The sequence below is a fragment of the Nocardioides halotolerans DSM 19273 genome (genome assembly GCF_000422805.1).
GTDB classification, from domain to species: domain Bacteria; phylum Actinomycetota; class Actinomycetes; order Propionibacteriales; family Nocardioidaceae; genus Nocardioides; species Nocardioides halotolerans.
The window spans coordinates 145,805-203,195 of the sequence record NZ_KE383927.1 but is presented as its reverse complement, the minus strand read 5'-3'; the positions used below and the strand labels follow the sequence as shown (position 1 = coordinate 203,195).

Genomic DNA, 57,391 nt, shown 5'->3' with positions numbered 1-57,391 from the left:
CACCGCCACCAGATCAGCACCGCGAAGGCGCCGAAGAACCACCACTCGACCGCGTAGAGGAGGTTGCGCACGGCGGTGAACCGGCCGGCGTCCGGCAGCTGCTCGAGGTCGGCGGCGGGCAGCCCGCCGACCCCCTCCTGCGCGACGGCGTACGCCGAGTAGAGGTCCTCGTCGACCCGCTGGGCGAGGTCGGCCACCCGCAGCTGCGGGAGCACGTCGTCGCCCGGGTCGTCGTCGACCGCGCCGGTGCCCTCCGTCGGCTGGAGCCAGCCGACCAGCTCGGCGTCACCCGCGGGCGGCGCGGGCGCGTCGCCGGTCGAGGCGACCCAGCCCAGCACGACGGGCAGGGCCGGCTCGCCGGCGCCGCCGACGGCGAGGGGCGTCACCATCCAGTAGCCGTCGCGGCCGTCGTGCTCGCGCCCGCTGACGAAGATCGTCCCGGCGGGCACCCACGCGCCCTCGAGCGTGACCGGCTGGCCGACCGAACGACCGGGGAACGGGTCGTCGGGACCCATCACGCTGCCGAGCGACACGGGCTCCGCCCGGGTCAGGTCGCGTGCCTCGTCGGCCCGGCGCGCCTGCCACGCGTCGAGCTGCCAGAGCCCGAGCAGCCCGGCCGCGAGCACCAGGACCAGCGCGAGCAGGTGTCCCGGCCAGAGGCGCGGGGCGAGGGCGGCGGGCACGGGTCAAGCATGCCCGCCGCCTCCATCGCTCGCGTCAGCGGCGACCCGGCACGGCCGAGCGCCCGATGACGGCCGCCCGCTTGTGCGGGTGGCGCTTCTTCATCTTGAACTTCTTGCTCTTGGCGCTGGCCGGGCCGGTGCCGACGCTGTTCGTCGCCGTCACCGTGCACGTGTACTTCTTGCCCGGGGTCAGCCCCTTGACCGTGATCGGGCTGGCCGGCCCGGTCTTGGACTTGGTCTTCGCGCCCTTCTTGCCCTTGCAGGTCACCGTGTACGACGTGACCGGGCTGCCGCCGTCGGAGGCCAGCGTGAAGCTGACCTTCGCCTTCTTCGCGGACGTCGCCTTGGCCGAGGTGATCTCCGGGGCCCCGGGTGCGGTCGCCACCGGCGGCAACGGCAGGGTCACCTGGTTGCCGAAGGCGCTGAAGGCACTGGTCGCGGCCGCGTTGGTCACCGAGACGCGGCAGTGGTAGGTCTTGCCGCTCGTCAGCCCGCTCACCGTGACCGGGCTGGCCGGCCCGGTGTTGGTGCCGCTCGCACCGCCGTCGGTGCTCACGCACTCCACCGTGGCGCTGCTGATCTCCGCGCCCGGGTTCGTCGTGAACGCCACCGTCGCCGCGCCCACGGAGGCAGTCGTCGACGTGACCGTCGGCGTCGCGGGCGGGAGGCAGGAGGCCGGCATGGCGAAGGACTGCGTGCCGTCGGTGATGCTGCCGGACGAACCCTGCGAGGCACCGGCGCCGAGCCCGCGCTTGGCGAACGCGGTCCAGAGCAGGCACTTGTTGGCGCCGCCGGTGTCCGCCAGGTCGGCAGCGATGATGGCGTCTCGCGCGGTGACGAAACCGGGGCTGCACGGCTGGAGCTTCAGGCCGTCGGTCACCAGCCGGAGCGAGAGGAGGTTGCCGGCCGTCATCGGTCCCGCGTCGAGGTTGGCGTCGAAACCGTACTCGTCGATGAGGGCGTAGGTGACCTCCCACAGCATCTCGGCCCAGACCTCACCGACACCGTGCTCGTTGGTCTTGGTCTTGATCGAGTCGTAGGTCTGGGGGTTGATCGCCAGGCTCGTGCTGTAGGGCTTGCTGCGGATGCCGCCGCCCGTGGTCGCCTGGCCGAGCACGTAGGTGCCGATGCCGCGGCCACCGGCCGGCTCGGTGCCGTTGGGCATGTTGAGCATGTAGGAGTAGTAGTCGCTCCAGCCCTCGCCGGCCTGCTCGTTGTTCTGCAGGCAGCTCGCGGTCGCCGGACCGCCCGTGAGCCGGTTGGAGATGCCGTGGGCGTACTCGTGGGCGATGACGCCGTTGTCGAGGTCGCCGTCGCGACCGGGGACGGTCGTGTTCCACAGGTACATCTGCATCCGCGGCTTCTGGCCGTCCGGCCCGGTGCCGAACCGGGCGTTGTTCATGTCGCCGCCGTCCTGCGCCTCGGCGTTGACGGCGTCCGAGCCGAGACCACCGTGACCGTAGTTGTTGGCCTGGAAGTTGCCGGCCGCCTCGGTGAACCCGAAGCGGTGCATGATGTCGTGGATCCGGTTGTTGGTGAAGTAGAGGTTCGAGACCGCCGCCGGCTTGTACGTCGCCGGCGCCTGGGTCAGGTCGAGCGGGAAGTCGAAGGCCAGCCCCGCGCCGCCGTCGGGCTGGCTGCCCGGGTCCGGAAGGTTGTTGGCGTCGGTGTCGGTGTAGGCGTTGACGTTGTTGCCGGTGGTGAGCGTCGACTCGGCGCCGGCGACGCCGTTGGTGTCGTTCCAGCCGAACGGCGACGCGCTGGTCGCCGGGTTGCTGACCAGCGTGCGGGTGTTGAGGGGCGTCGCGAACGACGGCGCCTCGACCGGCATCGGGAAGACGCGGTGGGTGTCCTGGGCCACCCAGTCGGCGCGCCCGAGCTCGGCACCGGTGATCGCGTCCATCCGGATCTGCCACCAGTGCTTGCCGTCGAGCTGGTCGATCACCAACTCCCACGCGAGCCGGAGGTCGCCGCCGGCGGTCCGCTCGTAGACCAGGCGCGCGGGGATGGCCTCGTTGGAGATGCCTCCGTCGCCGAGGTCGCGCGCGTGGTCGGGGCCGCTCGCCGCGTCGTTGCTGCGGAAGGACGCCGTCGGCTGGAGGTGCAGGGCAGCGGCCGCGCGGCGGGCGGCCTCGACGTCGGTGATCTTCGGGGCGGTCGCGTTGACGCGCTGAGCCGCCCTCTTGACGCCGTCCGCGGCGACGCGGACGACGGAGCCGTCGGCGGCGACGGCGACGTTGATGATCGCGTTGAAGACGTCGCGGGAGTCGACCTGCTGCTGGAAGTAGACGTTCGTCAGACCGTTGTGCTTCGTGGGCACCACCGAGGACACCGCCAGGTCCGCGACGTCACGGCCCGCGAGCCCGGCGTCGGCGGCGTGCGACGCGAGGTGGGCGCGGGCCACCTGCACCGCCGCGCTGCCGAGCGGGGCGTGCGGAGCCGTGGCGGGCGCGGAGGCCGCCGCGGAGGCCGCGGCGGCCGGTGGGGACGCGTGCGTCGGAGCGTCGAGCGCCAGCGAGCTCGCCGCGAGGGCGAGCACGGCGACAGCGGACCAGGGAGCGAGTCTTCTCATGGGAAACGCCGTTCGGGTCGGTGAGGGCGGGCGCGGACACACCCAGCCGCGGACACCTTCCTACCCGCGTGCGCGCCCGGGCAAGGGGGACGCGCGTACCAATCGCCTTGTCTTGACATCTCCACTGGTCTTACCACTTGACCTCTGACCAATTGCCGGGCACGGTGGGGGCTATGCCCCTGCAACCTGTGACGCGGCGTTCGGTCCCCGACGAGGTCTTCGACCAGGTCCTCGGAGAGGTGGTCGACGGTCAGCTCGGCGCCGGAGAGGCCCTCCCGAGCGAGCGGCGGCTGGCCGAGGTGCTGGGAGTGTCCCGGCCAGCGGTCCGTGAGGCCCTGCAGCGCATGGCCGCCACCCGCCTCGTCGAGGTGCGCCACGGCGGCGCGACGACGGTGCGCGACTTCAAGCGCTCCGCCGGCCTCGACCTGCTCCCCCGCCTGCTGGTGCGGCGCGGCAAGCTCGACGCCTCCGTCGCCCGCAGCGTGCTCGAGGCGCGTCTCGCGATCGGGCCCGCGGTCGCGGCGCTCGCCGCCGCCCGGGGCGGGCCGGCCCTGGCGGCCGCCCTGACCGAGACGCTCGACCGGCTGGCCGGCACCGACGACGACGTCGAGCGGCAGGTGCACGCGCTGGAGTTCTGGGACCGCGTCGTCGACGCGGCCGACTCCCTGGTGTTCCGGCTCATGTTCAACAGCCTGCGCGCCGCCTACGAGCCGGCGCTGGTGGCGCTAGCCCCGCTGATGGCCGAGGAGGTCGGCCAGGTGGACGCCTACCGCGTCCTCACCGCAGCGCTCGGCGCCGGCGACCCCGAGACCGCGCGGGCCGCGGCCGACCGGGTGCTCCGTCCGGCGACCGAGAGCCTCTTGGGCGCGCTCGCCGCGCTCGCCGCCGTACCGTCCACGCACCCGGAGGAGCGCCCATGACCAAGCCGAGCCCCGAGATCGAGGCGCTGGCCGCCCAGCGGCTCGCGGCCGATGAGGAGCGGCTTGGCAGGTTCGTGGGCCAGGGCCAGGCCCGCCGGCGGCAGTCGCTGTCGCTGCGCGAGGCGGGCGCCGAGTTCTGGAAGCACCCGAGCCCGTGGATGATCGCGACGTTCGTCGTCGGCTCGGTCGTCGGCCGCGTGGTCGTGGGCTGCGGCTCCTGGTGGGAGCTGGTCGTCCCGGCGGCGCTCGTCGCGCTGTTCCCGCTCATCGAGTGGTGCGTGCACGTCGCGATCCTGCACTGGCGCCCGCGCACCGTCGGCCCGGTCACGATCGACTCGCTGCTCGCCCGCGACCACCGCGCCCACCACGCCGACCCGCGCGACCTGCCGCTCGTGTTCATCCCGTGGCGGGCGCTGGCCTGGCTGCTGCCGGCGTACGTCGTGATCGCCTGGCTCGCCATGCCGACCACCGCGTCCGCGCTCACGCTGCTGGTGTCGGTCTACGCGATCATGTTCGGCTACGAGTGGACCCACTACCTCGTGCACAGCGACCACCGGCCGAGGTCGCGCTGGTACCGCTCGGTGTGGCGCAACCACCGGCTGCACCACTACAAGAACGAGCACTACTGGTTCACCGTGACCAGCGCGGGCACCGCCGACCGGCTCTTCGGCACCTACCCCGCCGACCCGTCGACGGTGCCGACCTCGCCGACCGTGAAGAAGCTGCACGACCTGGAGCAGTCGCGGGCCTGACTCGTCAGGGGCACGCCGCGAACGGCAGCGCCCCCTCGAGCGCGAGCCGGGCCGCGGCCGCCGGGTCGGTCATGACGTAGCCGATCCGCCCGGTCAGCGGGTCCGCGGCGCCACCGTCGAACGCCGCGTCGAAGGCCGCGTCCTCCTCGCCCAGCCGCATGCGGGCGAACAGGTCCTGCCGGTCGGCACCGAGCCGGGCCGTGACCAGGCTGCCCTCGAACTGGACGGAGTACGCCGTCAGCTCGTCGACGTCGGCGCCGTCGGCGGGCACGCAGTCGCGCGAGACGTAGGTGGCGTTGGCCTGCAGGCCGACCAGGTCCCACGTCGCCGCGTCAGCGGCCCAGCTGTGGTCGGGATCGGCCGCCGTGCCGCTGCTGACCAGGTGATCTCCGGCGTTGACCTCGCCGCCACTGATCGGAGTCGCCGGGTCCTGCGCCCCCGCCCGGACCCTCGCCATGTCGACGCCGTCGCTGAGCCGCAGCACCCACCCCGCCTCCTGACCCTGCGCGTCGAAGAAGTGCGCCTCCCACACGACGTCGAGCTCGGTGAAGCCGTACTCCCGCAGCAACCGCTGGTCGGACGGCCGCAGCATCCCGGTGGTCAGCAGCGGGCGCTCCGCCTCCGCCCGATGCCAGAACGCCGCCACCTCCCCCGGCGCCGACGCGCCGGTCAGGCTGTCCACGCCGAGCTCCTTGCGGACCTGGCCGAAGTCGGTGACCGTCAGCGTCCGGGCGTCCTCGGGCACCAGCGCGAGCACCGCCGCCGCCGGCTCTATCGAGGCGTCGTACGTCGGGGCGACGCTCGGCGTCGGCTCTGCCAGCGGTCGCGCCACCGGCTCGTCGTCCGAGCACCCGCTGACCAGCAACACGGCGGCGACCAGCGCCACCGAGACCCCGTGCCTCACGAGGCACCATTCTCCGCGGCCCTCGCGCCCGGCGTGGGAGAACCCCGATGTTGGTGGAGCCTAGGGGACTCGAACCCCTCACCCCCTGCTTGCAAAGCCCAGGATGGACAGAGCCGCTACCAATTGCGCCAAGGCCACAGCGCTGAACGAAGGGGTGGAGCCTAGGGGACTCGAACCCCTAACCCCCTGCTTGCAAAGCAGGTGCGCTACCAATTGCGCCAAGGCCCCCGTGGTGATGGTCGGACGCGGAGAGCGTCAGCTCCGCTTGACCGCGTCGGTCGCCTCGGCCCAGAGGGCCTGCTCGGCCTTGCCCTCGTCGATCTTCTTCTTGGCGTAGACCGCGCCGGCGGCTGCGAGGGCGAGCAGGAGGAGCTTCTTCACGGCGCCGACAGTAGCAAGGGGAGTGCCTGCGAGCAGAACCGTCGGGAGCCGTCCCAGCTGGCGCACCGTGGGTCATTGAGTCCGGCTCGCACGATGCGTCTGGTGCCAGGTGCGCCGACCCGGCGTTGGCCACACGCGACAGCACCCGCTCGCAAGCGCTGTGCGCTTACTCGCGGGTGCATGTCGCGTGTGGGCCTAGGAGGACTTGAACCTCCGACCTCTTCCTTATCAGGGAAGCGCTCTAACCGTCTGAGCTATAGGCCCGGGTGGGCGTCGGCGCGCGGCCGACGGACCGAGGAGTGACCTTACCGGAGCGGGCTGCGACCGATGAAATCGGTTCAGTGGTCCTCGGCGAGCGTGACCTCTATGCCGCCGAGCAGCGAGGCGGACATGTTGTAGAGGAACGCGCCGAGGGTGCAGATCGCGGTCACCAGCACCACGTCGACGGCGGCGACGATCATCGTGAAGCCGACGACCCGGCGGGTGCCGAGGTAGTCCTCGATGTCGAACGTCGAGGCCTCCTGGCCGCCCACGACGTCCTGGACGGTCTGGTTGATCGACGACCACACGTCGGCGGCGCTGAGCACCGACCAGACCATCAGCACCGAGACGACGATGACGATGCCGAGGGCGATCGAGAGCAGGAACGACGTCTTCATCACCGACCACGGGTCGATGCGGGTCAGGCGCAGGCGCGCGCGGCGGCCGGGCTTGGGTGCCGCGGCGACCTTCTCGGCGCGCTTCTCCTCGCGGCTCTGCTTCGGCGGCCTGGGCTCCTTGGCCGGCTTGGCCTTCTCGACCGGCTTGGCCGCCGGCAGCGGCGCGACGACCGGAGGCGGAGCGGCCGCCGGACGGGCGGTCTCGGTCGTGCGGGCCACCGGGGTGGCCTGGGTCGCCGGGCTCGGCTGGGCCACGGGCGCGGGCGTCGCCGGTGGCGCCGAGGCGGCGGGCGCCGCCTTGGCAGGTGCGGGGCGCACCGGGCGCTGGGTGGTCTGCGAGGCCTGGGCGGGCGGCGTGCCCTGCCCGGCACGGCTGGCCTGCGCGGGAGGCGGCGAGGCCGGCTTCGGCTTGGCCGGCGCCTTCGCGGCCTTCTTGGCGGTGCCGCGCGCGGGGCGCGCGGCCGGCGGCTTGGGCGGGGGCGTCGCGGACCGCTCGCCGGTGTCGGCCGGCATCGGGGGCAGCACCCGCCCGTTGCCGTTGGACCCGCCGGTGCCCTGGGCGCGCGAGGTGCCGTTGGGAGCAGGCGCCGAGCGCTTCGGGGGCAGGGGCAACGCCACCGTGTCTTCGCGACCGGTGTCGCTCGGGCGATCAGCCATGCTGACTGTCACTCCCCCTGCACTCGACTGGGCACTGCGGCGGACTTGCGGCGGGCTCTCGGCTGGGCTCTGCTTTGACCGCCCGGCCGTCACTCGGACGCGTCGTCACCGTCGATTGTTGCATCCGCCTCGGCATTCTCCGATTCACTGACCGGCTCGACCGCCTCGTCGGCGCCGTCGCGAGCGGGCTCGCCCGCCTCGGAGTCGGCGCCGCTCACGCCCTCCGCCTCGAGCTCCTCCTCGACCTTCGCCTCCACGGAGCGAGCCACGACCGCCACGGCGTCGCCCTCCTTGGGCGTCACGAACTTCACGCCCATGGTCGCGCGCCCCGTGGGCCGGAAGTTGTCGTCGACGCGGCTGCGGACGACCTGGCCGTTCTGGGTGATCGAGAGGACCTCGTCACCCTCGACCACGATGAAGGCGCCGACCAGCCCGCCGCGGTCCTCGTTGGCGAGCGACATCGCCTTGATGCCGAGGCCGCCGCGCGACTGCGAGCGGTACTCAGAGATGCGGGTGCGCTTGGCGAACCCGCCGTCGGTGATCGTGAAGACGTACTGGACCTCGACGTCCTCGGCGTCCGACTCCTCCTCGGCCGCGGCCGAGGCGCGGATCACCGACATCGACAGCAGCGAGTCGCCGTCGCGGAACTTCATGCCGGACACACCGGACGTCGCCCGGCCCATCGGCCGCAGCTGCGTGTCGTCGGCGCGGAACCGGATCGCCTGCCCCTTGCGCGAGACCAGCAGGATGTCGTCGTCGGCATTGACCAGCTCGGCGCCGATCAGCTCGTCGTCGTCCTCGCGGAAGTTGATCGCGATCACGCCGGCCTGGCGCGGGCTGTTGTAGTCGCCGAGACGGGTCTTCTTCACCAGGCCGTTGCGGGTGGCGAGCACGAGGTAGGGAGCCTGCTCGTAGTCGCGGATCGCCAGCACCTGGGCGATGTTCTCGTCGGGCTGGAACGACAGCAGGCCCGCGACGTGGCCGCCCTTCGCGTCACGCTGTGCCTCGGGCAGGTTGTAGGCCTTGGTGCGGTAGACGCGGCCGGCTGTGGTGAAGAACAGCAGCCAGTGGTGGTTGGACGTCGCGATGAAGTGCTCGACGACGTCGTCGCCGCGCAGCGTCGCGCCACGCACGCCCTTCCCGCCGCGCCGCTGGGTGCGGTACTGGTCGGCGCGGGTCCGCTTGGCGTAGCCGCCGCGGGTGATCGACACGACGAGGTCCTCGTCGGGGATCAGGTCCTCCATCGAGAGGTCGCCGTCGGCGGCGATGATCTGGGTACGCCGCTCGTCGCCGTACTTGTCGACGATCTCGTCGAGCTCCTCCATCACGATCGCGCGCTGGCGCGTCACGTTGGCGAGGATGTCCTCGAGGTCGGCGATCGTGATCTCGATGGCGGCGAGGTCGTCGATGATCCGCTGACGCTGCAGGGCGGCCAGCCGGCGTAGCTGCATGTCGAGGATCGCGGTGGCCTGCTCCTCGTCGATCTCGAGCAGCTCCGTCAGCCCCTCGCGCGCCTCCTCGACGTCGGGGGACCGGCGGATCAGCGCGATGACCTCGTCGAGCATGTCGAGCGCCTTGACCAGGCCGCGCAGGATGTGGGCGCGCTTCTCTGCCTCGCGGAGGCGGTACTCGGTGCGGCGCCTGATCACCTCGACCTGGTGGTCGACCCAGCTGCTGATGAACTGGTCGATGGTCAGCGTGCGGGGCACGCCGTCGACGAGCGCGAGCATGTTGGCCGAGAAGTTGGTCTGCAGCTCGGTGTGCTTGAGCAGGTTGTTGAGCACCACCCGCGCCACGGCGTCGCGCTTGAGCACCACGACGAGTCGCTGGCCGGTGCGGTCGGAGGTGTCGTCGCGCACGTCGGCGATGCCCGGCACCTTGCCGCTGTCGGCGAGGTCGGCGATCTTCACCGCGAGGTTGTCGGGGTTGACCATGTAGGGGAGCTCGGTGATCACCAGGCAGGTGCGGCCCTTGGCGTCCTCGTCGACCTCGATGACCGCGCGCTGGGTGATCGAGCCGCGACCGGTGCGGTAGGTCTGCTCGATGCCCTGGGTGCCGACGATCAGCGCGGCGTTGGGGAAGTCGGGGCCCTTGATCCGCTCGATCAGGGCGTCCTGGAGCTCCTCGCGGCTGGCATCCGGGTGCTCGAGGCACCACTTCGCGCCCTCGGCGACCTCGCGCAGGTTGTGCGGGGGGATGCTGGTCGCCATGCCGACCGCGATGCCGGCCGAGCCGTTGACGAGCAGGTTGGGGATGCGGGCCGGCAGCACGACCGGCTCCTGGGAGCGGCCGTCGTAGTTGGGCTGGAAGTCGACGGTCTCCTCGTCGATCCCGCGCACCATCTCCATCGCCAGCGGCGCCATCCGGCACTCGGTGTAGCGCATCGCCGCCGCGGAGTCGTTGCCCGGCGAGCCGAAGTTGCCCTGCCCGTGGATCATCGGGTTGCGCATCACCCACGGCTGCGCGAGCCGGACCAGGGTGTCGTAGATCGCGGTGTCGCCGTGGGGGTGGTACTGACCCATCACGTCGCCGACCACGCGGCTGCACTTGGAGAAGCCTCGGTCGGGCCGGTAGCCGCCGTCGTACATCGCGTAGAGGACGCGCCGGTGCACCGGCTTGAGCCCGTCGCGCACGTCGGGGAGCGCCCGGCCCACAATGACGGCCATCGCGTAGTCGATGTAGGCGCGCTCCATCGACGTGCGCAGCTCGACGTCCTCGATGCGGCCGCCGCCGGGCGGCTGGGTGGGGGTCTCGGTCACGGGTAGTCCTGCCTTCGATACGGGTCTCTAAGGGTCTATAGCGGGTGCGTTAGACACCTAGATATCGAGGAATCGCACGTCCTTGGCGTTGCGCTGGATGAACGAACGACGCAGCTCGACGTCCTCGCCCATCAACGTCGAGAACGTCTCGTCGGCCAGCGCGGCGTTCTCCAGCGTCACCTTGAGCAACAGCCGCTGGTCGGGGTCCATCGTGGTCTCCCACAGCTCCTTGGCGTTCATCTCGCCCAGGCCCTTGTAGCGCTGGACGGGGTTCTCCTTGGGGAGCTTCTTGCCCTCCTCCTGGCCGGCCCGGAGCATCGCGTCCCGCTCGGCGTCGGAGTAGACGAACTCGTGCTCGTGCGGCTTGTTCCAGCGCAGGCGGTAGAGCGGCGGCTGGGCCATGAAGACCTTGCCGGAGTCGATGAGCTGCGGCATGAACCGGAACAGCAGCGTCAGCAGCAGCGTGTTGATGTGGTGGCCGTCGACGTCGGCGTCGGCCATCAGCACGATCTTGTGGTAGCGCAGCTTGTCGATGTCGAACTCGTCGTGGATGCCGGTGCCGAGCGCGGAGATGATCGCCTGCACCTCGGTGTTGGCGAGCACGCGGTCGATGCGGGCCTTCTCGACGTTGAGGATCTTGCCGCGGATCGGGAGGATCGCCTGGATGCGCGGGTCGCGGCCCTGACGGGCGGAGCCGCCGGCCGAGTCGCCCTCGACGATGAAGACCTCGCACTCGGTCGGGTCGGTCGACTGGCAGTCGGACAGCTTGCCGGGCAGGCCCCCGCCGCCGAGCAGGCCCTTGCGCGAGCGGGCCAGGTCGCGCGCCTTGCGGGCGGCGAGCCGCGCCTGCTGGGCGGCCTGGCTCTTGCGGATGATGTCCTTGCCCTCGGCGGGGTTCTGCTCGAACCATGCGCCGAGCTGGTCGTTGACCAGGCGCTGCACGAACCCCTTGGCCTCGGTGTTGCCGAGCTTGGTCTTGGTCTGGCCCTCGAACTGGGGGTTCTCGAGCTTGATCGAGATGATCGCGGTGAGGCCCTCGCGGATGTCGTCGCCGGAGACGCGGTCCTCGGGCTTCTTCATCAGGCCCCAGTCCTCGCCCCACTTGTTGACCAGCGAGGTGAGCGCGGCACGGAAGCCCTCCTCGTGGGTGCCGCCCTCGTGGGTGTTGATGGTGTTGGCGAACGTGTGCACCGACTCCGCGAACGTGGTGTTCCACTGCATCGCGACCTCGAGGCTCATCGGGTTGTCGCCGTCAGCAGGGGTCTCGGCCTCGAAGGCGATGATCGAGGGGTTCGCGGGCTGCTTGCTGCGGTTGAGGTGCTCGACGTAGTCGACGAGCCCGCGGTCGTACTTGAAGACCTGCTCGCTGCCACCGCCCTCGGCGCGGTGCATCGCGTCGGGGTGCGCCGCGTCGATCTCGTTGGCGACCGTGTCGTCCTGGACGGCGTCGGCGATCGCGCCGGCGTCGGCGCGCTCGTCACGAACGACGATCTCGAGCCCCTTGTTGAGGAAGGCGTACTCGCGGAAGCGCGTCGTGATGGTCTCGAGGGAGTAGGTCGTCGTCTCGAAGATGTCGGGGGAGGCCCAGTACTGGACCGTGGTGCCGGTGCTCTCGTCGTCGGCCAGGTCGCGCACCTTCGCCAGCGGAGCGTCCGGCTCACCGAGACGGAAGGTCTGCTCCCACAGGGCACCGCGGTTCTTGACCTGGAGGACGAGCCGGCTCGACAGCGCGTTGACGACCGAGACGCCGACGCCGTGCAGGCCACCGGAGACCTTGTAGCCGCCGCCCCCGAACTTGCCACCGGCGTGCAGCTGGGTGAGCGCGATCGTCGCCGCGGGCAGCTCCTGGCCGGGCGCGGTGTCGGTCGGGATGCCGCGGCCGTTGTCCTCGACCCTGATCGACCCGTCGCCGCCGAGCGTCACGACGATCCGGTCGCAGTAGCCCGCGAGGGCCTCGTCGACGGCGTTGTCGACGATCTCCCAGATCAGGTGGTGCAGGCCGCGCTCGCCGGTCGAGCCGATGTACATGCCGGGCCGCTTGCGGACCGCCTCGAGCCCCTCGAGGACCTGGATCGCGGAGGCGTCGTACTGGACGCCGTTGGGGGGCTCCGGAGGGCTGATCTGGGACACGGGCACCCCTTCTCGCTGGCCTCGCGGCCGCTGTGTTGACATGGCTCGGGCCGCCCTTGCGGTGTGGTTGGCTGTGCAGGACGACCCGTCGTCCATATTACCGCCTGGAAGCCCGCATCCCACGTCACGGACCCCCGTCGGTGGACGAAGTGTCGCGAGAAACGGCTCACAGACGCCCGTGAAGGGCGTCGAGAGGCCCGCGCAGGGGGTCGGACATGTCCCCATATGGTCGAGCGGCTCCCAGATCGGCTCGTGCGGCCCCGGGCGCGACCCGGCGCGTGTGCCGATCCGGACTATCCGTAGGTGTCGCGCGGACCCCGGCTGTCGCGGGTCCGCCGACGGCCCTTGCCCCACGTCGGAAGGTGCGGACCGAGGACCTCGATGAGGGTGACAGTGCCGTCGCCGAGGTCCTCGTTGAGGCGGCGCAGGACGGCCGGGGCCAGGAGCTTGAGCTGGGTGGCCCACGCCGTGGAGTCGGTGCGGACGACGAGGCGTCCGTCGGCGAACGACTCGGGCGTGCAGTGCGCGCCGATGTCGGCGCCGACCAGCTCGGGCCAGCGTGCGAAGACCCCCCGCACCCGGAGCTCGAGCTCCCACCCCTGCTCGGCGACGAGCCGGTCGAGCTGCGCGCCGACCGGCTGCGGGTCGCGGTCGTCGGGGTGGGCGCCGGAGACCGTGGCGTCACGACGGCGGTCGTCGCGCCTGGCTCGGCGCTTGCGGGCCGCCGGAGTCGACTTCGCGGTCGCCCGGGTGAGCTGGCGGGCCAGGTCGAGGCCGTCGTCCTGCCGCGGCGCCTCCTCGCCCCCGGTCGGGTCAGGCATCGCGCGTCACCTCCCCGCCGGCGACGACGTAGCGCGCTCCCGCCAGGGCGGCCGGCACGTCGGCCGGGACGGCCGCGGTGACGAGCACCTGCTCGGCGCCGGCCACCAGCTCGGCGAGCTGCGCGCGACGTTCGGTGTCGAGCTCGGCGAACACGTCGTCGAGGATGAGGATCGGGTCGTCGCCGTCGGACCGCAGCAGGTCGTAGGACGCCAGCCGGAGCGCGAGCGCGAACGACCAGGACTCGCCGTGCGAGGCGTAGCCCTTCACCGGCAGTTTCTCGGTCGCGGTGCCAGCCGGCGCGAGGGTCAGCGCGAGCTCGTCGCGGTGCGGCCCGACCAGGGTCAGGCCCCGGTCGAGCTCGCCCTTGCGACGCGCGGCGATGGCGTCGGTGAACGCCGTGACCAGGTCGCCGGTGTCGGTCGGGACGGTCGGCACGTACTCGATCTCGGCGTCCTCGCGGGAGGCGCCGCGCGCCACGGCCTCGTAGGCCTTGCCGACGTAGGGCCGCAGGTCGTCGACGAGGGCGACGCGGGCCGCGAGGAGCTCCGAGCCGTGCTGGGCCAGCTGCTCGTCCCAGACCGCGAGGGTGGAGGCGGCGTACTCGTCGTCGCGCCTGGCCCGCCGCGCACCGAGCATCGTCTTGAGCAGCGAGTTGCGCTGCTTGAGCACGCGGTCGTAGTCGGCGCGCAGGCCTGCGATCCGCGGCGTGCGCAGCACCAGCAGGTCGTCGAGGAACCGGCGCCGGTCCGACGGGTCGCCCTTGACCAGCGTGAGGTCCTCGGGCGAGAAGATCACCGTGCGCACCAGGCCGACGAGGTCGCGGGTGCGCGGCAGGGTCGCCTTGTTGACCCGGGCGCGGTTGGCCCGGCCGGGGTTGAGCTCGACCTCGAGCACCGCGGTGCGCCCCTCCTTGACGACCGCGGCGCGCACCACCGCCTGCTCGGCACCGTGCCGCACGAGCGGGGCGTCGGTCGCGACCCGGTGCGAGCTGAGCCGCGACAGGTAGTCGATCGCCTCGACGAGGTTGGTCTTGCCCTGGCCGTTGCGGCCGATGAACGACGTCACGCCCGCCTCGAGCGGGACCTCGACGGTCGCGTAGGACCGGAAGTCGTGGAGGCTCAGGTGCGCGACGTGCATCCCACCGTCAGGACTCTCCACCGGTCGGGTTGTCGCCGCCGGTCGGGGGCGCCTGGTCGCCGCTGCCGGCCTTCTTGGCCGAGTCGGACTGGGCCGGCCCGGTCTCGCCGGCCGCGTCGCCGCCCTTCGGCGCCTCGGTGCGCGTCGCGTGGCCGCCGAACTGGTTGCGCATCGCGGCGATCGCCTTCATCGCGGGACTGTCGTCCTGGCGCGAGGTGAACCGCGCGAACAGCGACGCGGCGATCACGTGCATCGGCACGGCGTTGTCGATCGCCGCCTCGACGGTCCAGCGGCCCTCGCCGGAGTCCTCGGCGTAGCCGCTGATCTGGTCGAGGTGCTCGTCCTCGCCGAGGGCCGCGACCAGCAGGTCGAGCAGCCACGAGCGGATCACCGTGCCGGCCCGCCAGGAGTCGAAGACCTCTGCGACGTTGTCGACGACGTCGGTCGCCTCGAGCAGCTCCCAGCCCTCGGCGTAGGCCTGCATCATGGCGTACTCGATGCCGTTGTGGACCATCTTGGCGAAGTGGCCGGCGCCGGGCGTCCGGCCCGCGTGCACGAAGCCGTGCTCACCCTCGGGGCGCAGCGCGTCGAAGGCGGGCTGCACCTTCGCGACGTCCTCGTCGGAGCCGCCGCACATCAGCGCGTAGCCGTTGTCGAGGCCCCACACCCCGCCGGAGACGCCGCAGTCGACGAAGCCGATTCCCTTCTCGCCGAGCATCGCGGCGTTGGCCTGGTCGTCGGTGTACTTGGAGTTGCCGCCGTCGACGACGAGGTCGCCCTCACCGAGCAGCTCGCCGAGCTCCTTGATGGTCTCGCGGGTCGGGTCGCCGGCGGGCACCATCACCCACACCACCCTGGCGCCGCCGTCGGGCCCGGGCAGGGCGTCGACCAGCTCGGCCAGGCTCGCGACGTCGGCGAGGTCGGGGTTGCGGTCGTAGCCCACCACCGTGAGCCCCGCCTTGCGCATCCGCGTGCGCATGTTGCCGCCCATCTTGCCCAGTCCGACGAGACCGATGTGCATCCGAGCTCTCCTCCGTCGCAGTGCCGGCTTGTCCCCGTGGGGTACCCGCGTCAGGACAACAGACGTCGCGGCATCAGCAGGTAGCGGAACGAGGTGTCGTCCTTGGAGCCCTCGCCCTTGGTGTCGTCGCCCGCGCCGCTGATGACCACCGGCTTGGACGACTGGGTGAAGGCCAGCTCGACGATGTCCTCGTCGATGACCGTGAGCCCGTCGAGCAGGAACTGGGGGTTGAAGCCGGTGGTGATGGCCTCGCCGTCGATCTGCGCCTCGATCGACTCCGACGCCTGCGCCTCGTCGCCTGAGCCGGCGTCGAGGGTGAGCACGCCGTCGCTGAACGCCAGCTGCACCGCGGTGTTGCGCTCGGCGACCAGCGAGACACGGCGCACCGACTCGATCAGTGCCTGCTTGTCGACCCGCGCGACCGTGAGGTGCTCGCTCGGGAACAGGCTGCGCACCTTGGGGAACTCGCCGTCGAGCAGCCGGGTGGTCGTACGACGGGTGCCACCCGATGCGGCGCCCTCGAAGCCGATGATCCCCTCGCCGGTGCCGGACGTCGACAGCGCGATCGTCACCTCGGAGCCGCTGGTGAGGGACTTGGCGGTGTCGCCGAGCACCTTGGCCGGCACCAGCGCGGCCAGCGTGTCGTCGGGGGTGCGGGGGTCCCAGCCGAGCTCGCGGTGCGAGAGCCGGAAGCGGTCGGTGGCCAGCAGCGAGATCGTCGACCCGTCGATCTCGAGGCGCACGCCGGTGAGGACGGGCAGCATGTCGTCGCGGCCGGCGGCCGTCACGGCCTGGCTCACCGCGTGGGCGAACGCCTCGCTCGGCACCGTGCCGGTCGCCGCGGGCATCTCCGGCAGCGTCGGGTAGTCCTCGACCGGCATCGTCTGCAGGCTGAACCTCGCGGAGCCGCACGTGAGCGAGACCCGGGCGCCGTCGATCACCATCTCAACCGGCTTCGCCGGGAGGCTGCGGCAGATGTCGGCGAGCAGCCGGCCGCTGACCAGGGCCCGGCCCTCGTCGGCGACCTCGGCCTGCAGGGTGGCGCGCGCGGAGGTCTCGTAGTCGAAGGTCGACAGCACCAGCCCCTCGTGGCTGGCCTCGATCAGCAGGCCGGCCAGGACCGGGACGCTGGGACGGACCGGCAGGCTGCGCGCGGCCCAGGCGACGGCATCCGCGAGCACGTCGCGGTCGACGCGGAACTTCACGATGAGGGGTCCTTCACGGTGTCGGTGAGCTGTCGGTGCGCCGAGGACTCGGACGGAGTGCTCGAATCCTGCCACGCGGGGCCTCGATGCACAGGGAGAGGACCTCGTGGAGTTCCACCGATGATCGTCCCGTGTCTAGGTAGGGAGTCGTAGTAGGCAGTGTGGGATCTGTGGAGAACCCGCATCTGCGCAGGTCGGCCCGCGCAATCGGCGTGCACAGCGGCTGTGGACGACGGCGGGTCCGCCCGTGGACCGGTGTGGACGAGGCCGCGTGCCGACGGGCCGCGGCGCGGTGGATCCGCAGATCCTCCCCGTGTAGTTCGGACCTCGGGCGGCTGGTTGTCCACAGGCTCATGGCTGGTGTCCGGCTGCTCAGGTCTGCCGGGCCGCGGCCTTGACCCGGCTGGTCAGCTCGCTCACCTGGTTGAAGACCGCACGACGTTCGGCAAGGAGCTGGTTGATCTTGCGGTCGGCGTACATGACGGTCGTGTGGTCGCGGTTGCCGAACTGCGCGCCGATCTTGGGCAGCGAGAGGCCGGTGAGCTCGCGGCACAGGTACATCGCGATCTGGCGGGCCATGACGAGGTGCCGGCCGCGGCTGGGCCCGGTGAGCTCCTCGAGCGAGACGCCGAAGTAGGCCGCGGTCTGGGCGATGATCAGCCCGGCGGTGATCTCGGGCTCGCCGCCCTCGGGGATCAGGTCCTTGAGCACGATCTCGGCGAGGGTCATGTCGACCTCCTGCCGGTTGAGGTTGGCGAACGCCGTCACGCGGATCAGGGCGCCCTCGAGCTCGCGGATGTTGGTCTGGATCTTGGAGGCGATGAACTCCAGGACGTCCGGGGGAGCGGTGAGCCGGTCCATCGCGGCCTTCTTGCGGAGGATCGCGATGCGGGTCTCAAGGTCCGGCGGCTGCACGTCGGTGATGAGGCCCCACTCGAACCGGTTGCGGAGCCGGTCCTCGAGCGCCTCGAGCCGCTTGGGCGCGCGGTCGGAGGTCAGGACGATCTGCTTGTTGGCGTTGTGGAGGGTGTTGAACGTGTGGAAGAACTCCTCCTGGGTCTGGGTCTTGCCCTCCAGGAACTGGATGTCGTCGATGAGGAGCACGTCGACGTCGCGGTAGCGACGCTTGAAGCCGTCCTGCTTGTCGTCGCGGATCGCGTTGATGAACTCGTTGGTGAACTCCTCGCTCGACACGTAGCGCACCTTGGCGCCGGTGTAGAGGCTGCGGACGTAGTGACCGATCGCGTGGAGGAGGTGGGTCTTGCCTAGGCCGGACTCGCCGTAGACGAGCAGCGGGTTGTAGGCCTTGCCCGGCGCCTCGGCCACCGCGACGGCGGCCGCGTGGGGGAACCGGTTGGACGAGCCGATGACGAAGGTCTCGAAGGTGTACTTCGGGTTGAGCCGGGTCTCGAGGGCGCTGGGCCGCACCGACCGGGGCTCGAGGTCGCGGGGCCCGGGGAGCTCGGGGTGCAGGACCGGGCCGGGACCGTCGGCGCCGGGCAGCTGCAGCACGGTCGCGAGCCCCTCGATTGTCGACATGTCGTCATGTCGATCAGTCGACGAATCACCTCTGCTGGCGTCGTTGCTGCGCTGACCGGGCGGTGCCTGCCGCTCGTCCTGGTCGCGCTGGTCAGCCTGGCGCTGCTCCTGCTCGGGTGAGCCCGCGACCAGCGCAGGGTTGATCGTGGTGCCGACGCCGAGCTTGCGGCCGAACACCTGGGTGAGCGCTCCCTCGAGGTCGGCGCGCAGCCGGCCCTCGACCTGCGACCGCGTGAACTCGTCGGGCACCGCGATGATGGCCAGGCCGTCGTGGACGGTGACCGGGTCGCACGACGACAGCCACGCCCGCTGGTGGGGCGGGATGTGGTCGAGGACGGCCCGCCAGGCGTCGATGAGGTCGGGGTCGTTGTGCTCCACGGGGGTGTCGCCTTCTCACTGCGTCGGGTCGGCGCGACCCTCGTGCGAGGGCCGCAGGTGTGCTCGTGCGTTGTCCGGCCTGGTGTCCGGCCTCTTCTCCCGGGACGAGCCCCGGGAGACTCTCCACAGCATTCTCCACAGGCTGTGTACCCCGCTTCCGCGGGGTGCGCGAGACGGGTGTGACTGCTGTGGTGATCAGCGGACTCCGGCGGGGAAGTGACCGGACCGAGACGCGCCCCGGAGGACGGTAGGGAACCTCGGTGGGTGCCGAACCTAACGCCGGTCCCGGGGGTGGCACAACCGTTTCTCCACAGGCCGATGGAGGCATTTTCGCGGGCAGGTCCGGGCCGTGGCAGGCTCGGCTGGCCGGGGCACCGCGAGGGCCTCGGCGCCGGTTTGACCCTGCGTCCGGCCACCGCGTACCGTTGATCGGTCAGCGGCTGTGTCGTGCAGCCCGGCAGCGCCCACCCGGACGTCGATCCTGACAGCTCGGGAGCGCCCGCGCCGACCGCCGACGTGACCACCCCAGACCTGTTCTCCACACCGGAAGAGAAGCCCGTGAGCAAGCGGACCTACCAGCCGAACAACCGTCGTCGTCACAAGGTGCACGGGTTCCGTCTGCGCATGCGCACCCGTGCCGGCCGCGCGATCATCTCCGCGCGGCGCCGCAAGGGCCGCAAGAGCCTCGCGGTCTGAGCGAGCCAGACCCACCGTCCTCGTGCTCGCCGCCGACCACCGGCTGCGCGACAGCGAAGCCTTCCGACGCACCGTGAGGTCCGGCCGGCGGGCCGGTGGTGCTGCCCTGGTGGTGCACGTCTTCTCGCGTCCGGAGGCCGAGGCCGGCTCGGTCGCGAGGCTCGGGCTCGTGGTCTCGAAGGCCGTCGGCAACGCCGTGACCCGCAACCGGGTCAAGCGCCGGCTGCGCCACGTCGTCAGGCCCCACCTGGCGGCACTGCCGGCGTCCTCGGACCTCGTCGTCCGTGCCCAGCCTGCCGCCGCGGGCCTGACCAGCGCGGAACTCGACGCCGAGCTCGCCCGTTGTCTCGAGAGGGCCGGTCGCGCGACCGTCTCCCGGACCGGGTCATGACGAGGCCCGCGGCGACCTCCGCGACGAGGGCAGAGACGTGAAGTACGTGTTGATCGGGCTGCTTCGCGCCTACCGCGCCCTGATCAGCCCGCTCTACGGCCAGGTCTGCCGCTACCACCCGAGCTGCTCGGCGTACGCGCTCGAGGCGGTCACCGAGCACGGGAGCATCCGCGGCACCTGGCTGGCGGTCCGCCGCCTGGGGCGCTGCCACCCCTGGGCCGCCGGCGGCTACGACCCCGTTCCTCACCGCGCCGCGGCGGAACCCACCCAGCACGTCCACCGAGGGAGAGCCTGACCCGTGTCCGCACTCATGTTGGGCCCCCTGGGGACCATCGGCCACTACATCCTGACGCCGCTCTACTACGCGGTGTCGGGGGTGATGCTCGCCTGGCACTGGGCGCTGAGCCACGTGGGGCTGGACCCCGAGGGCGGCGCCTCGTGGGCGCTGTCGATCATCGGCCTGACCCTGGTGATCCGGGCGGCCCTGATCCCGCTGTTCGTCAAGCAGATCAAGGCCAGCCGCAACATGCAGCTGATCCAGCCCAAGGTCAAGGAGCTGCAGAAGAAGTACGGCCACGACCGGGAGCGTCTCGCCCAGGAGACGATGAAGCTCTACAAGGACTCGGGCACCAACCCGTTCGCGTCCTGCCTGCCGATCCTGCTGCAGATGCCGATCTTCTTCGCGCTCTTCCGGATGATCGACCAGGCGGCGAAGAAGGGCCGTGCCCACGGCTTCCTGGACTCCCAGACCGCGGAGCAGTTCGGCTCCTCCAAGCTCTTCGGCGAGCTCCCGATCTCCGCGTCGTTCACCAGCCCGCAGGACATGGTCGCGGTCCAGATCGTCGCCGCGGTCCTGGTGCTGGCCATGACGGCGACGACGTTCACCACGCAGCGTCAGCTGATGGCGAAGAACATGCCGAAGGATGCGTTGACCGGGCCCTACGCCCAGCAGCAGAAGATGCTGCTCTACGTGCTCCCCGTGGTCTTCGCGGTCGGCGGCATCGCGTTCCCCATCGGCGTGCTCCTCTACTGGACCACCTCCAACCTGTGGACCATGGGCCAGCAGTTCTACGTGATCCGCAACAACCCCGCTCCGGGCACCGAGGCGGCCCGGCTCAAGGCCGAGCGCGATGCCCGCAAGGCTGCGGCCAAGGGCCTGACCGGCGAGGGCGGCGGCAGCGCCGAGGTCGCGGTGGAGGAGGCCCCGCCCGTCGACAGGCGGCCGGCCCAGCGCCAGCAGCCGAAGCGGCAGACCAAGGCCCAGCGGCAGCAGAAGAAGCCACCCAAGGCCGGCGGGGCGAAGAGCCCCAGTGGCGGCCAACAGAGCCAGAACCAGAAGAGGGACGGGACGAGCAGTGACTGAGCAGACCGACGAGAGGCCCGGCCTGGACGAGGCGCCGGAGGTGCCCGAGGCAGTGGAGGCCGAGGAGGCCCACGTGGCCGACGAGGCTGACGAGGTCGACGTGACCGATGGGGACGAGCTCGTCGACGAGGACGGCGACGAGGACGGCGACGAGGACGGCGACGAGGACGGCGACGAGGACGGCGACGAGGACGGCGACAAGGAGCGGGCAGCGCCGTCCAGCCGCGTCGACGCGCTCGAGGCCGAGGGCGACATCGCCGCGGACTACCTCGAGGAGCTGCTCGACATCGCGGACCTCGACGGCGACCTCGATATGGACGTCGAGGGCGACCGTGCTGCGGTGTCGATCGTCGGCGCCGACCTCAGCCAGCTCGTCGGACAGGACGGCGAGGTGCTCGAGGCGCTCCAGGAGCTGACGCGACTGGCGGTCTACCGCGAGACCGGTGAGCGGTCGCGCCTGATGCTGGATATCTCCGGCTACCGTGCCGACAAGCGCTCCCAGCTCGAGCGTCTGGCCGAGGAGACGGTGGCCCGGGTGAAGGAGTCCGGCGCCCCCACGTCGCTGGAGCCGATGACGCCGTTCGAGCGGAAGGTCGTGCACGACGCGGTCGCCGCCGCCGGGCTGACCTCCGAGTCCGAGGGCGTGGAGCCCCGCCGCTTCGTGGTGGTGCTCCCGGCTTCATGACCGATGTTTCACGTGAAACGCCCCCCACGCCCGAGGTGGCGCGGGGGGCGTTCTCGTCGGACCGACTCCCGCTGGCGGAGCGATACGTCGAGCTGCTGGCGACGGCCGGCGTGGAGCGCGGGCTGATCGGCCCGCGCGAGGCGCCCAAGCTGTGGGACCGTCACGTGTTCAACTGCCTCGCCGTCGCGTCCCTCGTTCCGACCGGCGCAACGGTGGCGGACCTGGGCTCCGGCGCGGGCCTGCCCGGCCTGGTGCTCGCCATCGGCCGCCCCGACCTCACGGTCACCGTCGTCGAGCCGCTCCAGCGGCGCACGACGTTCCTCGAGGAGGCCGTCGACGAGCTCGGCCTCGGGTCGGTGCGCGTCGTCCGAGGGCGGGCAGAGGACCTGCACGGGCGCGAGCGGTTCGACGTCGTGACCGCCCGCGCGCTGGCGCCGCTGGCTCGTCTCGTCGGGTGGGCGATGCCCCTGGTCGCCGGCTCGGGCGTCCTGCTGGCGATGAAGGGCAGCTCGGCCGCTCAGGAGGTCGCAGACGCGTCCGGAGCACTCCGGGAGCACCGGTGCGCGCCGCCGGAGATCGTGCAGGCGAGCGTGCCCGACGGGTCCTCCACAGCCACCGTGGTGCGGGTGGCCCGCGTCGAGCGCGCACGGCTAGGGTGACGGTTCGAGGTCGGCCGGAAGGGATGTTCGCGTGACGGAGGACTCTGGTGCCGACGGTGCTCGTGAGGAGTTATCCACCGAGCAAGACCCGCCGGGTGAGCGCGGTCTTCCACAGAACGACCCCAATTCTCCACAGGTGACGTCCGACGCGAGCGACGTGGTTTCACGTGAAACCCGCGATGTCGGGACACCGACCGTCACCCGCGTGCGCGACCTCAGCGAGCTGAGTCCGTCACTGTCCGACCCCTACGGCGCCGAGCCCACGCCGCTCGCCCAGGCGGCCGAGCACATGCTCCTGGCGCGACAGGGTGCGCAGATGCGGGAACCCCTGCCGCGCCCCGAGGCCACCCGTGTCGTGGTCGTGGCGAACCAGAAGGGCGGCGTTGGGAAGACGACGTCGACGGTGAACGTCGCGGCTGCCCTCGCCCAGCTGGGACAGCGTGTCCTGGTGGTGGACCTCGATCCTCAGGGCAACGCGTCCACCGCTGTCGCCGTCGAGCACCGGCGCGGCACGCCCTCGACCTACGACCTCCTCGTCGAGGGGCGCGCGCTCCGCGAGGTGGTGACGCGCTGTCCGGACGTCGAGCGCCTGTTCGTCGTGCCCGCGACCATCGACCTGGCCGGCGCGGAGATCGAGCTGGTCAGCGTGGTCGCCCGCGAGCAGCGGCTACACAAGGCCCTGCACGCGGACCCGCGGATCAGCACGGAGCCCGTCGAGGTGGCGGGGGAGGACCGGTTCGACTTCGTCTTCATCGACTGCCCGCCGTCGCTGGGGCTGCTGACGATCAACGCGCTGGTCGCCGGCCAGGAGATGCTGATCCCGATCCAGGCGGAGTACTACGCCCTCGAGGGCCTCGGCCAGCTGCTCTCGACGGTGGACATGGTGCGCGCCCACCTCAACCCCGACCTGGCGATCTCGGCCATCCTCGTCACCATGTACGACGCCCGGACCCGACTCGCGGCCGGCGTCGCCGACGAGGTGCGGGCGCACTTCGGCGACCAGGTGCTGCGGACCTACATCCCGCGCTCGGTGCGCGTCTCCGAGGCGCCGTCCTACAGCCAGACGGTGATGACCTACGACCCCGGCTCACCCGGCGCGATGAGCTACCTCGACGCCGCGCGTGAGCTCGCACAGAAGGGGCTGCGGCCCCAGGACGGACCGGCATCATGAACGCACCACGCACCCAGCGCCGTGGCCTGGGCCGCGGCCTCGGCTCGCTCATCCCCACGACCGCGCCGGCCGGCGACGAGCCGGTCAGCACGGACCAGGACGGCACGCACGGCGAGCCCGCCGGTGCCGCAGCCAGCCCAGCCACCGGCGCGGCCGTCGCCGGTCCGGAGCTCGCGCCCGTCGAGGGTGCGTCGTTCGCCGAGCTCCCGATCGAGGCCATCACGCCCAACGCCGCCCAGCCGCGCCAGGTCTTCGACGAGGAGGCGATGGCCGAGCTGGTGCACTCCATCCGCGAGGTCGGCCTGCTCCAGCCCGTCGTGGTCCGCCGCGCCGGGGCGGACAGCTACGAGCTGGTCATGGGGGAGCGCCGCTGGCGTGCCTCGCAGGAGGCCGGCCTGAGCACGATCCCGGCCATCATCCGCGACACCGACGACACCGCGATGCTCCGCGACGCGCTGCTGGAGAACCTGCACCGGTCGCAGCTCAACCCGCTGGAGGAGGCGTCGGCCTACCAGCAGCTCCTCGAGGACTTCGGCTGCACCCACGACGAGCTGGCCTCGCGCATCGGCCGGTCGCGCCCCCAGATCAGCAACACGCTCCGGCTGCTCAAGCTCGGACCGGCGGTCCAGCGCAAGGTGGCGGCGGGCGTCCTCTCCGCCGGCCATGCCAGGTCGCTGCTCGCGGTCGAGGACCTCGACGCCCAGGACCGGCTGGCGAGCCGGGTGATCGCCGAGGGCATCAGCGTCCGCGGGCTGGAGGAGATCGTCGCCGTCGGTGACACCGGGTCAGGGGTCACTTCCCGCGCGACCCGCGCCAAGCCGACGGCACCCGGCCTGGCCGAGCTCGCCGACCGGCTCTCCGACCGGCTCGAGACCCGCGTGCGGGTCGACCTCGGTCGCAAGAAGGGCCGCATCACGGTCGAGTTCGCGAGCCTCGACGACCTCCGGAGGATCGTCGAGACGATCGATCCGGAGCGGCAGACAGCGCTCTGACCTGGGAAACGCCGCAAAGTCGACTTATCGACTTATCGACTAGTCGGCAAGTCGTCAAGTCTACTCTGACCGTCGACGCGCGCGCTCCGCCTTCTCCTCGGCGTCCATGACGGCGGCCTGCTCGAGGGTGGGGGCGGTGCCGCCGTGGCTCTGCGGCAGCCACCACGCCCCGGGCGGTTGCTCCGCCGCCGGGTAGGCGCGGATCGCCTCGTCGAGCATCGAGCTCATCACCCGGTGCAGCCCGGCGGTCTCCGCGACCGGGTGGGCCCCGGTCGGGTGCAGGGGAGCCCCAACGTCGATGGAGATGGTCTTGCCGCGGGAGAAGTCCCGGGGGTGGTCCTTGGTCATCATGCGCTGGGTGCCCCACACGATCACCGGCACCACCGGCACCCGGGCCTGGGCGGCGATCCGCACGGCACCGGTCTTGAACTCCTTGAGCTCCAGCGCGCGCGAGATCGTCGCCTCGGGGAAGATGCCGACGGCCTCGCCGGCGGCCAGGTGGTCGAGCGCCGTGCGCAGGGACGCCTCGCCGTCGGCGCGGTCGACCTCGATGTGGTGCATCGACCGCATCAGCGGGCCAGTGAGCCGGTGGTCGAACAGTTCGCGCTTGGCCATGAACCTGACCTTGCGACCCGACGGGTTCGCGGCGAGCCCGCCGTAGATGAAGTCGACGTAGCTGATGTGGTTGACGGCCAGCAGGACGCCGCCGGTGCGCGGCACGTGCTCGGCGCCGGCGATCGTGATGTCCTGGCCCAGGACCCGGAAGGCGGTCTTGGCCAGGGCGATGACGGGCGGGTAGGTGAGGTCGCGCACGACGTCAAGCCGCCCTGTCGGCAGCGGCCCACGCGGGGGTGATCACGAGAGGTCGCTGCTGGGGCCGTCGTAGCCCCGCGGACCGAGCTCTCGGGCGGGCGCGTAGGCGTCGAACGTCGCTCGCAGCTCCATCTCGGCCTCGATCACCCCGGCCAGCCGCCGCACGCCCTCACGGATCCGTTCGGGTGTGGGGTAGCAGTAGGAGAGGCGCATCGCGCTCGACCCGAAGCCGTCGGAGAAGAACGCCGTGCCGGGCACGTAGGCGACCCGGGCGGTCACGGCGCGGGGCAGCATCGCCTTGGCGTCCACACCGGGCGGCAGCGTCAGCCACACGTAGAACCCTCCGTCGGGCACGTTCCAGCGGCAGGCCGCGGGCATCAGGTCGTGCAGCGCGTCGACCATGGCGTCGCGACGCTCGCGGTACATCTCGCGGAACTGCTTGATCTGGCCCTGCCAGTCGTGGCTCGCGAGGTACGCCGAGACCGCCATCTGGGAGAACTGGGGCGGGCACAGGGTCGCGGACTCCTGGGCGAGCACCAGCTTCTCGCGCACGGTGTGTGGGGCGAGCGCCCAGCCGACCCGGAAACCGGGTGCGAACGTCTTGGAGAACGAGCCGAGGTAGACGACCTTGTCGGGCTCGTCGGCGCGCAGCGCCCGCAGCGGCTCACCGTCGAAGCCGAGCAGGCCGTAGGGGTTGTCCTCGAGGACCAGGATGTCCTCGCTCCGGCAGATGTCGAGGATCTCCGCGCGCCGGGCGACCGAGAGGGTCACGCCGGCGGGGTTGTGGAAGTTGGGGATCGTGTAGACGAACTTGATCCGCTTGCCGGCCGCGCGGGTCGCGGCGATCGCCTGCCGCAGCGCCTCCGGCACCAGCCCGTCGGCGTCCATCTCCGCGTGGACGACGTCGCACTGGTAGGCCTTGAACACGCCCAGCGCGCCGACGTACGACGGCGCCTCGCAGATCACGACGTCGCCGGGGTCGCAGAAGACGCGGGTCACGAGATCGACGGCCTGCTGGGAGCCGACCGTGACCACCACGTCGTCGGGGTGCGCCTCGATGCCCTCGAGCCGCATCACCTCGGTGATCTGCTCGCGCAGCGCGGGCACCCCCTGGCCCGAGCCGTACTGCATCGCCTCGGGCCCGTGGTGGGCGACCAGGTCGCCGATCGCCCGGCCGACCACGTCGAGCGGCAGGCCCGAGATGTTGGGCATGCCGCCCGCGAGCGAGACGACCTCGGGCCGCGACGCGACGGCGAAGAGCGCCCGGATCTCGGAGGCGGTCATGCCGGCCGTGCGCGCGGCGTAGCGGTCGACGTACGGGTCGAGGCTGTGCAGCGGGCGCGACGGCGTGGAGTCCATGACGGTCCAAGTGTGAGGGACGGGCCGCAGCGGCGCACGTCATCGGCCCACCGACTGGATCACACCCTGGATCACCCCGATCACCGGCTGGCCCACAGGCTCGCCGACCCGGCCTACCCTTGAGCCATGTCTCGCAAGGTCGTGAGGCTCACCGTCGACCACCTCGAGCAGCTCGACGGGCCGTGCCAGGGCTGCCTCTTCTGGCAGCTCGACCCGGTCAGCCGCGCCCGAGTCGACGACGGCGACGCCGTCTCGGAGAAGGAGGCGTGGGTCTCGCAGGTGCTGCGCGACTGGGGCTCGTGCGGTCGGGTCGCGCTGGTCGACGACCAGCCGGTGGGCTACGTCATCTACGCGCCCGACGCGTTCCTGCCCGGCGCCGGAGCGTTCCCGACGGCGCCGGTCTCACCCGACGCGGTGCTGCTGACCAACGCCTGGGTCCACCCGTCGCACGCCGGTGGCGGGCTGGGGCGGATGCTGGTGCAGGGGATGGCGCGCGACCTGATCAAGCGCGGCGGGATCAAGGCCGTGGAGGCGTTCGGCGACACCCGCGGACCCGGACGCCGGGGCACCTGCGTGCTCCCCACCGACTTCCTGGGCAGCGTCGGCTTCAAGACCCAGCGCGCGCACGGCACCACGCCACGGATGCGGATGGAGCTGCGTACGGCGCTCTCGCTCAAGGACGAGGTCGAGGCCGCGCTGGAGCGGATCGTCGGCGCGGTGCGGCCGGCGAAGCCCCGCGCGGTGGAGGGCCGGATGACCAGGGGCGAGCTGAACTGAGCGAGCAGTCGAGCGGGCCGAGACCACCGCAGGGAAAGGCAGAGACCCGACCACATCCGTGATCGGGTCTCCGCGCACACGTCCTGCGACTACATCAGCCGATGTACTCCGCCAGCTCGTTGAGCAGCGCCTGCTTGGGGCGAGCGCCGACGATCGACTTCACGACCTCGCCGCCCTGGTAGAGGTTGATCGTCGGGATGCCAGTGACGCGGTAGGACGAGGGCGTCACGGGGTTCTCGTCGACGTTCATCTTGAGGAAGGTGATCTTGTCGCCGTGCTGGCCTGCGATCTCGTCGAGGATGGGCGAGACCTGCTTGCACGGGCCGCACCACTCCGCCCAGAAGTCCACCAGGACGGGCTTGTCGGACTTGAGGACCAGCGCGTCGAACTCGGCGTCGGTCACGGACTCCATGTGTCCCACGATGGGTCACCTTTCTGCTGATTGGTCGACCCCGAACCGGGCCGACGAGCGTGGAAGCCTGATTCAGTCAACCGCACGCCGCGGCGAGATGTTCCCGCCGCGCCGGGCCTCGGGTCTGCGCGAGGACTACGCTCCTGCGACCTGTGCTTCCTCGATGACCACCTCGGCATCCGCGCGGGCCTGCGCCTCGGCGGGGTCGCCGACGTGCGCCAGCTCGGCGAGGTAGCGCTCGGCGTCGAGGGCTGCGGCGCAGCCGGTGCCGGCGGCGGTGATGGCCTGCCGGTAGTGGTGGTCGACGAGGTCGCCGGCGGCAAAGACACCGACCAGGTTGGTGCGGGTCGAGGGGTGCTCGACCACGACGTAGCCGTTGTCGTCGAGGTCGACCTGCCCGGTCAGCAGCTCGGAGCGCGGGTCGTGGCCGATCGCGATGAACAGCCCGGTGGCGTCGAGGTCGCGCTTCTCGCCGGTGACCGTGTCCTCGAGCGTCACCGACTCGAGGCGGTCCTGGCCGTTGATCGAGGACACCGCGGAGTTCCAGATGATGTCGAGCTTGGGGTCGGCGAACGCGCGCTCCTGCATGATCTTCGAGGCGCGCAGCTCGTCGCGGCGCACGATCATCGAGACCTTCGAGCCGAAGCGGGTCAGGAACGTCGCCTCCTCGACCGCCGAGTCGCCACCGCCCACGACCGCGATGTGCTGCTCGCGGAAGAAGAACCCGTCGCACGTCGCGCACCACGAGACGCCACGGCCGGAGAGCTCCTCCTCGCGGGGCAGGCCGAGCTTGCGGTAGCCCGAGCCCATGGCCAGGATCACGGCCTTGGCGCGGTAGGTCTGCTCGTGGGTCTTGACGACCTTCACGTCTCCGGTCAGGTCGACCTCGATGACGTCGTCGAAGACGATCTCGGCACCGAAGCGGCGCGCCTGGGCCTCCATGGCCTGCATCAGCTCGGGACCCATGATCCCGGTCTCGAAGCCGGGGAAGTTCTCGACCTCGGTGGTGTTCATGAGGGCACCGCCCGCGGTCACCGAACCCGCCAGGACGAGCGGCTCCAGGCTGGCTCGCGCGGCGTAGACGGCGGCGGTGTAGCCGGTCGGGCCGGAGCCGATGATGATGACGTTGCGGGGCTCGGACATGGGCCGAAGATCTCCTCGATTGGTATGTACCTCGACAACCGATCGTAGGGGAGCGGCATTCCCGCGGCGCGGCCCCTCAGCGGGGCGTCAGCGTCACGCTGTCGAGCAGCTCCGCCGAGCTGCACTCCAGCACGTCGGCCGTCTGCGTGCCGTCGGCCGGCGCCCGCAGCGCCACCACGGCGGGGGTGCCGTCGAAGAGAGCCGGGAAGAACTCGCCCAGGCCGAACTTCTGGGGCGGCGGCTGGGTGGTGCAGCCGAGCGCGCCCAGCTCGCTGGCCGAGAGCGACGCGCTGGCGCTGCCTTCCGAGGCATAGGACCGGAGCTGGGTGTCGAGGTCGCTCGCGAGGTGCTGGGACCGCAGCTGCAGCACCGGACCGCCACTGCCGGCCAGGGGTGCGGTCGCGCCGGGCGAGAAGGACTCGAGGGAGTCGCCGCCCGCCTGGTCGTCGGCCGAGCCCGCCCGGTTGGCGTCGGCCTCGGTGCTGGCCGTGCCGGCGTCGTCGCCGCTGGACCCCACGTCGATGAGCTGGCCGCCGACGAAGCCGGACACGATCACCGCGGCGGCACCGGCCAGCAGGCCCGCGGCGTTGCGGCGGCGCCGGCGGGCGGCGAGGTCGAGGACGGGTGCGACGCCGGGCGAGCCCGGCTCGTCGCGGGTCAGGCCGGCCAGCGTCGTGTCGAGCCGAGCGGCCACCTCGGCGGGGATCGGCTCGTCGTGTCGTGCGTCGGCGAGCAGTCGGCGTACGGACTCCTCCTGCTCGAGGGTGAGCTCGGGCAGCGCGCCCTGCTGTTCGCTGGGCTGGTCGCTCATGGGAGGTACGCCTCCTCTCGGGGATCAGGAGTGTGTGGCTGGGACGGGACGGTGGACGACTCAGCCGGGATCGGGCGGGGCGCGGGACGCCTCCGTGGTTCGGACGGCCGGGAGCGGGTCGGGGTTCCCCGGCGGCACGTGGTCCGCCCCACCACCCGGGCGGAGCACGCCGAGCAGCGTCGCGAGCCGGGCGCGACCGCGTGAGCAGCGGGACTTCACGGTGCCCACCGCGCAGTCGAGCATCTCGGCCACCTCGGCGACCGGGTAGCCCTCCATGTCGACCAGGACCAGCGCGGCCTTCTGGTCGGCCGGCAGCTGGTCGAGGGCGGCGAGCACGATCCGGCGACGCTCGTCGACGACCGCGAGGTCCGCGGGGTCGGCCGCCTCGGACGTCGCAGTGATGAGCGAGCCGCGGTCGCCCATGTCGTCGAGGTCCTCGGGCAGCGGCTCGGCGCGGCGCACCTTCGCGGCCCGGAGCCGGTCGAGGCACGCGTTGACCACGACCCGGTGCAGCCACGTCGTGACGGCAGCGTCGCCGCGGAACGACCCGGCCCGCCGGTAGGCCGCGATCATGCCGTCCTGGAGGCCGTCGGCGGCGTCCTCGGGGTTGCCCATCGTGCGCAGCGCGACCGCCCAGAGCCGATCGCGGTGCCGGCGGAACAGGATGGCGAACGCGTCGGGGTCGCCGTCGACGTGCGCCGTCAGGAGCTCGTGGTCGGTGAGCTCGGCCTCGGCAGGAGAGTTCATGCCCCGGCCACCACGAGGTCAACGATCCCACCCTTGTAGCCGCCGTCGACACCCGGGAGGGCGGTGAGCCAGATCGTGAGGTAGCGGCCGGTGGGCGCCCCGTCGAGGTCGATGGACGTCGACGCCGGCGCGGCCTCGGCCTGGGCGACGGCCGTGAGCGCCTCGGGGTTGCCGGGGACGGTGTCGCTCAGGTAGAGCGAGAGGCTGGTCGGCTCGCCGAGGAGCGTGAGGTCGACCCGGCTCACGGCGCGCGAGCGGCCGAGGTCGACGACCACGCCGACCCCGCGCTTGAGCCCGCCCGGCCCGAGCTGCTGCTTGTAGGTCAGCGTGCCCCACGAGGTCGCGGGGTCGCCGTCGGTGATGGCGGCGACCTCGTCGGGGTTCTCCTCGCCGTCGCCCTGCGGGTCGAGGTCGTCGGCCCGGAGGTCGGTCAACGGGGTCGGCGACGCCTCGGGCGTGGCGGCGGTCGGCGAGGCCGACGGACTGCTGTCGTCGTCGGGCTCGGCGCCGAGCGGGGTCTTGCCGCGGCCGAGGTTGACGGCGATCGCCACGGCCACGAGCAGCACGAGCGCCACCGCGACGAGCATCGCGAGCCGCAGCCAGCTGCGGCCCGGCACCTGCTCGCGGGTGTCCGTCAGCTCGTCGACCGCGGGGATCACCCCGCTGCCGGAGGAGCGCATCTGGTCGTAGGGCCAGTACTCGTCGCCGCGGGCCACCACCGGCCCGGCGTCGGGCCGGGCGTAGCGCGGCCGCCGGGCCTCCTCGGCGAACAGCGGACGCTCCGGGGGCTCCTCGAACGGCGGGGGTGGCGGCGCCGGCTCGTCGCGGGCGCGCAGCCAGGACACCTCGTCGTTCTCGTCGTCGAAGATCGGGAGCCCCGCCTGCGTGGGGACCTCGGGCTCGGGGTCGGGCTCCGGCTCGGGCAACGGCTCCGGGTCGAGCTCGGGCTCGGCCGCCTGCTCCTCGGCCCCGGCGGGCGGCACCCAGTCGTCGGGGTGGGGGCGCGCCAGGATCTCGGGCACGTCGGGGAGGACGACGGTCTCGTTCTTCTCGGGGTTGCCGGCCGCGATCGCCGGGCCGAGCCCGGCCGGGTCGCCCACGAACTCGGCGAGGTAGCTCTGGATGCCGCGGGCGCTGCCGAGGTCCCGGACCTCGCGGGACTTCTGGCCGCGAGGGTTGAGCAGCTCGTCGCAGAGGTCGTCGAGGCCGCGGGGCACGCCGGCCCGCACCTGTCGCGGGCGAAGGATCCGGCCGTGCTTCTCCGGCGCGCGCGGCACGGCGGACGGGGACACGCCGGCCCAGCGACCCGTCAGCGTCGCGTGCAGCAGCCCGGCGAGGTCGACCACGTCGTGGTGCGGGTCGCCGGGCGGGATGCCGTGCAGCGCGGCGTCGACGCAGAAGCCGATAATCCGCACGGACCCCGCGTTGTCGAGCAGCACGTTCTCGGGCGAGAGCAGGCCGTGGGCGACGCCGTGCGCGTGCGCGGCGGCGATCGAGTCGGCGACCTCGCTGACCATCCAGGCGCCGCGACGCGGCGAGAGCGGTCCGTTGCTCGCGAGCATGATGTCGAGCGAGGTGCCCGAGCCCCACTCGTTGACGACGTAGCAGCAGTCGTCGGTACGCTCGGCGTCGAGGACCCGCAGGATGCGCGCGTCCAGGACCGTGGCCGAACGCCGCGCGGCCTCGAGCAGCAGCTCCGCGCGCGGGTCGTCGGCCGCGATCACGTGCAGGGCGACGTGGCGCTCCAGCACCCGGTCGTGGGCTCGCCAGAACCGGCCGCCGCCGCTCTCGCTGAGGAGATCGACCAGCCGGTAGCGGTCGGCGAGCACGTCGCCGGCACGCCTCGCGTGCAGCACGCTCCTCTGCCTCCCTGGTGTCGAGACGGCTCGTGTGGCTGGTGTGGTCCCCGAGGTCCCCATCGTAGGGCGCTCAGCGCGCCCGGGCGCGGCCCGTGAACGTGGCCAGCACGTCGTTCACCTCGGTGATCCGCAGCAGCCGGGCGAGCACCAGGAAGAGCAGCACGTCGACGGCGCCGACGCACAGCAGCCGGACGGCGGTGACGACCAGCCCGGGATCCTCGACGAGCCCGTCGAGCACGTGCGCCACCGGGAGCGTGAGCGCGGTGGCCACGCCGGTGGCGATCACCAGGCGGCCGCCGAAGGCGAGCAGCCGGCGGCTGCGGAGCCCACCGAGCCGCTGGCGGAGCAACACGTAGGACACGAGCGAGCCGACGGCGTACGACAGCGCGTAGGCGCCCACGAGCGCCGGGGAGGTGTGCTCCGCGCTGGTGACGTGCACGAGGACGACGGCCGCGACGATGTTGGTGGCCGCGACCCCGCACTGCACGAAGAACACCGCGCGGTTCTGCTCGAGGGCGTAGAAGCCGCGCAGCACGAGGTAGTGGAAGGTGAAGAACAGGACGCCGAGCCCGAACATCGACAGCGTCGGGACGTAGGCCTCGACGCCGCCGTCGGCGGCCGCGCCGTGGGCGAACACCAGCCGCGCCAGGTCGGGGGCGATCACCGGCAGCAGGGCCACGAACGGCACGATCACCGCCAGTGCGGAGCGCAGCGTGCCGGACAGCGAGCCCGCGAGCGCCACCCGGTCGTCCGAGGCCGCGTGCGCCGAGAGCCGCGGGAGCATCGCGGTCGCCAGCGAGACCGTGACGATCGAGTGCGGGACCATCACGACCAGGAAGCTGTTGGCGTAGACGGTCGCGCCGGTGCCGTCCGGCGAGGAGATCGCACCGCTGGTCGCGAGCCGCTGCACGACGACGTAGGCCACCTGGTTGACCACGACGAAGAGCACGGTCCAGATCCCGAGCCGCAGGGTGTGCCCGAGCCCGCTGCCGCGCAGGTCGAGCCGCGGGCGGTAGACGAAGCCGGAACGACGCAGGTACGGCACCAGGATCGCCAGCTGCACGGCGATGCCGAGCGTCGAGCCGAGGCCGAGCAGCGCCTCCTGCCCGCCGGTGAAGGGGCCGAACACCTCGTCGCCCTCGGCCTTGCCGTAGCCGACGATGTAGACGAGCACGACCGCGACCGCGATCACGTTGTTGGCGATCGGCGCCCACATCATCGGGCCGAAGGAGCCGCGGGCGTTGAGGATCTGCCCGACCAGGACGTACATCCCGTAGAAGAAGACCTGCGGCAGGCAGAACCTCGTGAACGCGATCGCCGAGTCGCGGACGGCGCCGTCGTAGCCGGACGTGACGACGTCGACGATCAGCGGCGCGGCGACTACGAGCACGACCGTGACCGCGACGAGGAACAGCCCGGCCACGGTGACGACGCGGCTGGTGTAGGCGTCGCCCCGGTCGGGGTCGTTGCGGATCGACCGGACCAGCTGCGGCACCAGCACGGCGTTGAAGACGCCGCCGGCGAGCAGGATGTAGAGCATGTTGGGCAGCGTGTTGGCGACGTTGAACACGTCGGCGTGCACCGACCTGCCGAGGGCGTAGGACAGCAGGGCGGCGCGCACGAACCCGCTCAGCCGCGACACGGTCGTGCCGGCCGCCATCACCGCGCTGTTGGAGAGCAGCGCGGACTGCTCGTCCACCTCGTCAGGGGTCTCGGTGAGGTCGTCCGGCGGGTCCGTGGGTGGCTCGCTGGGTCGCTGCGTCACCGGGTGGCCGCTTCCGCGGGGGCCGCTTCCGCGGGGGCCTGGTCCGCGGTGCCCCCCTCCGCCGCGTCGCGCGTCCCGTCGTCCTCCGGCGGACCGCGGCGGGCGTTGCGCACGCGGCGGAAGAGGCGCACCGCGATCGCGCCGAAGAGGAGGGCGCAGCCGATGCCGAGGAAGAGCCAGATGACGTTGCTGAACTGCGCGGAGCGGATCGTCAGCGTCGTCGTGGAGCCGAGCTGGGTGCCGCGCTTGTCGGTGATGGCCAGCACCACCTCGTGGAGACCGTTCTCCTCGGTGCGCGCCGTCAGCAGCACCGAGACCCGGCGGTTCGCGCCGACCTCGATCGGCGGCGGGGTGTCGATCGTGAGGCGGTCGTCGGTGCGGGCGTCGACGCTGACGGTGACCGGCTGGTCGAGCTCGTTGGTGACCGTCGCCTGGAACCGCCCGCTCGAGCTGGACAGGGTCACGGCCCGCCCGGGGGTGTCGACGTGCACCCGGCCGAGGCGGTTCTGGATCCACACCCGGGAGGCGTCGGCGGACGCGCGGGTGTCGATGGGCTTGGTGCGCGCGTAGTACGACACCGTGCCGAGGGCCTGGTCGGTGACGGTGCCGGAGACGATGTTGTTGAGGGTGAGGAGGTTCTGCAGGGCGAGCCCGCTGTCGATGAGCTTGTCGGCGGCGTCGAAGTTCGGCTGCGGCAGCTCGGCGGCCTCCTGCGACGCCGGGTAGTGCAGCGACGCCGCGTCCACCGGCGTCGGGGTCGCCGCCTGGCTGACGCCCTGGACCGAGGTGAGGTCGAGCCAGTCGGCGTCGAGGCCGCTGAAGAACGCGCCGCTGTTGTCGGTCGGGTTCCAGTCGTGGGGGACGACCATCGTCAGCGGGGCCTGGTCGCCGCGCAGGAACCGCACGGCGGCCTCGGACAGCAGGCGCTGGCGCATCGCGGTGCTCGACGTCCGGCTGTCCGGGCCGGGTCCGCCCTCGCCGGCGGCGCTGGACGCGACGACCGCTTCGTGGCCCTCGGTGTCGGCGAGCGCCGGAGGGTCGTCGCCGAACATCGCGTCGGTGAGCAGGATCGCGGACCCGGGGACGGCGTCGCGGATGGCCTGGGGGGTGAGGTAGCCGCTCGGCGAGGACAGCACCGGCGTGGAGGCGACGTCGAAGCCGGGCAGCGTGGTGCCGGCCCGGACGACCGCGCGCTGGTAGAGCGACGAGTGGTGGGTGGCGGCGGCGGCCGCGTCGATGTCGCCGTACGGCAGCGACATGACCTGGTCCTCCGGCCGCATCGCCCCGCCGAGCCGGGCGAGCCACGCCTGCGCGGCCTGCGCGGCCGCCTGCACGACGGGGTCGAGCTCGTCGAGGTCGAGCGGGCTGCCGGTGTCCGGCTCGGGCTCGGCGCTGGGCGACGCGCTCGGGTCGCTGCTCGCGGTGGCGTCGGCCGTGGGGTCCGCCTGCCCGTCCTCGGTCGCCTCGTCCTCGCCGTCGGGCTGCCCGACCTGCAGGTTCGGCGCGAGCGACCGCGGCGGGTTGCCGTCCGCGAGGCGGCGTACGGCGTCGACGAGCGCGGGGTCGATCACCCAGGTCACGGTGCGGTCGCCGGAGTTGGCGCCGAAGTCGACGAGCGACCGCAGCCGACCACCCGGCGACAGCGAGCGGGTCCAGCCGGCGAGGTCGTCGAGCCGGCCGTCGTCGGTGTGCACGAGCTGGCGGCGCAGCGGGATGACGACGGCGGTCGGCTCCTGCCCGGGCCGGGCCTCGGGCACCAGCGGGAGGAACGTGCGAGCCCGGCCGTCGGCGGTCTCGTCGCGGCCGCCCGGCCCCTCGCCGAGCGCGTGCACGCCGAACCAGTAGACGCCGGGGGTGGAGACGCCGAGCAGGCGGCGAGGGATGCTCACCTGGTACGGCGTCGAGGCGCCCGGCGCGAGCTCCTCGATGAAGTCCTTGTGCTGCTCGTCGTTGATGCGCTCGCCGACCACGGCGTCCGGCGGTTGCGCCGCCGCCTCGGCGAGCTGGGCCGGCGTGGTGAGCGGCGCGGCGGAGATGAACGGCCGGATGTTGATCGTCGACCAGGTCTCGGTGTCGTTGTTGGTGACCGTGCCCGACACGCGCACCATGCCCCGCTCGGGGATCGTGGAGGGCGTCAGCTTGTCGATGGTGAGCGTGAGCGGGGCGTCGTCCTCTGCGCGGGCGCGGCTGGCGCGTCGGCTGACCGCCTGCCGCCGGGCGGCCGCGGTCTGCTGCGGCTCGGCGTGGAGCTGACCCTTGCGCACCTGCGCCTGCGCGGCGGGGTCGTCGCTCGGCGTACCGGTGGGGTCGGCGTGGGCGGGACCGGCCGCGATCCCGACCGACAGCACCGGGACCGCCAGCGCCGCCAGGGCAGCACTGAACGAGACCCGGCGGAGCATGGGCCACAGGTTAGACCCGTTGCCTGAGCCTCCCGGGACCCGTCAAGGGGCCTGGTTCTCCTACAGTTGACCCTCGTGTCCGGACCCGAGCAGACGACCCGCACCGTCGTCGAGCTCCAGCGCAACGCGGACGGCGAGCTGAAGCGCCTCGCGCCGGTGGTCGACGAGCTCGGTGAGCTGTTCGCGGACGCCGGCCACGAGCTGGCGGTCGTCGGCGGTCCGGTGCGCGACGCGATGCTGGGCCGCCCGCACACCGACCTCGACTTCGCGACGTCCGCGCGGCCCGACGACACCGAGCGGCTGCTCGCGGCGTGGGGCGACGCGACCTGGGACATGGGCCGCGACTTCGGCACCATCGGCTGCCGCAAGGGCGACTGGACCGTCGAGGTGACGACCTACCGCTCCGAGGCCTACGACGCCGCCTCGCGCAAGCCGACCGTCGACTTCGGCGACACCCTCGAGGGCGACCTCGGGCGCCGCGACTTCACCGTCAACGCGATGGCGGTGCGGCTGCCGGGCCGGGTGGTCGAGGACCCGTACGGCGGCGTGGTCGACCTCGCGCAGGGGGTGCTGCGCACCCCGGGGCGGCCGGAGGACTCGTTCTCCGACGACCCGCTGCGGATGCTGCGCGCGGCGCGGTTCGCGGCCCAGCTGGGGTTCGACGTCGCGCCCGAGGTGGTCGCGGCGATGACCGCGATGGCCGAGCGGATCGAGATCATCTCGGCCGAGCGGATCCGCGACGAGCTCGTCAAGCTGATCTCGGCGTCGTACCCCCGGCGCGGGCTGGCCCTGCTCGTCGAGACCGGGCTCGCCCAGCGGGTGCTGCCCGAGCTGCCCGCGCTCGCCCTCGAGCGCGACGAGCACCACCGGCACAAGGACGTCTACGAGCACACGCTCACCGTGCTCGAGCAGTCGATCGACCTCGAGGACCGGCTCGGTGGTGGGCCCGACTTCATCTCGCGGTTCGCCGCTCTGATGCACGACGTCGGCAAGCCGCGGACCCGCAAGTTCCTCGACGACGGGTCCGTCACCTTCCACCACCACGACGTGGTCGGCGCGAAGATCACCCGCAAGCGGATGCAGGCCCTGCGCTTCTCCAAGGACGAGATCGACGCCGTCACCAAGCTGGTCGAGCTGCACCTGCGCTTCCACGGCTACGGCTCGGGCGAGTGGACCGACTCCGCCGTACGCCGCTACGTCCGCGACGCCGGCGACCAGCTCGCCCGCCTGCACGTGCTGACCCGCGCCGACTGCACCACGCGCAACCGCAACAAGGCCGAGCGGCTGCGGCGTACCTATGACGACCTCGAGGCCCGCATCGAGCGACTGCAGGAGCAGGAGGAGCTCGACGCGATCCGCCCGGACCTCGACGGCAACCAGATCATGGAGCTGCTCGGCATCGGCCCCGGCCGCGAGGTCGGGCAGGCCTACAACTTCCTGCTCGAGCTGCGCCTCGACCGCGGGCCGATGTCCCCCGAGGAGGCCGAGGCCGCCCTGCGCGAGTGGTGGGCCGGCCGTTCCTAGGTCGTCGGCGTAGATCGTCCGCCTGGATCGTCGGCCTAGCCTGTCGGCATGCGCAGCGACCTGTTCGACCAGACCAACCTCGAGCGGCAGAGCGAGGACCGGTTCGTCCTCCAGAACAGCCAGATGCTGCGGGTGGCGCTCGGCCCTGACGTGCTCGCGACCAAGGGGTCGATGGTCGCCTTCCAGGGACAGGTCCGCTTCGACCACGAGAAGTCCGGCAGCCTCGCCAAGCTCGCGAAGAAGATCATGACGTCGGAGGACGTCTCGCTGATGCGGGTCTCGGGTCAGGGCGAGGTGTTCTTCGCCGACCAGGCCGGCTACGTCTTCCTGCTCCAGCTCGAGGGCGAGGCGATCACCATCAACAGCCGGAACCTGATGGCCTTCGACGCCTCGCTCGAGTGGGACATCAAGCGCACCAAGGGCGCCGGGATGGCCTCCGGCGGGCTCTTCAACACCACGGTCTCCGGCACCGGGACCGTCGCGATCAACGTGGTCGGCAAGCCGGTCGTGCTCGACTGCTCGTCGCAGCCGACGTACGTCGACACCCAGGCCGCGGTGTGCTGGTCGGCCCACCTGGTGCCGGGCATCAACAACACCATGAACATGAGGTCGATGCTGCGCGGCGGCAGCGGCGAGGCCTTCCAGTACGCCTTCCACGGCCCCGGTTTCGTCGTCGTCCAGGCCTACGAGTGGACCGCTGCCGCGGGTCAGGCCAAGTCCGGTGGCGGTGGTGGCCTCACCGACCTGCTGGGCGGCTGACTGGGCCTGGGCTGGGGTGGGACGTGGGCTGGGGCGTGGGCTGGGGCGTGGGCTGGGCGGGTGGTGGCCCGGTCGTTTCGCGTCGAGTGACCCATATGACAGGTCAGGGAGCGCTCCCAACCTGCAGATCCGGTCACTCGACGACAACCGGGGGTCACTCGGCGGCGGCGTCCCGAGCATCCAGGATCTCGTCGAGCGTGGGCGATGCCGGAGATCCCAGCACCCACGTGTGAGGCCTGAGTTTCGCGCGCGCCTCTGCCTCGGCCATCCGGGTCACGATGATCGGGCGGTGGCGCATGTCGCGACCCACCACCTCGACCGGCTCGAGGCCGACCCGGCGAAACCCCGCCGACCTGCCGACGTCGTTCTGGTGCTGCTCAGGATCGCGGTGGTCGGCTCCGAGGTATTCACCGGCCACCCCGCGTCGCGGGTCGAGGAGGTCCGGGATGCCGACCAGGACGCCACCGTCGTCGAACACCTCGCGGTTCAGCAGCGGCGGCCCCCACATCGCGTCGAGCTCCCACACGAGACGGAACCTGTCCTCCTGCGGCGACCGGCATCCCTCGGCGGCCAGCGCGAGTCCACTGGCGACGATGCGCTTGTCGCGGTACCAGCGCCGCGTGGCGACGTAGAGCCGCATGCGCTTGAGCGAGGTGAGTTGGCCCCGGAAGGCGTTCCCGGCTGCCACCGCCATCTCGCGCGGGTCGTGCTGTTGAAGTCGCATCTCGTCGAAGAGCGCGCGTTCGGCCTTGGCGCAGCGGATGCCGTGCACGATGACGACCTCGTCCGGCGGAACGGTGTGGCGGACCACGAGCCGGCCCGGTGCGGTGCGGACGCGCCCACCGTCCACGGCGATCGGGACTGGCCTCCGGGTCCTGCCGTCACGCTCCAGCCCGTCGAAGTGACCGGCGCCGAGCAGGCGCAGAGCCGCCCACCCGGTCACGACTGCGGTCGGACCGGCGCCGGCGTACGCCTCCAGGATCCGCTGCTCGACCAGGTCGTCCGTCACGCTCGCCGGGACGACCCGACCAGGCGACGTCGAGCGGAAGCCCGGTCCCGCGGCCTGCCCTCGGGTCGGACCGTTCTCGCCGGTGGGGTCGACGCGCGCAGGCACCACCAACCCGGTGACAGGCGGGGCGATCGGGTCCCAGCGGTGCGGCACACGAGACGGCTGCCCGACCCGCCTGTGGAGGAATCAGCGCGGTGTGGGCCTGTGGAAATGCGTCGAGTGACCCGATCTGCAGTATGAAAACGGTTGCGAACCTGCGGATTGGGTCACTCGACGTCCCCGGCGCCAGCCGGGCACACAGTCAGCCTGGGAGAGGGAGCGTCACTCCTCACCGCGGATGAAGGCCTCCACGCGCGCGCGGCCCTCCTCGTCGGGGAGCTGCACCGGGGGCGACTTCATGAGGTACGACGACGCGGACAGGATCGGGCCGCCGAGGCCGCGGTCCTTGGCGATCTTCGCGGCGCGGATCGCGTCGATGATGATGCCGGCGGAGTTGGGGGAGTCCCAGACCTCGAGCTTGTACTCCAGGTTGAGCGGGACGTCGCCGAACGCGCGGCCCTCGAGGCGGACGTAGGCCCACTTGCGGTCGTCGAGCCACGCGACGTAGTCGGACGGGCCGATGTGGACGTTGCGGTCGTCGGCGCCTACGCCGGCCAGCGAGCCGGTGAGGTTGGACGTCACGGCCTGGGTCTTCGAGACCTTCTTGGACTCCAGGCGCTCGCGCTCGAGCATGTTCTTGAAGTCCATGTTGCCGCCGACGTTGAGCTGGTAGGTGCGGTCGAGGGCCACGCCGCGGTCCTCGAACAGCTTCGCCAGCACGCGGTGGGTGATGGTCGCGCCGACCTGCGACTTGATGTCGTCGCCGATGATCGGGACGCCGGCGTCCTCGAACTTCTTGGCCCACTCGGGGTCGGAGGCGATGAAGACGGGCAGGGCGTTGACGAAGGCCACGCCCGCGTCGATCGCGCACTGGGCGTAGAACTTGTCGGCCTCCTCCGAGCCCACCGGGAGGTAGGACACGAGCACGTCGGCCTGGGTGTCCTTGAGGACCTGGACGACGTCGACCGGCTCGGCGGCCGACTCCGCGATGGTCTGGCGGTAGTACTTGCCGAGGCCGTCGAGGGTGTGGCCGCGCTGCACCTCGATGCCGAGGGTGGGCACCTCGCAGATCTTGATGGTGTTGTTCTCGGAGGCGTTGATGGCCTCGGAGAGGTCCTTGCCGACCTTCATGTCGTCGACGTCGAACGCCGCCACGAACTCCACGTCGGAGACGTGGTAGTCACCGAAGGTGACGTGCATCAGCCCCGGCACCGTGGCGCTCGGGTCGGCGTCGCGGTAGTAGTGGACGCCCTGGATCAGGGACGTCGCACAGTTGCCGACTCCGACGATTGCTACTCGAACCGAACCCATGGGGTGCGTTTCCCTTCTCGATAGGTGCTGCGCGCCGGTCAGGACGTCTCAGCGGTGGTGGGCGGGGTGCCCAGGTTGGGCGCGGGCGGGTTGCCGCGCTCGGCGTTGATGAGGTCGGAGAGCCAGTTGACCTCGCGCTCGACCGACTCCACGCCGTGACGCTGGAGCTCTCCGGCGTACCGGTCGACCTCCTTCTCGGTCATGGAGAGCTCGCGCTGGATGCGGTCGAGGCGCTCCTGGAGCCGCGTCCGGCGGCCCTCGAGCACGCGCAGCCGGATCTCCATGTCGGTGGAGGAGAAGAACGCGAAGCGGATGTCGAAGTTGTCGTCCTCCCACGCGGTGGGACCGACCTCCGACATCAGCCGCTCGAACTCCCGGGTGCCGGCCTCGGTCACCTGGTAGACGATCTTGGGACGCCGCGAGGTCGGTGTCGACGCGGTCGACTCCTCGATCAGCGCGCCCCTGAGCATCTTCTTCAGCGTGGGGTAGAGCGAGCCGTAGGACAGCACCCGACCCCAGCCGAGCATGAGGTTGAGCCGCTTGCGCAGCTCGTAGCCGTGCATGGGGCCCTCGTGCAGCAGTCCGAGGACTGCCAGCTCGATGGTCTCTGCCCGACGTGCCACGCGACCTATCGTAGCGATATATCCACCAAGTGCGAATGGCTGGTACATCGAGTTCGGTCGTCGGGGTAGTCCCTGACGAAACGGCCCCTGGACATCCGATCCCGGGGCCGTTTCGTCAGGGACTACCCCGCCACCGGCGACCGGACCACCCCGCGACCACGGCGCGCGCGACCACGGCCCGACCATCGCCGCGACGGGCCCGTCAACTCGGCCATTCGTGGGCCGGTTGCGTACCCTCGTGCGACGTGGCAGGTAAGCGGAAGGCGGGTTCGGGCGGCGGGCAGGGCCGACCCCCCGCACGCAAGGCGGCCGCGGCGAGGCCCTCGGGAGCGGCCAAGAAGGCGGGCTCCAAGGCTCCCGCCACCAGGACGGGCAAGAAGGCCGGCAACAACAAGCCGGCGCGCGTGGTGCTCGGCCGCAACGGCAAGCCCAAGAAGGCGCGCACCCGCGGGCAGAAGGTCCGCCGCGCGCTGGTCTACGTCCTGCTGGCCTGTCTGGCAGGCGCCCTTGTCGTCGCCGGCGCGTTCGTCTACCTCTACCAGACCACCAAGCTGCCGGACCCGAACGCCGACTTCGAGACCAACACGTCGTTCGTCTACTACAGCGACGGCGAGAGCGAGCTCGGCCAGTACGCCGTCCAGAACCGCGACGCCATCGCCTACGACGAGATGCCGCAGGACATCAAGGACGCCGTCGTCGCCGCCGAGAACCGCACGTTCTGGAGCGACAGCGGCGTGGACTACCGCGGCATCGTCCGCGCGGTGTTCAACAACGCGTCCGGCAACGCCACCCAGGGCGCGTCGACGATCACCCAGCAGTACATCAAGGTCCTCTACCTCACCCAGGAGCGCTCCTACACGCGCAAGCTGAAGGAGGCGATCCTGTCGCTCAAGGTGGGGCGGCAGAAGTCCAAGAAGCAGATCCTCGAGGGCTACCTCAACACCATCTACTTCGGCCGCGGGGCGTACGGCGTCCAAGCCGCCGCGCAGGCCTACTTCGACAAGCCGGCGTCCGAGCTCGACCTCAAGGAGAGCGCGGCGCTCGCGGCCATCATCAACAACCCGAACGGCTTCGACCCGGCCGACGGCAAGGACGCCAAGCGCGCGCTGCGCGAGCGCTACGCCTACGTCCTCGACGGCATGGCGAAGGCCGACGAGATCACTGCCGAGGAGGCGAAGCGCGCGGCGCGCAAGCTGCCGAAGTTCCCTCCGCAGAAGGCGGACGACAAGTTCGGTGGCCAGAAGGGCCACGTGCTGACGATGGTGAAGAACGAGCTCACCACGCTCACCAACAAGGACACCGGCGAGCCGTTCACCGAGTCCGAGATCGACGGCGGCGGGCTCCGGGTGACCACGACGTTCACCCAGAAGGCGATGACCGCCGCCGAGGAGGGCGTCGCCGAGGTCCGGCCCGAGGGCAAGGAGTTCAGCGACAAGAACCTCCACGTCGCGGTGGCCAGCGTCGACGTCGGCAGCGGGGCGGTGCGCGGCATCTTCGCCGGCCAGGACTACCTCGACAGCGAGATCAACTGGGCGATCGCGGGCGGGCAGGCGGGCTCGTCGGTCAAGCCGTTCGCCCTGGCGGCGGGGCTCAAGGCCGGCTACTCGCTCAAGGACACCTTCGAGGGCAACTCGCCGTTCGTGCTCGACAACGGCGACGAGATCCGCAACGAGCAGGACAACGACTACGGCTCGGCGGTCAACCTGATCAAGGCCACCGAGGACTCGATCAACACGGCCTACACCGATCTCACGGTCTCGATGCCGGACGGGCCGCAGAAGGTCCTCGAGATGATGAACGCCATGGGCATCCCGCCCAACAAGGGCCCGGGCAAGCACTACGGTTTCCCCCGGGCCAGCGCGGGCCTCGACCCCTATCCGAGCATCACGCTCGGCAGCGCGACGATCAGCCCGATCAACATGGCCAACGGCTACGCGACGATCGCCAACGGCGGCCGGTTCAACCAGCCCTACATCATCGAGAAGGTCGAGTCGAAGGACGGCGAGGTCCTCTACGACCACTCCCTCAGCGACAAGCAGGTCATCGACAAGGACCAGGGCGCCGACATCGCCGCCGATGTGAGCTACGCGCTGCAGCAGGTCGTCGCGACCGGCACCGGCACCGCGGCGCAGGGCATCGACCGGCCGGCCGCCGGCAAGACCGGCACCGCGACCAACGCCCTCGACCAGGTCGACTCGGCCTGGTTCACCGGCTACACGCCCCAGCTGTCCACCTCGGTCATGTACGTCCGCGGCAAGGGCAACGAACAGCTCGACGGCTGGCTGCCGTCGTACTTCGGCGGCGACTACCCCGCCGACACGTGGACCGCGGTCATGAACCGCGACATGGAGGGCGTCGAGGAGGAGACCTTCCCGCCGCCGGCGTACGTCGACGGTGAGGCGCCCGACGACGGCCACCAGCCGACGCTGCCGCCGAAGCCCACGAAGAAGCCGAGCCCCACCAAGTCGGAGTCCACGGCCACCGGCAGGCCGACGAAGACGCCGACCGAGGTGCCGTCGCCGCCGACCACGCCGACCCAGGACCCGACGACCCAGCCGCCGACCACGGCGCCGCCGCCGCCACCACCCACGACGACGGCCCCGCCGCCGACCACCCCGACCTGCCCCGTCCTGGGCTGCACCACGCCGACGCCCAGCGCGACCGGCGTGCCGTCGCGCGCGGCGGCCACCGCGGCGGCCACCGCGGCGGCGACCCGCTCGGCGTTCGCCTGGGCGTGGTGGGACCGGATGCGCTGGTGACGTGACCCGCCGCCGAGCGGACGACCACGTCCACCCGACCCTGGACGACCCGGTCGTCACCGCCCTCAGCGAGGGCGTCGGCGGCCCCGTCGGAGCCCACGCCACCCGGCACCCCTGGTGGACGCCCGCCCGCGTGCTGGTGCTGGTCGCGGCGGCGTTCTTCGCGCTCGGGATGCTGCAGAAGAGCGGCTGCTACCAGGACACCTGGACGAACGACGACCGCTACACGCACATGTGCTACTCCGACCTGCCCTACCTCTACACCGGGCGCGGGCTGGTGGAGCTGGACTGGCCCTACACCGACGACCCGCAGGTGCGCTCGCGCTACGAGGTCATGGAGTACCCCGTCGGCATCGCCTACTTCGCGTACGGCGCCGCCTGGGTGACCCAGCAGGTGGCCGACTCGGGCGACGTGCACGCCCGCTCCGACCAGCAGGTCGAGGACGTTGCCGCCACCCCGCAGGTGCGCAAGGAGCAGCGCGGCTTCGTGATCGTCAACGCGCTGGTCTTCGGGGCGCTCGCCATCCTCTCGGCGTGGCTCCTCGCCGGTGCCCACCGCCGGCGGCCGTGGGACGCCGCCGCCTTCGCGGCCTCGCCGGCCCTGCTGCTCACCGGGCTCATCAACTGGGACCTGCTCGCGGTGGTGATGGTCGCCGGCGCCCTCTTCACGTGGGCACGCGGCCGGCCGGTGGCGACCGGCCTCCTCGTCGGCCTCGGCACCGCGACCAAGCTCTACCCGCTCTTCCTGCTCGGCCCGATCGCGATCATCTGCCTGCGCGAGCGGCGCTACCGCGACCTGGTCGACACGGTGCTCGCGGCCGCGGGCGCGTGGTTCGTGCTCAACGCCCCGGCGTACGTCGTGGGGCAGGACGAGTGGAAGCGGTTCTGGGAGTTCAACTCCGAGCGCGGCCCCGACCTCGGCTCGGCCTGGCTGGTGGTGAGCCAGTGGTCGGGTGAGGCGATCGCGGCGGGCACCGTCAACCACTGGTCGTGGGCGCTGTTCGGGCTGTGGTGCGCCGCGGTCGCGGCGGTGGGGTTCCGCGCGCCGAGCACGCCGCGGCTGGCGCAGCTCGGCTTCCTCGTGGTCGCCGGCTTCCTGCTCGTCAACAAGGTCTACTCGCCGCAGTACGTCCTGTGGCTGCTGCCGCTGGCCGTGCTCGCCCGGCCGCGCTGGCGAGACCAGCTGGTGTGGCAGGCGAGCGAGGTCGTCTACTTCGCGTCGGTGTGGTGGTACCTCAACGGCGACCTGCAGCCCAACGAGGGCGACCAGGTCGGGTGGTACTGGGTCGCGATCCTGATCAGGATGCTCGGCGAGCTCTACCTCGTCGCGATCGTCACCCGCGACGTGCTGCGGCCGGACCTGGACCCCGTGCTCGGCGACCGTGGCGACGACCCGTCCGTCGAGCCGGCCGACCACCAGTTGGTGCCGAATCAGCGCAATCGCGCCGAACCGGCGCTGTTCCACGCGTGAAACAAGACCAAATCAGCGCAAAGGCGCCGAAAGTGCACCCGGGGCAGCACCCGGCTCAGCCGACGTCGACGCGGTCGAACGTCGTCGCGGTGTAGCGCACGCGCGCGTCGACCCGGTCGCCCACCTCGGGCACCGCGGCGTCGGCAGGCAGGAACAGCATCGAGGCCTGCATGTGCGGCGGCTCGGCGAAGAGCCGCTGCTTGCCGTCGACCCAGAACGGCGACCGGGTGAGGCCCATCGCGTCGAGCCCGCTGCGGGCGACGACCGCGGCGCGGGCCTTGAGCCCGGCCTCGCCCTTGGGCGACTCCAGGCCGATCCCGTGGGCGGTGCCGCCGCTCACGACCAGCAGGGTGCCGTCGCGGGGAGCGGTGCGGCCGCGGTAGCCGAACCCGTCGCCGCGCGCGAGCGGGTGCGCGTCGAGCACGGTCGCGGTCACCCGCAGCGCGTCCCGGTCGCCGAGCCACAGGTCGGTGCCGATGCGCGGGCGGATCTCCAGGTCGGCGTACGACGAGCGCAAGGTGGTGAGCTCGGCCGCGGTCAGGTGGCTGACCCAGACCGTGCGGGTCGGCAGCCCGGCCGCGACCAGGTCGGTGAGCAGGCGCTCTACCTCGGCGAGGTGCCGTCCGGCGGCGAGCGGCAGGTGCAGCGCCACGCCCTCGAGGCGGCCGCCGCGCAGCGCCCGCGCGCCGTCCGAGCCGAGGCCCCAGAGCTCCTGCGCCGACATGCCGTGCCGCCGCATCGACGTGCGGAGCTCGAGCACGAACCGCGCCCCCGGCTGTGCCGCGAGCAGGCCGCCCAGGTCGTCGGGCCGGCTCACCGTGTGGACCACCCGCCGCTCCAGCGAGGCGTCCGGCGCCGGGTGGAAGGAGCGCCACGGCGTCAGCACCAGCAGGTCGCCGGGGAAGCGGCCGGCGACCTCGGGCAGCTCCTCGTAGGTGCCGACCGCGAGCGTGTCCGCACCGAGCCACGCGGCCTTGCGCGCCAGCCGGCCGAGGGTGAAGCCGTAGCCGTTGCCCTTCGCCACGGGCACCAGCCCCGGCGTGGCCTCGGCGTAGCCGCGCAGGTGACCGCGCCAGCGCTCGCCGTCGACCGCGAGCACCAGCGCCATCAGCGCCTGCTCATGTAGAGCTCGAAGGCCTTGTAGATCGCCTTGTTGGTCGGGCCGTCGAGCGGGAGGTCCCACTCGCCGGCGTGCTCCACGGCCTCGCCGCCGGTGCCGACCTTGAACTGGATCAGGCCGACGTGGCTGTCGTCCGCGTCGAGGGTCGGCGTGATGCCGCGCAGGTCGTAGACGTCGGCGCCCGCCTCGAGCGCGGCCTGCATCATCGCCCACTGCACCGCGTTGGAGCCGCGGACGTCGCGCTTCTCGGTGGAGGAGGCGCCGTAGGAGTACCACGCGTGCGCGCCGACGCGGACCATGATCGTGGCGGCCACGAGGTCGCCCTCGTGCCGGCCGAGGTAGAGGCGGAACCGGTCGGGCTCCTCGGCACCGAGCGCGTCGGCCATCACCCGGAAGTACGGCAGCCCGCGCGGCGTGAAGTGGTCGCGCTCGGCGGTGTGGACGTAGAGGTCGTGGAAGAGCTTGAGGTCGCCCTCCTCCTCGCCGCGGCCGCTGCTGGTGGTCACCTCGACGCCGGCCTTGCCGGCCTTCTTGATGTTGCGGCGCCAGAGCTGGTTCATGCCGGCGAGGACGTCGGCCTCGGTGCGGCCGGACAGCGGGACCTGGAAGACGTACTGCGGCTGCCCGAGCGCGAACCCCTCCTCCGTGCCCTGCGGGCGCCACCCCAGCGAGGTGAGCTGGGAGACGACCCGCGCCCCCACCGGGTCGCGATCGGTGGGCTGCAGGTCCGCGAGGCGGCGTACGCCGGGGTCGGCGAGTCCCTCCTTGACCTGCGCCGCGCTCCACCGGCGCGTCACCACCGGCGGGCCCATCCGGATGCCGAACGCGCCCTGGCCCTTGACATGGGCGGCCAGCGGCGCCAGCCACTCGCCGAGCCGGTCGGTCGACCAGTCGATGACCGGGCCCTCGGGCAGGTAGGCGAGGTAGCGCTTGACCTTCGGCAGCTGGCGGTAGAGCACCAGGCCCGCGCCGACGAGCGCGGCGTCGTCGCCGGGACCGTCGAACCAGCCGAGTGACTCGTGGCGCCACTCCGACTTCACCCGGCCCCACGCCGGGGTCTGCAGGAAGCTCGCCGAGCGCTGGGAGCGGAGGAAGGCGAGGTGGTCCTCCGGGCTGATGGCGCGCACGGTGGGAGTCACCCGTCGAGGTTATCGGGAAGCACCTCGGCGGCTCGGGGTGCTCGCAGACGGCGCACGAACCTGCCACGCTGTGCAGGCGACGTGTATCAGGCGCCGTTGTCGTCGCTCTTCCTCGTCGTGACCTTCCCTACCACCGTGCTCTCGGAGGCGACCGTGACGATCGGCGGCGCTGCGACCGAGCGCCCCGGCGACGTCTGGGGCGAGGCGGCCTCCGCCTTCGAGCGCTGGACCGCGGGCGACGCGGTGGCGCTCGACGAGCTGGTCCGGGTGATGACCCCGGTGCTCTGGCACGTCGTGCGCGCCCACCGCCTCGAGGCGGACGTTGCCGAGGACGTCGTGCAGACCACCTGGCTGGCCCTGGTGAAGGCCCGCGGGTCGATCCAGGAGCCCGCCGCCGTGGGCGGCTGGCTGACCACGACCGCACGCCGGGAGGCGTGGCGCGTGGCCAAGGCCAGCGGCCGCGGGATCCCGGTCGAGGACGACGAGCTCGCCCGCCGCCTGCCCGACGCGGGCTCCGCCGAGGCCGAGGTCGTGCGCCGCGACGGCGACGACCGGCTGTGGGACGCCGTCGAGCGGCTCTCCGAGCGGTGCCAGGCGCTGCTGCGGATCGTGGCCTTCGAGCACCGCCCCGACTACACCAAGATCGCCGCCGACCTCGGGATGCCGGTGGGCAGCATCGGCCCGACCCGCGGCCGCTGCCTCCAGAAGCTTCGCGCCCTCATCGACACGAACGGGGACAGCCATGAGTGAGCTGAGCGACGACGACCTCCTGGCCGGCGTCCGCACCTACTGGGAGACCCAGGACGCCGTGCCCGAGGGCATGGTGGCCCGGCTCCAGACCGCCGCGGCCCTCGCGGCGTCCGACCTCGACCTCGAGCTGATGCTGCTCGTCGAGCGGACCGAGGAGCTCGCCGGCGCCCGCGGCGCCTCCGCCACGGCGTACACCCTGCGCTTCGCCCACGACGGCGTCGACCTGCTGCTGCGGATCTCCACCGACGGCAGCTCGCCCCGCATCGACGGGTGGGTCGTCCCGCCGTCGCCGATCACCGTGGTCGTCCTCCGCGACAGCGAGGAGCTCGCGACGCTCGAGGTCGGCGACACCGGCCGCTTCGAGCTGCCCGGCCTGACCCCCGGCATGCTCCGTCTCCGGCTGGAGCCGGCCGACGGCACCACGCCGTTCATGACGCCCGCCTTCGAGATCTGAGGACTGCCGATGACCCACCCCGACTCCGAGCGGTTCGTGCCCGTGCGTCGCCCGAAGCGGTTCCCCGACGTCGACGACTGGCAGCGCTGGGCGGGGCCGGCGTTCCCGATCGGCGTGGTCAACCCCGCGAGCGGCCCGGAGGTGGACGGCCAGCCCCGGCCGATGCCGACGGCGTACGTCGGCGACCGGCTGCTGGTGCGCACCGCCGACGAGGCGGGCGCGGCCCGGCTCACGACGCTGGCCAGCGCGCTGCGCAGCCTCAACTGGGAGCTCGACACCACCGAGTTCGACGACGAGGCCAACGCCGGCGCGCTGCAGCGGTCGGTGCGGATCGTGGTCGGGCGCGGCGTGGCGACCCGGCCCCCGGACGCGTGGGTGCTGCTCCAGCAGGCCCGCGCGGAGGCCCGGCGGCCCGAGGAGGAGCGGCGGGCGGACGCCGAGGCGAACCGCGAGACGTTCGTCGAGCGCAACGAGGCCGAGGAGCTGCTCCGCGGCGTCACCCTCGACCACCTGCTCGACGTGCACCCGATCGACGGCAACCCCTACCACTGGTCGAACCCCTACCACTGGTCGAACCCGTACCACTGGTCCAACCCCTACCACTGGAGCAACCCCTCCGGCGGCGGCATGGACAACCCGGTGGCGAGCTACGCCGCCCCGGGCTCGGGCGGCCGACAGCCGATCGCCTACGTGGGCCCGCGGCCGCCCCGCAAGGACGACTACCAGGGCCGCCGCCCCACGGTCGCCATCCTCGACACCGGGTGCGGTGACCACGACTGGTTCGCCGGCGGGGTGGTCGAGAAGGGCATCGAGGTCGACAGCACGGCGATCGGCTACATCACGCCCTCTGACGACCCGGAGCTCACCGGCGACGTCGTGGGGATGCTCGACGGCGTCATCGACCCGATGGCCGGGCACGGGACGTTCATCGCCGGACTCGTGATGCAGGGCTGTCCCGACGCCCAGATCCTGGCGTTCCGCGTGGTGCCGTCCGACGGCCCGATCGTGGAGTCGGACCTCGTGACGACCCTCCAGCAGATCCGCGACCTGGCGCGGCTCGGGCGCAGCACCGGCGGCAAGGAGGGGCGGATCATCGACGTGCTCAACCTGTCGATGGGCTACTACCACGAGACCCCGCAGGACCTGCTCTTCGACCCGACGATGTACGAGATCCTCCGCGACATCTCGCTCACCGGCTGCGTGGTGGTCTGCTCGGCCGGCAACGACGCCACGTCGCGGCCCAGCTTCCCGGCGGCGTTCGCGCCGTGGTCGACCGGCGCCCCGCCGGTCACGCTCGACCCGGACGCGCCCCCGATCGTCTCGGTGGGCGCGAAGAACCCCAACAGGGTCACCGACGCGCTGTTCAGCAACATCGGCCCCTGGGTCACGTGCTACACGACCGGGGCCGCGGTGATGAGCACGTTCCCGACGACGTTCCAGGGCGGCCTCGAGCCCGCGGCGCGCAGCGAGAAGAACGGCCGGCCGCGCGAGACCATCGACCCCGACGACTTCCGCGGCGGGTTCGGGGTGTGGAGCGGCACGTCGTTCTCCGCACCGATCGTCGCGGCGCGGATCGCCGCGGCGCTCGAGCCGCGGATCGCGGACGGCGACGACGAGGCGACCGCGCTCCAGCGGGCGCGCGACGCGGTCGCCGCGGTGCAGGCCAAACCGGACCAGTAGCGCGACAATCGGCGGGTGCTGTCGGCCGAGGAGCTGCACGCCCGCGGGGTCGCCGCCATCAACGGCGGCCGGGTGCGGGCGGCGCGCGCGCCGCTGCAGCAGGCCCTCGAGCGCTCGCGGGACGACGCCACGACCGGTGCGATCGAGGCGAGCCTCGCCTACGTCGAGGCGGAGACGGGCAACCGCGCGGTCGCGATGCAGCTGTGCGAGTCCGCGCTCCAGCGGTCCGGGCTCTCCGACGAGACGAGGGGGTCGCTGCTCAGCCAGCACGGCCTGCTGGTGATGCTCTCGGGGCAGATGGCCGAGGCGGTCGAGGAGTTCGACCGGGCCATCGGCGCGCTCGCGGCCTTCCCGGTGCCGCTCGGCCGCGCGCTGGGCAACCGGGGCACCGCCCACCTCCAGCTCAACAACCTGGCCGAGGCGCAGGCGGACTTCGAGCGGGCCGTGGCGCTGCTGCACGAGCACGAGCTCCCGCTCGAGGCGGCCATGGGGGAGCACAACCTCGGCTACACCCGCTTCCTCGCCGGCGACCTCGCCGGTGCCCTCATCGACATGGGCGCGGCGGCGCCGGTGCTGGCGCCGCTGAGCCCGGTGAGCGCGGCCGTGGGCGACCAGGACCGCGCGGAGGTCCTCATGGCCGCCGGCCTGCTCGACGAGGGCCGGGCGGCGCTCGACGAGGCGGCCCGCGCGTACGGCGTCGCCCGGCTCGCCCGCCGGCAGGCGGAGGCCGAGCTCACGCTCGCCCGCTCCCTCCTCCTGACCGCGCCGCGCGACGCGGCGGTGGTCGCCCGGCGAGCGGCCCGCCGGTTCGCGCGGGCCGGCGCGGTCGCGTGGCAGCACCGCGCCGATGCGGTCCGGGTGCAGGCCGAGCTCGCGACGGGACGGGTCCGGCCCGCCGTGCTGGACGAGGGCGCGTCGCTCGTCGAGGAGCTGCGCGGCCACGGGCTGCGGTGGGAGGCCGCCGCGCTGCGGCTGGCGATCGCGAAGGCGCGCGTGGGCTCGGGCGAGCCCGACGGGGCGCGCGCGCTGCTGCAGCGGTCGGACCTGGCCTCGTCGGCACCGCTGTCGGTGCGGCTGCAGGCCCGTGACGTCCGTGCCGGTCTGTCCGACGCGCGCTCGGCGTTCGGTCACGTCAAGGCCGGCCTCGACGACCTGCACGCGTGGCAGAGCTCGTTCGGGTCGCTGGACCTCCAGACCAACGTGGTCGGGCACGGCGTCCGCCTCGCGGTGCGGGGACTGTCGCTGGCGGTGCGGTCGCGGTCGGACGCCGTCCTGTTCGAGTGGTCGGAGCGCGCGCGGATGCTGGCCTCGCGGGTCCAGCCGGTGCGCGCGCCCCAGGACCCCCAGACCGTCGCCGACCTCACCGAGCTCCGGGCCGGGCCGCCGCCCGGGCGCGAGGCCGAGCTCCGGCGGCGGATCCGGGAGCAGGCCTGGCAGCGGCAGGGCTCCGGCGCGGTCGCCGACCCCGTCGGCCTGGCGGAGCTGCAGGCCCGCCTCGGCGCGGAGACGGCCCTGGTCGCCTACGTCGTCACCGCCGACGGCGTCGTCGCGCTGGTGGTCACCGCGGACGGCACGGTCCGTCGAGACCTGGGCGACCGGTCGCGGCTCGACGACGCCCTCGGCGGCATGCTGGCCGACCTCGACATGGCCGCGGCCGACCTGCCGGGCGCGCTCGCCGGCTCGGTGCGCGGCACGCTGGCCCGCCGGCTCGAGTCGGTGGCGGACGTGCTGGTCGCCCCGCTCTCGGACGACCTGGGCTGGCGCCGGGCGGTGCTGACGCCCTCGGGGGTGCTGGCCGGGGTCCCGTGGACGCTGCTGCCCGGGCTGGTCGGCCGGCCGGTCACCGTGGCGCAGAGCGCCACCTCGTGGCTGGCGCGCGCGGCGTCGCCGCTGCGGACGGGCTCGGCCGGGTTCGTGGCCGGGCCGCGCGTCGTACGCGCCGAGGCGGAGGTGCGCGCGGCGGCGGCGACCTGGGGGTCGGCGCCCGTGCTCGCCGGCGCCGACGCGACGGCGCCGGCCGTCTCGGAGCTGGCCGGCCGGGTCGACGTCCTGCACGTCGCGGCGCACGGCCGGCACTCGGCGGAGAACCCGCTATTCTCCGGGCTCGAGCTCGTCGACGGCACGTGGTTCGGCTACGACATCGACCAGCTGCCCGCCGTGCCCGACGTCGTGCTGCTCTCCGCGTGCGAGGTCGGCCGCTCCTCGGTCCGGTGGGGCGAGGAGCTGATCGGCATGACCGCCGCCTGGCTGCACGCCGGAGCGCGCTGCGTGGTGGCCAGCCCCGCCGCGGTCAACGACGAGGCCGCGCACGACGTGCTGGTCCGGGTGCACGAGGCGCTGGCCTCCGGAGCTGACCCGGCCGCGGCGCTGGCCGCGACCGTGTCCGCGGCGTCCGCTGACGCGGCCCCGGCGCCGTTCCTCTGCTCCGGCTGAGCGCAGCACGGACCGGCGACGGAACTTTCCGGCCCGTCCCGGTATCAGACGGTCGGGAGGCGGCTCCTCATCGCTGACCCTGCACCCGCAGCGCATTCCCCAGGAGAGCTTCATGAGCATGTCGCTGACCAGCCCGGCTCCGTCGTACGCCGAGGATCGCTTCGTCGTGATCCGCGACCCCCGACCGGGCACCATCGTCGAGGTCGGACCCGGCAGCCACCTGGCCGTGCGGTTCCGTCGCGGTCTCGGTGCGAGCCGCTGGCACGTCGCGGGGCTGCCCGGCCACCTGCTGGCGCTCCCGGTGTCGGTCGACGGCGGGCACGAGTTCCAGTTCCTGGTCTTCGGGGCCGGGTCCGCCGCCGCGCCGGTGCGCTTCGAGCGCCGCCACCCCGAGCGCGACATGGCGCACGAGGTCTGCGAGCTGCTGGTGCTGCCGGTCAGCGACGTCCCTCGGACGGCCTGAAGGGCAGGCTCCTCAGAGCCGCTCGCGGAGCCACGCGAAGTCGGCCGTGTGCTCCTTCGCGCCGCCGGGGGTCTCGCAGATGACGGGGGCGTCGGCGTCGCGGACGACGGCGGCGAGGAGATCGGGGTCGATCCTGCCGGCGCCGAAGTTGGCGTGCCGGTCAGCGCCGGAGTCGAACTCGTCGCGGCTGTCGTTGCAGTGGACGAGGTCGATGCGCCCGGTGATCTTGCGGACGTCGTCGACGACGGTCTCCATCGGGTTGCCGCCGGCGTGGGCGTGGCAGGTGTCGAGGCAGAAGCCGACCATGTCGAACCCCTCCGCCTTCGAGATCGCCTCCCAGACCCCCGCGATCCGGTCGAGGTAGCGGGTCATCGCGTTGGTGCCGCCCGCGGTGTTCTCGATGAGCAGCGGGATCTTGAGGTCGGTGGCCTCGATCGCCTTGCGCCAGTTGTCGAAGCCCTTGGCCGGGTCGTCGTCGTCGGTGACGTGACCGCCGTGGACGATCAGCCCCTTGGCGCCGATCTCGGCCGCGGCGTCCATGTGCTGCTGGAGCAGCTTGCGGCCGGGGATCCGCTGGCGGTTGTTGGTCGTGGCGACGTTGATCAGGTAGGGAGCGTGGACGTAGAGGTCGACCCCGGCGTCGGCCGCGTCGGCCTTGAGGCCCTCGGCACCGCCGGCGTACTTCACCACCGGGCCCTTGAAGCTCTGGGGGTCGCCGAGGAAGAACTGCACCAGCGGCGCGTTGCGGGCCTGCGCCTCGGCGATCGGGTCGGTCTGCTCGACGTGGGCTCCGATGTCCATGACCTCACAGTACGAGCCGCGGCGGACACCGCTCCGGGCTCACCAGGGGACGACGCCGTCCCTGCCGATGAAGCCACCCGGCAGCTCGTCCGCGACGCACGCCTCGATGATCGGCTCGGCGCCCTCCGGCACGGTCTGGACGCCCGAGAAGTCGTTGAGGCTCGTCGCGGTGTAGCCGGGGTCGACCGCGGTGACCCGGACGCCGGGGAGCGACTTGGCGTACATCGTCGTCACCATGTTGAGCGCCGCCTTCGACGACGGGTAGACGATCCCCCAGATCGTGGACTCCCGGCGCGACCTATCCTGGGTGACCGCGAAGGAGCCCAGGCCGCTCGAGACCATCACCAGGCGCGGGCGCGGCGAGCGCTCGAGCAGGGGCAGGAAGGCGTTGGTCACCCGCACCGGGCCGAGCAGGTTCACGCCGAAGACCGGCAGGAAGTCCGCGGGCCGGGTGTCGGCCGGCAGCGCGCGGGTGCTGTTGATGCCGGCGTTGTTGACGAGGACGTCGAGTCCGGTGCCGGCCCGGACGACCTCGTCGTACGCCGCCGCGACGGACTCGTCGCTGGTGACGTCGAGCTGCACGACCCGGACGTCCGCGTCCGGTCGCGCGTCGAGGATCTCCTTGGCGGCCGACTCCCCGCGGGCGGTGTCGCGTGCGCCGAGCCAGACGGTCCAGCCGCGCTCTGCGAGCCGCGCCGCGGTCTCGGCGCCGAGCCCCTGGTTGGCGCCGGTGATCAGGACGGTGGTGCGAGAGGTGGTCATGACCCCACCGTGCGTCGTCCGGGCCGGCGCCGGGAGGGCCGGTTGATCGTGGGACCGACGGTCCTACCCACGTCCCTACCCGCGTCGCCGGCGGCGAGCGATGCTGGTGAGGTGAAGCCGAACCGTCCCGAGCTGGCCCGCGCCCTCAAGCGGGCCCGCGACCGGGTCCGACCCGAGGACGTCGGCCTGCCGGCCGGGCTGCACCGCCGGGTCCCGGGACTGCGCCGGGAGGAGCTGGCGATGCTGGCGGGGATCAGCGTCGACTACGTCGTCCGTCTCGAGCAGGGGCGCGGGCCCCACCCCTCGGAGCAGGTGCTGTCGGCGCTGTGTCGCGCCCTTCGCCTGGGGTCCGACGAGCGCGACCACGTCTTCCACCTCGCCGGGAGCGCCCCACCGGCGACGGGCCTCATCGACCTGCACGTGCGGCCGAGCGTGATGCGGCTCATCGACCGGTTCCACGACCTCCCCGCCCTGGTGATGAGCGCGAAGTGCGACGTCCTGGCGTGGAACGCGATGTCCTCGGCGCTGCACGGCGACTGGTCGCGCCTGCGCCCGGAGCGACGCAACCAGCCGCGGCTGCGCTTCCTGCCCGACCCGACGGACCCGCCGCGCAGCGCGGTGGGCGGCACGCCCGAGGAGCGGGCCGGCACCGCGGCCCAGACGGTGGCCAACCTCCGCTCGGTCGCCGGGCGCTATCCCGACGACCCCGGCCTGGCCCGGCTCCTCGAGGACCTGCACGAGGGCTCGGCGGAGTTCCGCGAGCTGTGGGGCAGCACCGACGCGAACCTGTGGCGCAGCCACGCCAAGACCGTGACCCACCCGACGCTCGGCGAGCTGAGGCTGGAGTGCGACACGCTGCACGTCCCGGACGCCGACCAGACGCTGATCGTCTACTCGGCGGCTCCCGGCAGCCGCGAGGCCGAGGCCCTGGCCCTGCTGCGGGTGGTGGGCACCCAGGACCTCACCACCCGGGAGCTCACCACCCGGGAGCTCACCACCCGGGAGCTCACCACCCAGGAGTCCAGCACCGCGCCGTGAGCTCGCCGAGCCGGCGCAGCGCCGCCGCAGCGGTCGGGCGCCGCGCGGCCTCGGTGCGCGTCATGGAGTCGCAGAGGGTCAACAGGGCGGCGTGGCCGGCCAGCGCGCGCCGGGCGACGAGGCCGGCGGCGTAGACGTCCTGGCTCGGGTCGGGCGGCGCGCCCGCCAGCCGCTCGGGCGCCAGGAACGACGGCGTGCCCACCACCGGGGCCGGCCGCCCGGCGTGCCGGGCCACGCCGAAGTCGGCGAGCAGGAGGTGGGGGCGAGGGCCGTCGCGGACCAGGAGGTTGGCCGGCTTGACGTCGCCGTGGACGATGCCACGGGCGTGGACGGCCGCCAGCGCGTCGAGGAGCTGGGCGAGCAGGTGCGCGACCAGCGGCTCCGGCAGCGGCCCGCGGCGCGCGAGCAGGTCGCGCACCGAGCCGCCGGGCACCAGCTCCATCGCGATGAGCGCGATGTCGTCCTCCGCGGCCCAGCCCAGCGGCGAGAGCACGTGGGGGTGCTCGATCCGGTGTGCCTGCTCGCGCACCAGGTCGAGCAGCCGGTCCGGGTCGGCGCCGCGCACCACCTTCGCCGCCACGTCGCGGCGGGTGCGCAGGTCGCGCGCCCGGTGGACGGTCCCCGCGCCGCCGGCA

The 57,391-nt window shown here is 72.3% G+C and carries 50 protein-coding genes and 2 tRNA genes (2 of these 52 cut by a window edge); 21 read left to right on the top strand and 31 right to left on the bottom strand.

What is annotated here, in order from left to right; genetic code table 11:
- Both G514_RS28770 and G514_RS28765 read right to left on the bottom strand, forming a co-directional pair.
- Positions 1-683, bottom strand: the 5' portion of a protein-coding gene (locus tag G514_RS28770; RefSeq protein ID WP_051248205.1) for an SURF1 family protein. It extends 79 nt beyond the left edge of the window; only the first 683 of its 762 coding nucleotides appear in the window; the start codon lies at positions 681-683; its stop codon lies beyond the left edge, outside the window.
- Between the two features lie 34 nt (positions 684-717).
- Positions 718-3,255, bottom strand: a complete 2,538-nt coding sequence (locus tag G514_RS28765; protein ID WP_084152358.1) for a M36 family metallopeptidase — start codon at positions 3,253-3,255, stop codon at positions 718-720.
- Between the two features lie 173 nt (positions 3,256-3,428).
- On the opposite strand from G514_RS28765, the gene G514_RS0123865 reads away from it, so the two are divergent.
- Together G514_RS0123865 and G514_RS0123860 are read left to right on the top strand one after the other, a co-directional pair.
- Positions 3,429-4,175 (top strand): FadR/GntR family transcriptional regulator, encoded by a 747-nt coding sequence (locus G514_RS0123865; RefSeq protein WP_028653792.1) that lies wholly within the window; start codon positions 3,429-3,431, stop codon positions 4,173-4,175.
- The gene (locus G514_RS0123860) at positions 4,172-4,927 is read left to right on the top strand and encodes a sterol desaturase family protein (protein WP_084152357.1); all 756 of its coding nucleotides are present in this window, start codon (positions 4,172-4,174) and stop codon (positions 4,925-4,927) included. The genes G514_RS0123865 and G514_RS0123860 overlap by 4 nt, the downstream gene beginning before the upstream one ends.
- A 4-nt stretch (positions 4,928-4,931) precedes the next feature.
- On the opposite strand, the gene G514_RS0123855 is transcribed toward G514_RS0123860, so the two are convergent.
- From G514_RS0123855 to dnaA, 12 genes are all read right to left on the bottom strand, one after another.
- Positions 4,932-5,831, bottom strand: coding sequence for a hypothetical protein (locus tag G514_RS0123855; RefSeq protein ID WP_028653790.1), 900 nt, complete (start codon positions 5,829-5,831; stop codon positions 4,932-4,934).
- A 155-nt stretch (positions 5,832-5,986) separates the two neighbouring features.
- Positions 5,987-6,059: transfer RNA gene (locus tag G514_RS0123845), tRNA-Ala, on the bottom strand.
- A gap of 27 nt (positions 6,060-6,086) precedes the next feature.
- Entirely contained in the window at positions 6,087-6,212 is a 126-nt protein-coding gene (locus tag G514_RS31020; RefSeq protein WP_211222221.1) for a DLW-39 family protein, read from the bottom strand.
- Positions 6,213-6,402: 190 nt separating this feature from the next.
- Positions 6,403-6,476, bottom strand: a tRNA-Ile gene (locus G514_RS0123835).
- 74 nt (positions 6,477-6,550) lie between these two features.
- Positions 6,551-7,528, bottom strand: a complete 978-nt coding sequence (locus G514_RS31015) for a DUF3566 domain-containing protein (RefSeq protein ID WP_245582324.1) — start codon at positions 7,526-7,528, stop codon at positions 6,551-6,553.
- Positions 7,529-7,617: 89 nt separating this feature from the next.
- A complete protein-coding gene (gyrA, locus tag G514_RS28755; RefSeq protein WP_036566177.1) occupies positions 7,618-10,287 on the bottom strand; it encodes a DNA gyrase subunit A in 2,670 nt (889 codons plus the stop codon).
- A gap of 57 nt (positions 10,288-10,344) precedes the next feature.
- Entirely contained in the window at positions 10,345-12,459 is a 2,115-nt protein-coding gene (gene gyrB / locus G514_RS0123820) for a DNA topoisomerase (ATP-hydrolyzing) subunit B (protein WP_157545203.1), read from the bottom strand.
- A 251-nt stretch (positions 12,460-12,710) separates the two neighbouring features.
- Entirely contained in the window at positions 12,711-13,238 is a 528-nt protein-coding gene (locus tag G514_RS0123815; RefSeq protein ID WP_028653788.1) for a DciA family protein, read from the bottom strand.
- The gene (gene recF / locus G514_RS0123810; protein WP_028653787.1) at positions 13,231-14,376 is read right to left on the bottom strand and encodes a DNA replication/repair protein RecF; all 1,146 of its coding nucleotides are present in this window, start codon (positions 14,374-14,376) and stop codon (positions 13,231-13,233) included. Before recF ends, G514_RS0123815 begins: the two co-directional genes overlap by 8 nt.
- A gap of 7 nt (positions 14,377-14,383) precedes the next feature.
- Positions 14,384-15,397 (bottom strand): phosphogluconate dehydrogenase (NAD(+)-dependent, decarboxylating), encoded by a 1,014-nt coding sequence (gnd, locus tag G514_RS28750; protein WP_084152355.1) that lies wholly within the window; start codon positions 15,395-15,397, stop codon positions 14,384-14,386.
- Positions 15,398-15,447: 50 nt separating this feature from the next.
- On the bottom strand, positions 15,448-16,602 hold the full coding sequence (gene dnaN / locus G514_RS0123800) for a DNA polymerase III subunit beta (RefSeq protein WP_028653786.1): 1,155 nt from the start codon (positions 16,600-16,602) through the stop codon (positions 15,448-15,450).
- Positions 16,603-16,974: 372 nt separating this feature from the next.
- On the bottom strand, positions 16,975-18,519 hold the full coding sequence (gene dnaA, locus G514_RS0123795) for a chromosomal replication initiator protein DnaA (RefSeq protein WP_028653785.1): 1,545 nt from the start codon (positions 18,517-18,519) through the stop codon (positions 16,975-16,977).
- Positions 18,520-19,077: 558 nt separating this feature from the next.
- Between dnaA and rpmH the strand changes: the two genes are divergently transcribed.
- From rpmH to G514_RS0123755, 8 genes are all read left to right on the top strand, one after another.
- On the top strand, positions 19,078-19,215 hold the full coding sequence (gene rpmH, locus G514_RS0123790) for a 50S ribosomal protein L34 (protein WP_028653784.1): 138 nt from the start codon (positions 19,078-19,080) through the stop codon (positions 19,213-19,215).
- A gap of 22 nt (positions 19,216-19,237) precedes the next feature.
- Positions 19,238-19,606 (top strand): ribonuclease P protein component, encoded by a 369-nt coding sequence (rnpA, locus tag G514_RS0123785; protein WP_028653783.1) that lies wholly within the window; start codon positions 19,238-19,240, stop codon positions 19,604-19,606.
- 37 nt (positions 19,607-19,643) lie between these two features.
- Positions 19,644-19,901, top strand: coding sequence for a membrane protein insertion efficiency factor YidD (yidD, locus tag G514_RS28745; protein WP_051248200.1), 258 nt, complete (start codon positions 19,644-19,646; stop codon positions 19,899-19,901).
- Positions 19,902-19,916: 15 nt separating this feature from the next.
- Positions 19,917-20,969 (top strand): membrane protein insertase YidC, encoded by a 1,053-nt coding sequence (gene yidC, locus G514_RS28740; RefSeq protein WP_051248198.1) that lies wholly within the window; start codon positions 19,917-19,919, stop codon positions 20,967-20,969.
- Positions 20,970-21,009: 40 nt separating this feature from the next.
- Positions 21,010-21,654, top strand: a complete 645-nt coding sequence (locus G514_RS0123770; RefSeq protein WP_425411451.1) for a Jag family protein — start codon at positions 21,010-21,012, stop codon at positions 21,652-21,654.
- Positions 21,651-22,313: a 16S rRNA (guanine(527)-N(7))-methyltransferase RsmG gene (gene rsmG / locus G514_RS28735; protein ID WP_084152354.1), complete on the top strand. Its 663-nt coding sequence runs from the start codon at positions 21,651-21,653 to the stop codon at positions 22,311-22,313. Before G514_RS0123770 ends, rsmG begins: the two co-directional genes overlap by 4 nt.
- Before the next feature lie 289 nt (positions 22,314-22,602).
- Positions 22,603-23,484 (top strand): ParA family protein, encoded by an 882-nt coding sequence (locus tag G514_RS0123760; protein ID WP_051248217.1) that lies wholly within the window; start codon positions 22,603-22,605, stop codon positions 23,482-23,484.
- Positions 23,481-24,476, top strand: a complete 996-nt coding sequence (locus G514_RS0123755) for a ParB/RepB/Spo0J family partition protein (protein ID WP_028653780.1) — start codon at positions 23,481-23,483, stop codon at positions 24,474-24,476. Before G514_RS0123760 ends, G514_RS0123755 begins: the two co-directional genes overlap by 4 nt.
- A 60-nt stretch (positions 24,477-24,536) precedes the next feature.
- On the opposite strand, the gene G514_RS0123750 is transcribed toward G514_RS0123755, so the two are convergent.
- Entirely contained in the window at positions 24,537-25,289 is a 753-nt protein-coding gene (locus tag G514_RS0123750) for a lysophospholipid acyltransferase family protein (protein ID WP_028653779.1), read from the bottom strand.
- 42 nt (positions 25,290-25,331) lie between these two features.
- Positions 25,332-26,648, bottom strand: coding sequence for an aminotransferase-like domain-containing protein (locus G514_RS0123745; RefSeq protein ID WP_028653778.1), 1,317 nt, complete (start codon positions 26,646-26,648; stop codon positions 25,332-25,334).
- 126 nt (positions 26,649-26,774) lie between these two features.
- On the opposite strand from G514_RS0123745, the gene G514_RS0123740 reads away from it, so the two are divergent.
- Positions 26,775-27,425, top strand: coding sequence for a GNAT family N-acetyltransferase (locus G514_RS0123740; RefSeq protein ID WP_028653777.1), 651 nt, complete (start codon positions 26,775-26,777; stop codon positions 27,423-27,425).
- Positions 27,426-27,519: 94 nt separating this feature from the next.
- Here the strand turns inward: G514_RS0123740 and trxA are convergent, their stop codons facing one another.
- The 7 genes from trxA to G514_RS0123705 all read right to left on the bottom strand — a co-directional run bounded on the left by trxA (position 27,520) and on the right by G514_RS0123705 (position 36,561).
- Positions 27,520-27,837, bottom strand: a complete 318-nt coding sequence (gene trxA / locus G514_RS0123735; protein ID WP_036566174.1) for a thioredoxin — start codon at positions 27,835-27,837, stop codon at positions 27,520-27,522.
- Between the two features lie 135 nt (positions 27,838-27,972).
- Positions 27,973-28,980, bottom strand: coding sequence for a thioredoxin-disulfide reductase (trxB, locus tag G514_RS0123730; RefSeq protein ID WP_028653775.1), 1,008 nt, complete (start codon positions 28,978-28,980; stop codon positions 27,973-27,975).
- A gap of 76 nt (positions 28,981-29,056) precedes the next feature.
- A complete protein-coding gene (locus tag G514_RS0123725) occupies positions 29,057-29,791 on the bottom strand; it encodes a hypothetical protein (RefSeq protein WP_028653774.1) in 735 nt (244 codons plus the stop codon).
- A gap of 60 nt (positions 29,792-29,851) precedes the next feature.
- Entirely contained in the window at positions 29,852-30,538 is a 687-nt protein-coding gene (gene sigM, locus G514_RS28730) for an RNA polymerase sigma factor SigM (RefSeq protein WP_036566173.1), read from the bottom strand.
- Positions 30,535-32,394, bottom strand: a complete 1,860-nt coding sequence (locus tag G514_RS29645) for a protein kinase family protein (RefSeq protein WP_028653773.1) — start codon at positions 32,392-32,394, stop codon at positions 30,535-30,537. Before G514_RS29645 ends, sigM begins: the two co-directional genes overlap by 4 nt.
- Positions 32,395-32,467: 73 nt before the next feature.
- The gene (gene murJ / locus G514_RS0123710; RefSeq protein ID WP_245582322.1) at positions 32,468-34,162 is read right to left on the bottom strand and encodes a murein biosynthesis integral membrane protein MurJ; all 1,695 of its coding nucleotides are present in this window, start codon (positions 34,160-34,162) and stop codon (positions 32,468-32,470) included.
- A complete protein-coding gene (locus G514_RS0123705) occupies positions 34,159-36,561 on the bottom strand; it encodes a DUF6049 family protein (RefSeq protein ID WP_028653771.1) in 2,403 nt (800 codons plus the stop codon). The genes murJ and G514_RS0123705 overlap by 4 nt, the downstream gene beginning before the upstream one ends.
- 75 nt (positions 36,562-36,636) lie before the next feature.
- Here G514_RS0123705 and G514_RS0123700 point away from each other — a divergent pair, with 75 nt between their 5' ends.
- Both G514_RS0123700 and G514_RS0123695 read left to right on the top strand, forming a co-directional pair.
- Entirely contained in the window at positions 36,637-38,085 is a 1,449-nt protein-coding gene (locus tag G514_RS0123700; protein WP_028653770.1) for a CCA tRNA nucleotidyltransferase, read from the top strand.
- 48 nt (positions 38,086-38,133) lie between these two features.
- Positions 38,134-38,844 (top strand): AIM24 family protein, encoded by a 711-nt coding sequence (locus G514_RS0123695; protein WP_028653769.1) that lies wholly within the window; start codon positions 38,134-38,136, stop codon positions 38,842-38,844.
- A gap of 154 nt (positions 38,845-38,998) precedes the next feature.
- On the opposite strand, the gene G514_RS0123690 is transcribed toward G514_RS0123695, so the two are convergent.
- The 3 genes from G514_RS0123690 to G514_RS28720 form a co-directional block, all read right to left on the bottom strand.
- Complete coding sequence (locus G514_RS0123690; RefSeq protein ID WP_157545200.1) at positions 38,999-39,853, bottom strand: hypothetical protein; 855 nt, start codon at positions 39,851-39,853, stop codon at positions 38,999-39,001.
- Positions 39,854-40,174: 321 nt separating this feature from the next.
- On the bottom strand, positions 40,175-41,263 hold the full coding sequence (locus G514_RS0123685) for an inositol-3-phosphate synthase (protein ID WP_028653767.1): 1,089 nt from the start codon (positions 41,261-41,263) through the stop codon (positions 40,175-40,177).
- Between the two features lie 38 nt (positions 41,264-41,301).
- Positions 41,302-41,886 carry a PadR family transcriptional regulator gene (locus tag G514_RS28720; RefSeq protein WP_036566172.1) on the bottom strand — a complete coding sequence of 195 codons (585 nt, stop codon included), beginning with the start codon at positions 41,884-41,886 and terminating at the stop codon, positions 41,302-41,304.
- 245 nt (positions 41,887-42,131) lie between these two features.
- Between G514_RS28720 and G514_RS28715 the strand changes: the two genes are divergently transcribed.
- Positions 42,132-44,645 carry a transglycosylase domain-containing protein gene (locus tag G514_RS28715; protein WP_169576565.1) on the top strand — a complete coding sequence of 838 codons (2,514 nt, stop codon included), beginning with the start codon at positions 42,132-42,134 and terminating at the stop codon, positions 44,643-44,645.
- 1 nt (position 44,646) lies between these two features.
- Positions 44,647-46,116, top strand: coding sequence for a glycosyltransferase family 87 protein (locus G514_RS28710; protein WP_051248195.1), 1,470 nt, complete (start codon positions 44,647-44,649; stop codon positions 46,114-46,116).
- Positions 46,117-46,171: 55 nt separating this feature from the next.
- On the opposite strand, the gene G514_RS0123665 is transcribed toward G514_RS28710, so the two are convergent.
- Together G514_RS0123665 and G514_RS0123660 are read right to left on the bottom strand one after the other, a co-directional pair.
- Positions 46,172-47,224, bottom strand: coding sequence for an alanine racemase (locus G514_RS0123665; protein WP_028653766.1), 1,053 nt, complete (start codon positions 47,222-47,224; stop codon positions 46,172-46,174).
- Positions 47,224-48,375 carry a lipid II:glycine glycyltransferase FemX gene (locus G514_RS0123660; RefSeq protein WP_028653765.1) on the bottom strand — a complete coding sequence of 384 codons (1,152 nt, stop codon included), beginning with the start codon at positions 48,373-48,375 and terminating at the stop codon, positions 47,224-47,226. The genes G514_RS0123665 and G514_RS0123660 overlap by 1 nt, the downstream gene beginning before the upstream one ends.
- Before the next feature lie 96 nt (positions 48,376-48,471).
- On the opposite strand from G514_RS0123660, the gene G514_RS0123655 reads away from it, so the two are divergent.
- From G514_RS0123655 to G514_RS0123635, 5 genes are all read left to right on the top strand, one after another.
- Positions 48,472-49,125, top strand: a complete 654-nt coding sequence (locus G514_RS0123655; RefSeq protein WP_245582321.1) for an RNA polymerase sigma factor — start codon at positions 48,472-48,474, stop codon at positions 49,123-49,125.
- A complete protein-coding gene (locus G514_RS0123650; RefSeq protein ID WP_028653763.1) occupies positions 49,118-49,579 on the top strand; it encodes a hypothetical protein in 462 nt (153 codons plus the stop codon). Before G514_RS0123655 ends, G514_RS0123650 begins: the two co-directional genes overlap by 8 nt.
- A 9-nt stretch (positions 49,580-49,588) precedes the next feature.
- Positions 49,589-51,259: a S8 family peptidase gene (locus G514_RS28705; protein WP_051248193.1), complete on the top strand. Its 1,671-nt coding sequence runs from the start codon at positions 49,589-49,591 to the stop codon at positions 51,257-51,259.
- A 15-nt stretch (positions 51,260-51,274) separates the two neighbouring features.
- On the top strand, positions 51,275-53,692 hold the full coding sequence (locus G514_RS28700; RefSeq protein ID WP_051248192.1) for a CHAT domain-containing protein: 2,418 nt from the start codon (positions 51,275-51,277) through the stop codon (positions 53,690-53,692).
- Between the two features lie 112 nt (positions 53,693-53,804).
- Complete coding sequence (locus G514_RS0123635) at positions 53,805-54,155, top strand: hypothetical protein (protein WP_028653762.1); 351 nt, start codon at positions 53,805-53,807, stop codon at positions 54,153-54,155.
- A 12-nt stretch (positions 54,156-54,167) separates the two neighbouring features.
- On the opposite strand, the gene G514_RS0123630 is transcribed toward G514_RS0123635, so the two are convergent.
- Both G514_RS0123630 and G514_RS0123625 read right to left on the bottom strand, forming a co-directional pair.
- Entirely contained in the window at positions 54,168-54,956 is a 789-nt protein-coding gene (locus G514_RS0123630) for a deoxyribonuclease IV (protein WP_028653761.1), read from the bottom strand.
- A 39-nt stretch (positions 54,957-54,995) separates the two neighbouring features.
- Entirely contained in the window at positions 54,996-55,718 is a 723-nt protein-coding gene (locus tag G514_RS0123625) for an SDR family NAD(P)-dependent oxidoreductase (RefSeq protein WP_028653760.1), read from the bottom strand.
- 111 nt (positions 55,719-55,829) lie between these two features.
- Between G514_RS0123625 and G514_RS28695 the strand changes: the two genes are divergently transcribed.
- Positions 55,830-56,756: a helix-turn-helix transcriptional regulator gene (locus G514_RS28695; protein ID WP_051248190.1), complete on the top strand. Its 927-nt coding sequence runs from the start codon at positions 55,830-55,832 to the stop codon at positions 56,754-56,756.
- On the opposite strand, the gene G514_RS28690 is transcribed toward G514_RS28695, so the two are convergent.
- Positions 56,725-57,391, bottom strand: partial view of a serine/threonine-protein kinase gene (locus G514_RS28690; protein ID WP_211222220.1) — the 3' portion only. Its footprint extends 59 nt past the window's final position; 667 of the gene's 726 nt are visible here — the last part of the coding sequence; the start codon falls outside the window, past its right edge; the stop codon is at positions 56,725-56,727. The genes G514_RS28695 and G514_RS28690 overlap by 32 nt on opposite strands.

What these genes read in the sequence shown, in the direction of transcription:
- G514_RS28765 (WP_084152358.1), bottom strand. Translation starts at nt 3,255, where the DNA reads ATGAGAAGACTCGCTCCCTGGTCCGCTGTCGCCGTGCTCGCCCTCGCG.
- G514_RS0123865 (WP_028653792.1), top strand. Translation starts at nt 3,429, where the DNA reads ATGCCCCTGCAACCTGTGACGCGGCGTTCGGTCCCCGACGAGGTCTTC.
- G514_RS0123860 (WP_084152357.1), top strand. Translation starts at nt 4,172, where the DNA reads ATGACCAAGCCGAGCCCCGAGATCGAGGCGCTGGCCGCCCAGCGGCTC.
- G514_RS31015 (WP_245582324.1), bottom strand. Translation starts at nt 7,528, where the DNA reads ATGGCTGATCGCCCGAGCGACACCGGTCGCGAAGACACGGTGGCGTTG.
- gyrB (WP_157545203.1), bottom strand. Translation starts at nt 12,459, where the DNA reads ATGTCAACACAGCGGCCGCGAGGCCAGCGAGAAGGGGTGCCCGTGTCC.
- G514_RS0123815 (WP_028653788.1), bottom strand. Translation starts at nt 13,238, where the DNA reads ATGCCTGACCCGACCGGGGGCGAGGAGGCGCCGCGGCAGGACGACGGC.
- recF (WP_028653787.1), bottom strand. Translation starts at nt 14,376, where the DNA reads ATGCACGTCGCGCACCTGAGCCTCCACGACTTCCGGTCCTACGCGACC.
- gnd (WP_084152355.1), bottom strand. Translation starts at nt 15,397, where the DNA reads ATGCACATCGGTCTCGTCGGACTGGGCAAGATGGGCGGCAACATGCGC.
- yidC (WP_051248198.1), top strand. Translation starts at nt 19,917, where the DNA reads ATGTTGGGCCCCCTGGGGACCATCGGCCACTACATCCTGACGCCGCTC.
- rsmG (WP_084152354.1), top strand. Translation starts at nt 21,651, where the DNA reads ATGACCGATGTTTCACGTGAAACGCCCCCCACGCCCGAGGTGGCGCGG.
- G514_RS0123760 (WP_051248217.1), top strand. Translation starts at nt 22,603, where the DNA reads ATGCTCCTGGCGCGACAGGGTGCGCAGATGCGGGAACCCCTGCCGCGC.
- G514_RS0123755 (WP_028653780.1), top strand. Translation starts at nt 23,481, where the DNA reads ATGAACGCACCACGCACCCAGCGCCGTGGCCTGGGCCGCGGCCTCGGC.
- G514_RS0123745 (WP_028653778.1), bottom strand. Translation starts at nt 26,648, where the DNA reads ATGGACTCCACGCCGTCGCGCCCGCTGCACAGCCTCGACCCGTACGTC.
- G514_RS0123740 (WP_028653777.1), top strand. Translation starts at nt 26,775, where the DNA reads ATGTCTCGCAAGGTCGTGAGGCTCACCGTCGACCACCTCGAGCAGCTC.
- trxA (WP_036566174.1), bottom strand. Translation starts at nt 27,837, where the DNA reads ATGGAGTCCGTGACCGACGCCGAGTTCGACGCGCTGGTCCTCAAGTCC.
- trxB (WP_028653775.1), bottom strand. Translation starts at nt 28,980, where the DNA reads ATGTCCGAGCCCCGCAACGTCATCATCATCGGCTCCGGCCCGACCGGC.
- G514_RS0123725 (WP_028653774.1), bottom strand. Translation starts at nt 29,791, where the DNA reads ATGAGCGACCAGCCCAGCGAACAGCAGGGCGCGCTGCCCGAGCTCACC.
- sigM (WP_036566173.1), bottom strand. Translation starts at nt 30,538, where the DNA reads ATGAACTCTCCTGCCGAGGCCGAGCTCACCGACCACGAGCTCCTGACG.
- G514_RS0123705 (WP_028653771.1), bottom strand. Translation starts at nt 36,561, where the DNA reads ATGCTCCGCCGGGTCTCGTTCAGTGCTGCCCTGGCGGCGCTGGCGGTC.
- G514_RS0123695 (WP_028653769.1), top strand. Translation starts at nt 38,134, where the DNA reads ATGCGCAGCGACCTGTTCGACCAGACCAACCTCGAGCGGCAGAGCGAG.
- G514_RS0123685 (WP_028653767.1), bottom strand. Translation starts at nt 41,263, where the DNA reads ATGGGTTCGGTTCGAGTAGCAATCGTCGGAGTCGGCAACTGTGCGACG.
- G514_RS0123665 (WP_028653766.1), bottom strand. Translation starts at nt 47,224, where the DNA reads ATGGCGCTGGTGCTCGCGGTCGACGGCGAGCGCTGGCGCGGTCACCTG.
- G514_RS0123650 (WP_028653763.1), top strand. Translation starts at nt 49,118, where the DNA reads ATGAGTGAGCTGAGCGACGACGACCTCCTGGCCGGCGTCCGCACCTAC.
- G514_RS28705 (WP_051248193.1), top strand. Translation starts at nt 49,589, where the DNA reads ATGACCCACCCCGACTCCGAGCGGTTCGTGCCCGTGCGTCGCCCGAAG.
- G514_RS0123635 (WP_028653762.1), top strand. Translation starts at nt 53,805, where the DNA reads ATGAGCATGTCGCTGACCAGCCCGGCTCCGTCGTACGCCGAGGATCGC.
- G514_RS0123630 (WP_028653761.1), bottom strand. Translation starts at nt 54,956, where the DNA reads ATGGACATCGGAGCCCACGTCGAGCAGACCGACCCGATCGCCGAGGCG.
- G514_RS0123625 (WP_028653760.1), bottom strand. Translation starts at nt 55,718, where the DNA reads ATGACCACCTCTCGCACCACCGTCCTGATCACCGGCGCCAACCAGGGG.